This is a genomic window from Caulobacter endophyticus (genome assembly GCF_003116815.1).
Classification (GTDB): Bacteria; Pseudomonadota; Alphaproteobacteria; order Caulobacterales; family Caulobacteraceae; genus Caulobacter; species Caulobacter endophyticus.
In genome coordinates, this window is sequence record NZ_QDKQ01000016.1 from 55,196 (window position 1) to 96,515 (window position 41,320).

Annotated in this window: 33 protein-coding genes and 2 pseudogenes (1 of these 35 only partly in view); 18 read left to right on the top strand and 17 right to left on the bottom strand. The window is 66.3% G+C overall.

All coding sequences use genetic code 11. From position 1 onward, the window contains the following. Positions 1–1,524, bottom strand: the 5' portion of a protein-coding gene (gene cphA / locus DDF67_RS02955; RefSeq protein WP_109099465.1) for a cyanophycin synthetase. The gene continues 1,212 nt to the left of window position 1, outside the view; the window shows 1,524 of its 2,736 coding nt (coding positions 1–1,524); it begins with the start codon at positions 1,522–1,524; its stop codon lies beyond the left edge, outside the window. Between the two features lie 394 nt (positions 1,525–1,918). On the opposite strand from cphA, the gene DDF67_RS02965 reads away from it, so the two are divergent. From DDF67_RS02965 to DDF67_RS25675, 4 genes and pseudogenes are all read left to right on the top strand, one after another. Then, on the top strand, positions 1,919–2,254 hold the full coding sequence (locus tag DDF67_RS02965) for a hypothetical protein (RefSeq protein ID WP_146197941.1): 336 nt from the start codon (positions 1,919–1,921) through the stop codon (positions 2,252–2,254). Positions 2,255–2,603: 349 nt separating this feature from the next. Beyond that, positions 2,604–2,810: pseudogene (locus tag DDF67_RS02970) on the top strand (Na+/H+ antiporter NhaA); the annotation flags it as partial. A gap of 116 nt (positions 2,811–2,926) precedes the next feature. After that, positions 2,927–3,433 carry a pyridoxamine 5'-phosphate oxidase family protein gene (locus DDF67_RS02975; RefSeq protein WP_199229130.1) on the top strand — a complete coding sequence of 169 codons (507 nt, stop codon included), beginning with the start codon at positions 2,927–2,929 and terminating at the stop codon, positions 3,431–3,433. 233 nt (positions 3,434–3,666) lie between these two features. Further along, the gene (locus tag DDF67_RS25675; protein WP_199229131.1) at positions 3,667–7,011 is read left to right on the top strand and encodes a PAS domain S-box protein; all 3,345 of its coding nucleotides are present in this window, start codon (positions 3,667–3,669) and stop codon (positions 7,009–7,011) included. Between the two features lie 125 nt (positions 7,012–7,136). On the opposite strand, the gene dinB is transcribed toward DDF67_RS25675, so the two are convergent. Both dinB and DDF67_RS03000 read right to left on the bottom strand, forming a co-directional pair. After that, on the bottom strand, positions 7,137–8,204 hold the full coding sequence (gene dinB / locus DDF67_RS02995; RefSeq protein ID WP_109099468.1) for a DNA polymerase IV: 1,068 nt from the start codon (positions 8,202–8,204) through the stop codon (positions 7,137–7,139). Between the two features lie 55 nt (positions 8,205–8,259). After that, positions 8,260–8,631: a helix-turn-helix domain-containing protein gene (locus DDF67_RS03000; protein WP_109099469.1), complete on the bottom strand. Its 372-nt coding sequence runs from the start codon at positions 8,629–8,631 to the stop codon at positions 8,260–8,262. Between the two features lie 554 nt (positions 8,632–9,185). Here DDF67_RS03000 and DDF67_RS03005 point away from each other — a divergent pair. From DDF67_RS03005 to DDF67_RS25440, 4 genes are all read left to right on the top strand, one after another. Next, positions 9,186–9,947 carry a histidine phosphatase family protein gene (locus tag DDF67_RS03005; RefSeq protein WP_109099470.1) on the top strand — a complete coding sequence of 254 codons (762 nt, stop codon included), beginning with the start codon at positions 9,186–9,188 and terminating at the stop codon, positions 9,945–9,947. Then, on the top strand, positions 9,944–10,774 hold the full coding sequence (locus DDF67_RS03010; protein ID WP_109099471.1) for an NAD(P)H-hydrate dehydratase: 831 nt from the start codon (positions 9,944–9,946) through the stop codon (positions 10,772–10,774). The genes DDF67_RS03005 and DDF67_RS03010 overlap by 4 nt, the downstream gene beginning before the upstream one ends. Positions 10,775–11,177: 403 nt before the next feature. Continuing rightward, positions 11,178–11,447: a hypothetical protein gene (locus DDF67_RS03015; protein ID WP_109099472.1), complete on the top strand. Its 270-nt coding sequence runs from the start codon at positions 11,178–11,180 to the stop codon at positions 11,445–11,447. A 73-nt stretch (positions 11,448–11,520) separates the two neighbouring features. Continuing rightward, the gene (locus tag DDF67_RS25440; protein WP_158277978.1) at positions 11,521–11,670 is read left to right on the top strand and encodes a hypothetical protein; all 150 of its coding nucleotides are present in this window, start codon (positions 11,521–11,523) and stop codon (positions 11,668–11,670) included. A gap of 86 nt (positions 11,671–11,756) precedes the next feature. Here DDF67_RS25440 and DDF67_RS03020 read toward each other — a convergent pair whose 3' ends face one another. The 3 genes from DDF67_RS03020 to DDF67_RS03030 form a co-directional block, all read right to left on the bottom strand. Further along, the gene (locus DDF67_RS03020) at positions 11,757–12,515 is read right to left on the bottom strand and encodes a hypothetical protein (protein WP_109099473.1); all 759 of its coding nucleotides are present in this window, start codon (positions 12,513–12,515) and stop codon (positions 11,757–11,759) included. Then, a complete protein-coding gene (locus DDF67_RS03025; protein ID WP_109099474.1) occupies positions 12,512–12,820 on the bottom strand; it encodes a hypothetical protein in 309 nt (102 codons plus the stop codon). The genes DDF67_RS03020 and DDF67_RS03025 overlap by 4 nt, the downstream gene beginning before the upstream one ends. A gap of 62 nt (positions 12,821–12,882) precedes the next feature. After that, positions 12,883–13,914 carry a ParB/RepB/Spo0J family partition protein gene (locus tag DDF67_RS03030; protein WP_109099475.1) on the bottom strand — a complete coding sequence of 344 codons (1,032 nt, stop codon included), beginning with the start codon at positions 13,912–13,914 and terminating at the stop codon, positions 12,883–12,885. Between the two features lie 370 nt (positions 13,915–14,284). Between DDF67_RS03030 and DDF67_RS03035 the strand changes: the two genes are divergently transcribed. After that, entirely contained in the window at positions 14,285–14,509 is a 225-nt protein-coding gene (locus DDF67_RS03035; RefSeq protein ID WP_146197942.1) for a hypothetical protein, read from the top strand. Positions 14,510–14,712: 203 nt separating this feature from the next. Here the strand turns inward: DDF67_RS03035 and DDF67_RS25680 are convergent, their stop codons facing one another. The 5 genes from DDF67_RS25680 to DDF67_RS03060 form a co-directional block, all read right to left on the bottom strand. Next, positions 14,713–15,555: a Fic/DOC family protein gene (locus DDF67_RS25680; RefSeq protein ID WP_109099477.1), complete on the bottom strand. Its 843-nt coding sequence runs from the start codon at positions 15,553–15,555 to the stop codon at positions 14,713–14,715. 83 nt (positions 15,556–15,638) lie between these two features. After that, positions 15,639–15,830: a hypothetical protein gene (locus DDF67_RS03045; RefSeq protein WP_101714475.1), complete on the bottom strand. Its 192-nt coding sequence runs from the start codon at positions 15,828–15,830 to the stop codon at positions 15,639–15,641. Between the two features lie 77 nt (positions 15,831–15,907). Continuing rightward, positions 15,908–16,282, bottom strand: coding sequence for a DUF3768 domain-containing protein (locus DDF67_RS25450; RefSeq protein ID WP_158277979.1), 375 nt, complete (start codon positions 16,280–16,282; stop codon positions 15,908–15,910). Between the two features lie 267 nt (positions 16,283–16,549). Continuing rightward, a complete protein-coding gene (gene fixJ, locus DDF67_RS03055; protein WP_269845431.1) occupies positions 16,550–17,182 on the bottom strand; it encodes a response regulator FixJ in 633 nt (210 codons plus the stop codon). After that, entirely contained in the window at positions 17,172–18,602 is a 1,431-nt protein-coding gene (locus tag DDF67_RS03060) for a PAS domain-containing sensor histidine kinase (protein ID WP_233247526.1), read from the bottom strand. The genes fixJ and DDF67_RS03060 overlap by 11 nt, the downstream gene beginning before the upstream one ends. A 196-nt stretch (positions 18,603–18,798) precedes the next feature. Between DDF67_RS03060 and DDF67_RS03065 the strand changes: the two genes are divergently transcribed. Both DDF67_RS03065 and DDF67_RS03070 read left to right on the top strand, forming a co-directional pair. Then, entirely contained in the window at positions 18,799–19,488 is a 690-nt protein-coding gene (locus DDF67_RS03065; protein ID WP_109099480.1) for an alternative oxidase, read from the top strand. Positions 19,489–19,565: 77 nt separating this feature from the next. Next, positions 19,566–19,973, top strand: coding sequence for a response regulator (locus DDF67_RS03070; RefSeq protein WP_109099481.1), 408 nt, complete (start codon positions 19,566–19,568; stop codon positions 19,971–19,973). A gap of 70 nt (positions 19,974–20,043) precedes the next feature. Here DDF67_RS03070 and DDF67_RS03075 read toward each other — a convergent pair whose 3' ends face one another. The 3 genes and pseudogenes from DDF67_RS03075 to DDF67_RS03085 all read right to left on the bottom strand — a co-directional run bounded on the left by DDF67_RS03075 (position 20,044) and on the right by DDF67_RS03085 (position 21,501). Further along, positions 20,044–20,313: a hypothetical protein gene (locus DDF67_RS03075; RefSeq protein ID WP_109099482.1), complete on the bottom strand. Its 270-nt coding sequence runs from the start codon at positions 20,311–20,313 to the stop codon at positions 20,044–20,046. 412 nt (positions 20,314–20,725) lie between these two features. Then, a pseudogene (locus DDF67_RS03080) lies at positions 20,726–21,109 on the bottom strand (YkvA family protein); the annotation flags it as partial. Between the two features lie 200 nt (positions 21,110–21,309). Then, complete coding sequence (locus tag DDF67_RS03085; protein WP_233247527.1) at positions 21,310–21,501, bottom strand: hypothetical protein; 192 nt, start codon at positions 21,499–21,501, stop codon at positions 21,310–21,312. A gap of 869 nt (positions 21,502–22,370) precedes the next feature. Here DDF67_RS03085 and DDF67_RS03090 point away from each other — a divergent pair. The 3 genes from DDF67_RS03090 to DDF67_RS25455 all read left to right on the top strand — a co-directional run bounded on the left by DDF67_RS03090 (position 22,371) and on the right by DDF67_RS25455 (position 31,458). After that, entirely contained in the window at positions 22,371–24,380 is a 2,010-nt protein-coding gene (locus tag DDF67_RS03090) for an ATP-binding protein (RefSeq protein ID WP_109099484.1), read from the top strand. Between the two features lie 574 nt (positions 24,381–24,954). Further along, positions 24,955–30,861, top strand: coding sequence for a putative Ig domain-containing protein (locus tag DDF67_RS03095; RefSeq protein ID WP_158277980.1), 5,907 nt, complete (start codon positions 24,955–24,957; stop codon positions 30,859–30,861). A 450-nt stretch (positions 30,862–31,311) separates the two neighbouring features. Next, complete coding sequence (locus DDF67_RS25455) at positions 31,312–31,458, top strand: hypothetical protein (RefSeq protein WP_158277981.1); 147 nt, start codon at positions 31,312–31,314, stop codon at positions 31,456–31,458. A gap of 158 nt (positions 31,459–31,616) precedes the next feature. Here DDF67_RS25455 and DDF67_RS03105 read toward each other — a convergent pair whose 3' ends face one another. Next, positions 31,617–32,114 (bottom strand): MarR family winged helix-turn-helix transcriptional regulator, encoded by a 498-nt coding sequence (locus DDF67_RS03105; RefSeq protein ID WP_109099486.1) that lies wholly within the window; start codon positions 32,112–32,114, stop codon positions 31,617–31,619. A gap of 152 nt (positions 32,115–32,266) precedes the next feature. On the opposite strand from DDF67_RS03105, the gene DDF67_RS03110 reads away from it, so the two are divergent. The 3 genes from DDF67_RS03110 to DDF67_RS03120 are packed head-to-tail and all read left to right on the top strand — an operon-like array spanning position 32,267 to position 36,081. Then, positions 32,267–33,664, top strand: a complete 1,398-nt coding sequence (locus DDF67_RS03110) for a methyl-accepting chemotaxis protein (RefSeq protein WP_109099487.1) — start codon at positions 32,267–32,269, stop codon at positions 33,662–33,664. Positions 33,665–33,674: 10 nt separating this feature from the next. Next, positions 33,675–34,490, top strand: coding sequence for an alpha/beta fold hydrolase (locus DDF67_RS03115; protein WP_199229133.1), 816 nt, complete (start codon positions 33,675–33,677; stop codon positions 34,488–34,490). Positions 34,491–34,500: 10 nt separating this feature from the next. Continuing rightward, positions 34,501–36,081 (top strand): PAS domain-containing hybrid sensor histidine kinase/response regulator, encoded by a 1,581-nt coding sequence (locus DDF67_RS03120; RefSeq protein ID WP_109099488.1) that lies wholly within the window; start codon positions 34,501–34,503, stop codon positions 36,079–36,081. A gap of 105 nt (positions 36,082–36,186) precedes the next feature. Here DDF67_RS03120 and DDF67_RS03125 read toward each other — a convergent pair whose 3' ends face one another. Beyond that, positions 36,187–38,130, bottom strand: coding sequence for an ATP-binding protein (locus DDF67_RS03125; protein WP_109099489.1), 1,944 nt, complete (start codon positions 38,128–38,130; stop codon positions 36,187–36,189). Between the two features lie 667 nt (positions 38,131–38,797). Further along, positions 38,798–39,442, bottom strand: a complete 645-nt coding sequence (locus DDF67_RS03130; RefSeq protein ID WP_109099490.1) for an RES family NAD+ phosphorylase — start codon at positions 39,440–39,442, stop codon at positions 38,798–38,800. A gap of 199 nt (positions 39,443–39,641) precedes the next feature. On the opposite strand from DDF67_RS03130, the gene DDF67_RS03135 reads away from it, so the two are divergent. Continuing rightward, the coding region (locus tag DDF67_RS03135) for a putative Ig domain-containing protein (protein ID WP_199229134.1) at positions 39,642–41,320 on the top strand (1,679 nt) is incomplete at its 3' end.

Sequence of the window (41,320 nt, forward strand, 5' to 3'; positions counted from 1 at the left end):
GCCGGTGATGGCGACGATCGGGACACGGCTGGCGCTTCGGCGAGGAAAGAGCTGCTCGACAACCGCGCCGCCGACGTCACGTCCTGAGCCTTCGGACGGCTCCAGGTGCATGCGAAAGCCGGGCGCGGCGTTGACCTCGACCACGCCGCCGCCCGTCTCGCGCACCGAGCGGGCGATGTCAGGGGCGATGAAGTCTATGCCCGCGACGTCGAGGCCGACGGTCAAGGCGGCGCGACGAGCGATGGCCGCGTTCTCGGGGTGAATATCGTCGGTGCGGTCGATCGCCGTGCCGCCGGTGGAAAGGTTGGCGGTGGCTCTAAGGGAGACGCAAACGCCCGCCGCGGGCGTGCTGGCGACAGCCAGGCCCTGACGTTCCAGCATGTTGCGGACATGATCGTCGATGACGATGCGGGTCATGACTTTCTCGTGGCCGATTCCGCGGCGGGGGTCGGCGTTCTCGCGCGCCACCAGATCGGCCACGGTCGAAACGCCATCGCCCACCACTTGGGCCGGAACGCGCTCGGCGACGGCGGCGACTTTCCCGCCGACCACAAGGATCCGGTAGTCTCGGCCGGTATACTGCTCCTCGACGATGACCTTGCGGCTATGGCGAACGGCCTGCTCGAACCCCCAGCGCACCGCTTCGGGCGTCGAGAGACCGAGGCTGACGCCGCGGCCGTGGTTGCCGTCGAGCGGCTTGACCACGACCGGTCCAGTGAAACGCGCGGCTTCCGCCACGGCGGCGTCGGCCGTGTGGACGACCGCGCCGCGCGGAGCCGGTACGCCTGCCGCGTTCAGCATACGCTTCGTAAGGGCCTTGTCGCCGGCGGTCTGAACCGCGACATGGCTGGTGTCGCCGGTGATGCTGGCTCGCAGCAGCTTTCGTCGAACGCCGTAGCCCAGCTGGATCAGGCTGTAGTCGTCCAGCCGCTGGACGGGCACGCCGCGTCGGCGCGCGGCCTGGACGATCGAGCGGGTCGTCGGGCCGAGCGCCTCGGCGCGGGCGATACGCCGCAGCGCCTCGAGATTGGCTGGCAGGTCGAACGGCGTCTCCATCGCGTCGATCGGGGGCGGGGCGAGGCTGTCGAGCCCCTCCAGGTGTTTCAGTTCAGGGGGAAGCAGATCCCTGACCAGGGCCAGCGCCGCCCGGCCGGCGGCGCGACCCAGGCGCTCGCCCTCATAGACATAGAGGATGTCGTATACGCCCCGCCGACCTCGTACAGAGCGGGTCTTGCCGCGTGTCGTGGCCGCGCCGGCCAGAGTTTGGAGTTCCAGCGCCACATGCTCGACCACATGGCCGATCCACGTGCCGTCATGCAGGCGCGCGACAAGGCCGCCCGGCGCGCCCAGCGAGCACCCGTGAATCGCAAGACCGGGCAGGGCTTGGAGCAGGCGATCGGCGAATCCGGGGAGACGGGAGGTCGGATGGCCTTCCAACTGACCAAGGTCGAGCTGGATACGGATCATAGGGCGGGCCGAATAGAGATGCGGGCCGCGATAGACCGCCGTCTCCAGAACGCGCATCACGCCGCCTGCTCAATCGAAGACGCCGCATGGGGCCGGGAGCGCGAGCAGATTTCGCGGATGATCAGGGCCGCGGCGAGGGCCCGGCTGCTCGCCGAGCCGCTAGCGACCACCATGCCGGCCTCGTCAACCGACCAATGCCACGCGGCGGCGCTGCGCCGGAGTGAAAAAGCAAAAGCTCGATCCGCGGACCGCATCGACGATCTCCCTGACCCTGGGAGCTGCAAACGGCGCCTTTCGATCCCTGTTCCAGCGCTTAACATTTGGCCGTTCCGCGACGGCGCGCGCTGACGCCGTGGCGGCCCGGGGGCAGGCGAGAGCCGCCTTCATTTGATCGGGTGCCGAACATCAGACGCCCAGCCGCGTTGTCCTGGCCTGTCGAAGGAGGATGGCCATGGCGAACGGCAAGGATCCGCAGACCGCGGACGGCTTGGGCGGCGTTCACAAGGTAGGCCAGGGGCGTCAGCCCGCTGGCGCCGCGCCGCGTGATCCAGAGCCCGTCGCGGTCGTCGAAGGTCGTCGCGCGGGCTTTTCCCGTCTGGTGGAAGACCCTGATCAACTGAGCAAGGTGGTTCATACGATCGGGGCGGGCGTCGAGCCGCCCAACGACTCCGACGCTCGGGAATCGACCCTGCTGCCGGCCCGCACGCCAAAGGCGCCGTTTCAGGACGCCCAGATCTCGCCCGACGAGCCGTCGGTATGGACCGCCGCCAGGACGCCACCGCGCTAGCTTGCGGTCCTTGGGACGTCGCTTGGTCAAGAGGAGGGTGCTTGCCAGCCACGATAGGATCTCACGGCCGAGCTTTTGGCGTCGTAAAACAAGGCCTGGTCTGATGATCGGGACTATTGCTAAGGGGGAGTCTCTTGCGTCGCCGCATGAGCGAAGTCTCGTCGGGCCCTGCCTTGGGACCCTAGCGTTCGCTTCGCGCTGCCGCCAGTTGAGCGATCTTGAGCGGGAGGATGCGGCCCGGCACGCTAGAGTCGTGCGGCATTGAACCGGGCCGCCGGCGTTCCCAGGACTGTGAGCCTTTGTCCGGACGGCAGGGAATATCGCGCCAAGCGCCCCTGTTCCATCATCGGCTACCGCGTGGCTCCAGCTCTACGGCGTCAGCCTGCTCTGCGGCATCGGCTTCACCATGAGCCTGTTCATCGGCCTGCTAGCCTTCCCCGACCCGGCGCTCCAGGACGAGGTGAAGGTGGGGGTGCTTATCGGCTCCTTGGTCTCTGCGCTTACCGGAGCCGGACTGCTGATGATCGCCAAGCGATGGATATCCGTGCCGGATTGAATTGAGCATCGACGCTACCGCCTGGCTGCGATCCGCGCGGAGCACTGCGCTGCTTGGACGTCAGCAACGGGCTTGCGCGCGGAACGTTTAGGCGCTTCCACACCAAGGAGGCGTCCGTGAAAGAGCGGCAGGACGACAATCTCAAATCGCCCGAAGAGGTGCGCGATCGCATCTGGGAGCTGGCCAAGAAGATCGACATCTGCATGTTCACCACCTGGGACGGCAGCGAGCAGCAGAGCCGGCCGCTCTCGGCCCGCGTGCGCCAGGACGAGCACGCCATCTACTTCCTGGTCGATGAGAGCGGCGAGAAGAACGCTCAGCTTGAGCGGTATCCCGCCGTCTCCTGCGCCTGGGCAGATAATGGAAACTACAAATATGTGCTCGTCTCCGGCCAGGCCCGGCTGACCAACGACCGCGCCAAGATCACTGAGCTCTGGAGCAAGGCCGACGAGGCCTGGTGGGAAGACGCCAACGATCCGACGATCCGGCTACTGACCGTCGCGCCCGAGCGCGGCGAGCTGTGGGACAGCCCCGGCAAGGCGGTCGCCCTCGTCAAGATGGTCGCGGCTGTCGTGACCGGCGGCGCCCCGGAAATGGGCGACAACGCCAAAGTCACGCTCTAGCCGCTTCGGGTGAGCGCCGCCTTGGCGACGCTCACCCGGTTGAGCCTGATCTCGCGCTCGCCGCCGCCGTTGGTGTCCGGGCCGGCGTTGCGGGGTCTTGCGGGTTTGTTTTTTCGCACCGTCGATCAACTCCGGTGTGCGGGCGAAGACGTCGGCGGCGCATCAGGTGAGACAGAGACAGTTTCGCGGAATGGGGCTATTCGCGGAGGAGGCTTCAGCGCGCGTGGGACACCTTGGACGACGATATTCTCGAAGGCGGCGTGCCGGATTTGCGCAACGATCTTCGGCGCGCTCTTGATGAGCTGGCCCGGACAAGAACGGCGCTGGCCGCCAGCGATGCAGGGCGTCGCCAGGCCGAACAGAGACTGCTGGCCATCGAGGCGCGATATCGCCTGGCCGCCCGCGCGACCAGCGACGCCATCTGGGACTGGGATTTCGCGACCAGCCATGTGCCCTGGAACGCGGCGCTTCACGACACCTTTGGCTGGGTGGTGGACGAGATCGACCCCACCGGCGCCTGGTGGCTGGCGCACATCCATCCCGACGACCGCGCGCGTGTCGACGCCAGCATCCATGCGGTGATCGAGGGCGGGGCCGAGAGCTGGAGCGATCAGTACCGCTTCCAGCGCGCCGATGGGCGCTATGCTTCGGTCTTCGACCGCGGCCACGTCATCCGCGACCCAAGCGGGCGATCAACGCGCATGATCGGCGCCATGCTCGACATGACCGAGCTGCAAGCCAGCCGCGAGGCCCTCGCCATCAGCGAAGAGCGTCTGCGCCTGGCGACGGAGGCGGCCGATGTCGGCTTCTGGGACGTTGACCTGGTCGCCGACCGCCTGATCTGGCCGCCGGTTGTCAAGCACATGTTCGGCATCTCTTCGGACGCGCCCGTGTCGATGGCGGATTTCTACGCCGGCTTGCACCCTGACGATCGTGAAGCCACGTCAGCGGCTTTCGAGGCGGCCGCCGATCCGACCCAGAAGGCTGTCTATGAGGTCGACTATCGCACGATCGGCAAGGAGGACGGCGTCGTGCGCTGGGTCACCGCCAAGGGGCGCGGCGTATTTGACGGCGAGGGCCGATGCACGCGAGTGGTCGGCACGGCTATCGATATCACCCAGCGCAAACGGGCCGAGGAGGCCGTGCGCGCCAGCGAGAAACGCCTGCGTTTCTTGAGGGAGCTGGACGAAGCCCTGCAGTCTGCGGTCGATGCGCCTACGGCCATGATGGTCGCCGCCGAACGGCTGGCGCGGCTCCTGGGCGTTTCGCGGTGCGCCTATGCGGACGTCGATGCCGATAGCGACCGCTTCATCATCCGCGACGACTACGTGGCTGCAGGCGTCGCCAGTTCGGCGGGCGTCTACAGCCTTGATCTGTTCGGTTCACGCGCCGCCGCCGACATGCGCGAAGGGCGAACCCTCGTGGTCCGGGACGTGCCGGGCGAACTGGCCCCAGCCGACGGCCCCGACATGTTCCTGTCGATAGGCGTCAACGCGATCATCTGCTGCCCGCTGGTCAAGGATGACCGTCTGGTCGCGATGATGGCCGTCCATCAGGATCGCCCGCGATCCTGGCGAGAGGACGAGATCAAGCTGGTCGAGGCCGTCGTCGAGCGCTGCTGGTCTCACGTTCAGCGCGTTGGCGCCGAGGCCCGGCTGCGCGACAGCGAGGCGCGCTATCGGACCCTGTTCGAAGCGGTGGACGTCGGCTTTTGCGTCGTGGAGATGAAATTCGAGGGCGAGCGCGCCGTCGACTATCGCTTCGAGGAAGGCAATCCTGCTTTCGAGCGGCAGGCTGGACTGACGGACGCCGTCGGCCAGTGGGCCAGCGTCCTGGTGCCCAATCTCGAGCAGAAATGGTTCGATATCTACGGTCAGGTCGCGCGCAGCGGTGAGGCTGTTCGGTTCGAGCAAGGGTCCCACGCCATGGGGCGTTGGTTCGACGTGCACGCCTTCGCTACCGGGGGTCCCAACCGGGTCGCGATCCTGTTTAACGACATCAGCGCCCGCAAGGCGGTTGAGAACCGCCTTCGTGATCTGAACGAGACGCTGGAAGGACAGGTCGCCGCCCGCACCGCCGAACTGCGGCGCTACCGCGACATCGTCGAGGCGACGACCGCACCGATCTGCGCCTTCGACACCGACTATCGGCTGATCGCCTTCAACAAGGCTCACAACGACGAGTTTCGACGGGTCAATGGCTTCGACACGAAGCTTGGCGATGTGTTGCCGGACCTGTTCATTCCCGAGCAGGCCACGACGATGCGCGCCCTGATGGCGCGGGCCCTGGCGGGCGAAGGTTTCACGGAAATCGCTGCCTTCGGCCGCCCCGAGTTTGGGCAGCCGTATTGGGAAATTAGCTACACGCCCTTGCGCGACGAGGCTGGAAACATCCTCGGCGCCTTCCATGTGGCGACGGACATCTCCGATCGGCTTCGCGCCGAGAGGGAACTGGCCAGTGCACAGGACGCCCTGCGGCAGAGCCAGAAGATGGAAGCCATGGGCAGCCTGACAGGCGGCGTGGCGCATGATTTCAACAATCTTCTGACCCCGATCGTGGGCGGCCTGGACATGCTTCAGCGACGGGGCGTTGGCGGCTCTCGGGAGCAGCGGCTGATAGAAGGCGCGCTCCATTCGGCCGAACGGGCCAAGACGCTCGTGCAGCGCCTGCTCGCCTTCGCACGAAGACAACCACTTCAGCCGCGGCCTGTCGACATCGGTTCGCTCGTTTCGGGCATGGCCGAACTGGTCGCCAGCACCTCCGGGCCCCAGACGCGGGTGAGCGTCCAGGTGGATAAGGATCTTCCCGCCGCTGTCGCCGACCAAAACCAGTTGGAGATGGCGATCCTGAACCTCAGCGTGAATGCACGCGACGCCATGCCTCAGGGCGGACGGCTGACCGTCGCCGCGCGGGCCGTCGATCTGGGCGCCGGCCATCGCACCGGCCTGGCCCCCGGACGGTATGTCTGCTTGTCGGTCGCTGACACCGGCGCAGGCATGGATGCCGACACTTTGAAGCGCGCCATCGAACCCTTCTTCTCGACCAAAGGCCTGGGCAAGGGCACGGGCCTGGGCCTTTCGATGGTCCATGGCCTTGCCGCCCAGCTTGGCGGCGCGCTGTCGATCGATAGTCAACCCGGCCGTGGAACCCAGGTGGAATTGTGGTTGCCGACCACAGCAGGGGCTGTCGAAGGCGCCGCATCCTCCGCGACCGTCGTCGTGAACTCCGGCGCGGGTCGAGCGCTTCTGGTCGACGACGAGGATGTCGTGCGCGCCAGCACGGCCGATATGCTTACCGAGCTTGGCTATGAGGTTGTCGAAGCAGTCTCGGCCGAGGATGCATTGCGCCTGCTGGACGAGGGCCTAAGCGTCGATCTCCTGGTCACCGATCATCTGATGCCAGGCAAGAACGGAACCGACTTGGCGCGCGATTTCCTGCAGCGCTCTCGCACGGCCCGGGTGCTTGTGGTTTCTGGCTATGCCGAAGTCGAAGGCGTCGCGCCGGATCTGCCGCGGCTGGTCAAGCCCTTCCGCTTGGCTGAACTCGCCGCCCGCCTGGCTGAAGGCGTCTCTCAGTAAGCTCCGATAGGGTGTTCGAACATCTTAAATCAGGGGCGCTGTCGGCCTTTATGGCGGGCGATGCACCTTCAGTTTCTGGAGGCGCTCAAACGGGCTGGCGCGCTCTGGCCGACAGGCTCTACCACCTAGACCAGCAGTGGGGCCTGGGCGCGGGTTGCTGCTTCGAAGTTGGAGACGGTGACGCCCAACAGGCGCACGCCGGCCCGCAATGGAAAGACCGACCGCACGAGGTCTTGGGAAAGGCGCTGCAGAAGGGCTGAATCTTCGATCGCGCTAGCCGCCGAGCGGGCGCGGGTGGCCTGCTGGAAGTCGGCGTACTTGATCTTCACCGTGACGGTGCGGCCGAACGCCTGGGTCTTCTGGCACCAGGAAAAGACCTTCTCCGCAAGGGCCGCCACCTCGGTCTCGATGCGGACCTGATCAAGAAGGTCGGTCTCGAAAGTCGTCTCCGAGCCCGAGGACTTGCGCTCCCGGCTGGGATTGACCGCGCGCTCGTCAACGCCCCGGGCGATGCCGTGAAACCAGGGCCCCGATTTGCCGAAGTGCTGCTGTAGGAAGGCCAGGGACTGGCGCGCCAGATCCTCGCCGGTGTGGACGCCCAGCCGTTTCATCTTGGCCTCGGTCACCGCGCCCACGCCATGGAAGCGGCCGATCGGCAAGCTCGCCACGAAGGCTTGGCCCTGGCCCGGCGCGACCACGAACTGGCCGTCGGGCTTGTTCTGGTCGCTCGCCATCTTGGCCAGGAACTTGTTGTAGGAAATTCCAGCCGAGGCCGTCAGGCCCGTCTCCTGGCGGATACGGGCGCGGATGAGCCTGGCGGTCTCGGTGGCGCTGCCGACGCCCGCCTTGTCGCCGCTGACGTCGAGATAGGCTTCGTCCAGCGACAGCGGCTCGATGGCGTCGGCATAGTCGGCGAAGACCTCGTGGATCTGGCGCGAGACGGAGCGATAGACGTCCATGCGATGGGGTACGAAGACGAGCTGGGGGCATTTGCGCAAGGCCGTGCTGGAGGGCATGGCCGAACGCACGCCGAACTTGCGGGCCTCGTAGCTGGCCGCTGCGATCACCCCGCGCGCGGCCGGTGAGCCGACCACGACGGGTTTTCCGCGCAGGCTCGGGTCATCGCGCTGTTCGACCGACGCATAGAAGGCGTCCATGTCGATGTGAATGATCTTTCGCGCCGGCGACTCCATGCGCCAGCTCTAGCACCACGCGAACGTAACGGGAACTTTCGGGTTCGGCCCAGCCTCAGGGCTGGTCGCCCCAGGAGGCTGCCAGGCGGAAGATTTCCGCCCGAACGGCTGGCGGCATCCGAAGGGCCGCCTGCATGAAACCGCTCGCTCCATCGACCTGGCAAAAGCGCGCCAGGAGGTCTTCGCCCCGATCCGTCTCCAGGCCGGCGAAGAAGGCCATGACCGGAACTTGGAGGGCGCGCGCCATTTCCACGAGCTTGGAGACGCTGATCCGGTTCTCACCGCATTCGTATTTCTGAATCTGCTGGAAGGTGAGCCCGATCGCGGCGGCCAGATCCTCCTGCGAAACGCCCTTGGCGCGGCGGTGGCCGCGGAGCAAGGCGCCCACATGCCGGTCGAGGGTCTGGCTGGGGGCGGACTCTTTCATGCTTTCTCCAGGCCCTGCATTGGCCGGTAAAGCCGCCCGCCGATCAAGGTCTGGAGAATCTTTGGCCGGACAGGTGATCAATCGTGCCAAAGGCCACCCAACGCAGATCCGTACGCGGAACAAGCGGGGGCTCTGAGGCGTAGTACAATCAAGCATTTCTGAAGCAGGATGCGGCTTTGGCGATGTGAAGAGCCAATAGCGGAGGGCGTTGTCGTGCCTGACGAAAATCAAGGCGTTCATTTGTCGCCATTCGAACTTGCGACGATTGTGATGGGGGCGGATCGGACATCGATCTCGCTGCTGTCTTCCTGGCTCTTAAAGCAGTGATGGCCTGACGCTGGTCAGCGTCAGGCCGCCCCAGCAAGGCAATACCAGGCCTAGCGCCTGGACCGCTCGCCATTGGGCTTGAGCGCCGCCGCGCCCCGGCTGCCGCCGGGGCGCCTTCGCGCTTTGAATTAACCTGGGATTTGGTCAATCAGGCAATCGAGCGCGCCGGCGGGCGGACCTTGTCTGGTGTTCAGCGAACCAGCGCGGATTTGAGGTGTTGTTGCGGCATGGAACAACGCTGGCCCGCCGTCCTCTGGATCGTCCGCCACGGCCAGAGCGCCGGCAACGTGGCGCGGGACGCGGCCGATGCGGCCGGCGTGGGGCGCATCGACATCGCTGATCGCGACATGGACGTGCCGTTGAGCGAGCTTGGTCATGAGCAAGCGCAGGCACTGGGCGGGTGGTTCGCGTCCATGCCGGCTAGCGAGCGTCCCAGAACCTTGATGGCCTCGCCCTATCGGCGCGCCGTGGAGACCAGTCAGGCGATCAGGGCCGCTGGCGGTCTGGAACGGCTCGATCATCGCTTCTGCATCGACGAGCGTCTGCGCGAGAAGGAGTTCGGCGTGCTCGACCGTCTGACGCGCGTCGGGATCGAGGCCCAGTTTCCCGACCAGGCGGAGTTTCGCCGCTTGCTCGGCAAGTTCTACCACCGGCCGCCAGGCGGGGAGAGCTGGTGCGACGTCATCCTGCGCCTGCGCAGCCTGCTCGACACCATCAGCCTGCATCACGGCGGCGACCGGGTCGTCATCGTCGCTCATCAGGTCGTGGTGCTCTGCCTGCGTTACCTGCTGGAGAGCCTGACCGAAGAGCAAATCCTGGCCATTGATCGGCAGGCCGACATCGCCAACTGCGGCGTCACCGAATATCGCTTCGATCCCGGCTGCGGCGTCGACGGCGGTCTGAGGTTGGCGCGGTACAATTTCACCGCGCCGCTCGAGGGCGAAACGGCGGTCACCGATGCGCCCGACGCCAACGTGGCCGCCCGATGAGCCAGATTATCGGGATAGACGCCGTCTGGGCCCGCGCGCACCGGCTGCCGCATCCTGGCGATGGCGGCAAGGAGGCGCGCGGCCGGGTGCTCGTCGTCGGCGGCGGGATCGAACTGGTCGGCGCCGGCCGGCTGGCGGGAGAGGCGGCTCTTCGCGCCGGCGCCGGCAAGCTGCAACTGACCGCGCCGGCCGAGGCGATCGCGGTGATGAGCCTTGCCGTTCCGGAGGCGCGCGTGCTGCGCCTGCCCGACGACGGCAAGCCGGACGAGGCGCTCGTTGAGGCCCTCGATCAGGCCGACGCGGTGTTGATCGGCCCGGGCATGGAGAAGAGCCTGGAGGATCTCGCTAAGCACCTTAGCCGCCGCGTGCGAGCGTCGCTCGTGCTCGACGCCGGCGGCCTGGCGGCTGCGGAATGTGCGGGCGCTGAGGTGCGGGTGTTGACGCCCCACGCCGGTGAGATGGCCACGCTCCTGGGTAAGGAGAAAAGCCAGGTCGAGGCCGATCCCGTCGCCGCGGCCAGAGAGGCGGCTCGGCGGTTTGGAGCGGCCGTCGTCATGAAGGGGGCGCGGACGGTCGTCGTCATGCCGGACGGACGGGTCGCACGCTATGCCGGCGGCGGCCCTGGTCTTGGCGTCTCCGGGTCCGGCGACGTGCTCGCTGGTGTGATCGCCGGATTGCTGGCGCGGGGCGTGGCCCCCTTCGAGGCCTCGGCCTGGGGCGTTTACCTGCATGGGGAAGCTGGCCGACGCCTGGCCGAGCGCGTGGGCGTCCTGGGTTTCCTGGCAAGAGAGATCGCCGCCGAAATCCCAAGGTTGCTTGATGCTTGAGCGCGCGCGCCCAGTCCATCAATCTTAGCCTGCGGGGGCTCGTGGCCAAGCGCTTCGCGGCCCGGCGCCTCCAGGGAGCGCCGCCCAAATCGGCTCGCTAGACATCGTTGTCGCCGCGCCCAAACGGGCGGCCGCACTGACGGCGTGGGGCGTTCGCCGAAATCTTTTCGCCGAAAGGGAGGGCGAGCCCGGGAAAAGCTCGAAGCGCTGAACCGGCGAAGCCGCGCAGCGCGCCGGCCCAACGCCGCGAGCGCCAGGATTGTCGGCTAGGGGCTCGCGTCGCTGGTCGCTCGGGCCCTGAAGGCGCGCAAGCGGGCCTGAGGGAACGGTCGGTAGGCAGGCGGCGTTTGGGCCGCTTCATGATGCGCCGATCGGCGCTCTGTCCACCGACCTCGAGGATTTCATGCGCGGCGCACTTGGCGTTTTCATCGTTCGGCCGAACCCGGACGCCGGTTGGAGCCTTTCGGACGCCGACAACGGTGAGGTGCTAGTCTTCGAAAGCGGCGGTCAAGCCGAGCGCTTGGCCATGGCGTTGGCCAGGCAGGCCCACGCAACTCACGGGGCCGGAGAGGTTTGGGTCTACGATCGGCTCGATCGCATAGTCGGACGCTGGCGCGTTGCCGCAGTGGGTATGGCGCTCGCCGACGTCGACGAGACGGCCAAGGCGGCCTGATCGGCCGGGCGGCTCGTATGAGCCTGGCCGACTTGCTTGGGAACGCCCGCGGCGATCGTGATTTTCATCGACCATGAAGACCTTTGTCACCATGACCGAAAAGCCCGCCCGTGATCGCTTCCAAGGCGCGTACTGGAGTGCTTTGATGGGCGTCGACACCAAGCGGGTGCGCGCCTTTATCGCCGCCTTGAAGACCCAATCAGGCCCGGGTTCGGTTCAGTAGAGCCACGCCGCCTCGCTCTTTGATCACCGGGCGTCCTTGGCTTAGTGAGCCCGTTGCCGCTCGGTCGGAGGTCCGGAGGCTGAGCGTCAGAGGCCGCCGCGGACCTGACGCCGCTTGAAGACCAAGCCCTGCCAAGCCGCGCTGGCGGCGATCACCACGGCGCAGGCCAGAGCGATCGACGCTACCTGGGGCTTGGCGTCATGCTCGGCGGCGTAAACGGCGACGAGCCCCCAGGCGGGCGGCAAGCCGTAGGGCCAGAGCCGTGGCTGGCGCAGCACGACGAGTACGACCGTCAGGGCGATGACCAATGCGCCGATCGCGAAGCTGCGCGAGCCAGCGGCGATCAGGCGCTCGGCGGTCAGGACGGTGAGAATGTTGAGGACGCTGGCGATGGTCAGCCACCCCGCCAGAAGGCACAGCGGCCACCAGGCCAGCATGAGGGCCCGTAAGCTGACTTCGGGCGCCGCGGGACTGGCGCGTGACAGCGCCAAGGTCAGTATGAAAGCCGAGGCGACGATGATCAGGACGCTTGCCCAACGGCCATTCAGGGCCGAGGCCCAGATCCACAGGCCTGTGCCGGAGATCGCAGCGACCGCCGGCCAGGAGAGCAACTTCAGGGCTTGGTCGGAGCGTTGACGTGGGGCGGCCTGGTAGAAGGCGTAGGCGATCAGCCCGCCATAGATCACCGACCAGATCGAGAAGGCGTAGCCGGCGGCCCGAAGCGTGGCGTCGCCCGCCTGAGAGAACTGGCTCGCGTTGAGGCCAATATCGAAGACCGCCTGAGCTATCGGCGAGGCGATGGCGAAGACCACCGCCGCCAGGATGGATATCTGTGCGCGGCTCATCGCTCTTGGCCGCGCTTGTCGTCGGCGGCCCGGGGCGCACCGGGCGGGACGTAGAGCCCGGTAGCGGCGCCGGCGAGCCAGTTGGCCGCCCTCAGACGCGGGCCGTGCTTGGCGCAGGGGTCGCCACCTGCTTGTTTTATCCGCGGTTTGTCCTTGGCCATTGTCGAGGCCACGGCGTCACCGAAAGGTTCGGCGAACTGCATGGCGTCGCCGATCCGGCTCATCGACGGCTTGTCCGTCCCGATCGGCGTGGCGTTGCGATTCCAGACCAGGGCCGAGGCCTGAACCCCGTCCACAAGGATCATCTCGGCTTCAGCGCCTAGCCCGCCGACCGCGCCAGGAAGGCGAAGACCTATCGGCCCTGGGATCAGAAAGCCGCTGGCCGCCGATAGCGCCGAGGCGGCCCTGCCGGTGGGCGTTGGGCCGACTCATCCGTCTCGTCCTCGGCCGCCTCCAGCGCTTGCATCTCGGCGGTTAGGGCTTCGATCTGACGGAGCACCTCAGGCGTCAGGGGCGCGAGCGTGGGATAGGCGCGCCCGAAGGTCTGAGACAGGCTGTAGTCGAAGCGCAGGATGGTCTCCACCCACGCCCAGCCTTCCGGCGCCAGCGCCTTGGCCTGGGTTTCCAGGGCCTCCACAGCCAGCCGCTCCAGCAGGGTCAGATCGGTGATGTAACCCGCATCATCGGCCTGGGCGAAAAGGTCTTGGGAAACCTCGCCTCCGGCCGCGCGATAGGCCTCCAGACCCACGAACTTTGCCGTGGCGTTGTTCTGGCTGTTGACCCGGCCGCCGACCAGACGCTGCTTGACGCGGTAGGCCTGACGGTCGTGTTCGGGGAAGTCGAAATAGGCCGCTTCCTGGGCGGCCTGATCATCGGTCAGGGTAAAGGCCGCCATGTGATCCAGGTTGATTTCATCCGCGCGGAAGAGCGCCATGAGACGGGGCGACACCGTGGCAAGCTTCAGCCGCCTCTCCACGATCCGAGGCGCGATCGAATAGCGCTCGGCGATCTCCGAGACCGTCTTGCCGGTTTGGCTGAGGGCGTGGAACGCGGCGAACTGGTCGGCCGGGTGCGGGGCCTGTCGCACGGCGTTTTCAGCAATGCTCTCCTCCAAGGCGGTCGCCTCGTCGGGGCAGACGACGCAGGGGACCGGGAACGAGCGGGCGATGTCCTTGCGCTGCGCCAGGACGTTCAAGGCCCGCAGACGCCGCCCGCCGACGTGGACCTCGAACTTGCCCGTGGCCTTGCCGTTCTGCTGCTGGGCGGTGACCCGCAGGTTCTGCAGCACCGTCTTGGTCGCGCCGATGTCGGCCACCAGATCGCCGATCTCGACCTCACCTTGGCGCATGTTGTTGGGCGACAGAACCAGCTTGGAGAGTTGGATTTCACGAACGGTCATCGGTTGAACTCCGTCTTGGGGTTGGGGTCGATGCTTTGCGCATCTACCCCTGCCCGCCGGCGAGGCTGGGGGTAGCAACCGGGGGACGGACGGGGGAAGGGGGATCACCCGGCCTGCACGCAGCAAAGCGAAGGAAGGCCGGGCCCCCCCCCCGTACGGTCGGAGCGGAGCGGAGACTTCATCCCCCGGGCGCGAGGGGCGACCGCCCCTTAGCCTCTTGTCAGGCCAGGCGGGGGCGCCGCCCGCGATGGGCCGCGGCCTGGGGCCGCCAAGAGAAAAGGCGCCAGTCCGATGGTTAGGGCGTGCTATCGATGTGATGAAAGCGGCGGGAAGCTAAAGCCCAAGCCCATGCCACCCCGCAATGACCGTAATGGAAGACACCTACACCTTCATCGGTGCGATGAAGGACGGCTCCACGGTGTTCATGGACATTGCAGCCCTAAACAGCGAGACGCTCGCCCGTCAGCACTGCCATGCGCTGCTTCACGAGCACGACTCCGGCGATCTGGTCGAGTTGTGGCGCGGGGCGGCGCTCATCGCCAAGATCGACCGAGAAGTTCTGTCCGGTCAGGGACCAGCCGCTATCAGCGGCTGAGCCAAAATCTTGGCGACGCGCTACGCGCGGTCCCTGACCTCAGGCCGAAAGGTTTGCACGTGCAAACTCCCCGCCCTATCCTGGACGGCCAGAACTCCACCGCGCACGGCGCCAGCTAAGTCGCTGGCGCCTTGGCGGTCCTCGCTTGCTCTGTGGGGGAGCCGCTCGGCCCACCATCCCCGTGGATTTCTGGCCAGACGGAGCTAGCGGTCCTTGTCGGAAGGAAGAGGGTCAGAAGGGGACGGGGCTTGTTCCTGGGCGGCGTTTCGCCAAGCCTGCTCCTTGGAGACCTCGACGATCGTTCGGCCTGCCCGCAAATGTTCGGCGACCTGGTGGCGGGCCTTCTCCAGCAACCGCGCTTGAGCCTCGGCGTCATGGGCCATGGCTGATCCGACGACAGCGGCGATCTTGTCCAGGTTCGCCCAAGCCGCCTGGAAGCTTCCGTCGCCACTGGCCAGCGCCGCCTCGCGGCTCATCGCCAAGAACTGCGCTGCCCGTTCAGGGCCGCGACCGTTTTCCGCCAACTGCAGGGTCTGGATCCGCGCCAGGATCAGCTGCGCCATAGGCGCGGTGTTGGCCGCCTCAAAGCCAATCCGCGAGGCCTCGTACCAGGCCGCCTGGTCCTCGGGCCGGATCGCGAATTCAAAGCCCGCTCGTTCGGCCACGCCGCCGAGCCATACGCGCCGGGCGCGCCCGTTGCCCTCGATGAAGGGATGGGCTGCATTGATCTCGGTGATGAACTCCGCCGCCTTGGCCGCGAAGGCTTCCGGGCCCAGGCCCTTCAACTCACCGGCCGCGCGAAAAGCGGCGAACTGCTTTTCCATCCACGGCCCGATCTGCTCGGGCGGCGCGAACGGGGTGGGTCCGCGCCCCGTCGTATAGGTCCGCTCTTGCCCGGCCCACGTATAGAGGTCCTGGAAGAGGTGATGATGGATCGCCTTGAACCCGGCATAGGTCGGCTCGCCCGCGCGCGGGGGCATGCCTTCTTCGATCCGCGTATCGGTAAAGAGACGTTCGGCCGCGTCGAGCGAGGCTGCATCACGCAAGCCAAGCTCGTTTACCAGGACGCGGCTGTCGGGGTAGAAGACGCGCTCGAACGCGGCGCGCTCATTCGCCTTGCGGTCGCTCGCTAGGCCTTCTGAGCGAAATAACCGCGCAGGGCGTCACGCTTCTGAGCCGGGGTTTTGCCCTCAGCGTCCAGGCGCGCCATCAGCTGGTCGGCCTGGGGATCGCGGCGCACGCCCTCGATGTCGTTGCTCGCGCTCATCTGTTCGCGGCGCCAAGCCACGTCTGCGGGATCGGATGAGGACCAACGGCCCATGGCGAAACTCCTTTGAACGTCCTCGAATATAGCATTGGGGAGGGTAGGGGGCCAGTCCAGGGGACTGGCCCGTCCGGTCAGTATTCGCTGGCCAGCATAATGGTCACAACGCGCCGGGTTAGCTCTGTGCTCCACTTGACGGGCGAGTGCTCGTCACGGTCGGGGCGATAGTAGTCGATCTTCCAAAACAGACGCTCGCCCCACAGCTCAAGAACCCCAAAGTCGCGCTCGCCATAAGGGTCGTCACCTCCGTCGAACGATGCGTATCGGGCGAGGGCCAAGGCCATGACCTGGCCGCGATCCTCCTCCGCCGCGCTCCCGGCCAGCAGGGCGGCAACGCCCCCCATCGCCAGCCACGACGCATTGACCGTGCGCGGCGCCTTGCGGGCCAGATCGTTGAGACGGGCGGTCTCGGCGGTGCGTTCTGCGTCGGTGGAAAACAGTTCGGTCATGAGGGTCTGCAGACGGTTGGATGCCTGGCGCATCAACCCCTGCCCGCCGGCGAGGCGGGGGTAGCAAGCGGACGACCGGGGGAGGGGAGGGGGATCGCCCGAGCTGCACGCCGCCGGCGGAAGGTTGGGGACACCCGGAGGCCGGTCTTCCGCGCGCGAGGGGCCAGGCCCCTTAGAAGACGTCAGGGTGCATCGCCCTGGAGGTACAGATTGCTGACCGCCGCCACCGAACGCCGCCGCGCCGTTCATGAACGTCGAATGATGCTGTTAACGGCCTAACCCGACCAGCAGCGCCTTGCGCACGACCTCCGAGAGGCTCTTGGCCTGCAGCTTGTTCATGACGTTGGCGCGGTAGATCTCGACCGTGCGAGGGCTGATGCCCAGGTCGATGGCGATGGTCTTGTTGGCGTGGCCTTCGACCAGACCGCCGAGCACGTCGCGTTCGCGAGGCGAAAGCGAGGCCACCATCCGCTGGGCCTCGTGCAGAGCCTGGCCGGCTTCGTGCCTGACCTGACCGGTTTCCAGCGCGACGCGCAGGGCGGTCAGCAGCACCTCCTCGTCGAACGGCTTCTCGATGAAATCCGAGACGCCGGCTTTCATCGCCTCGATCGCCAGGGCCACGTCGGCGTGGCCGGTCATCACGATCACCGGATCGTCCCAGCCTTGGCCGCGCAGCCTGCGCACCAGCTCAAGCCCGTTGATTTCGGGCATGCGCACGTCGGTCAGCAGGCAGCCCGAACCCGCCGGCGGAAGCTCGTCCAGAAAGGCCTGAGCGCTGTCGAACAGGCGGAAGGCGATGCGGTTGACCTGCAACAGGAAGCCCAGGGAATCTCGCATGGCGGCGTCGTCATCGACGATATGCACGACCCCGGCGCCATGCGCTCCGGTATTACTCGCCAAGATCCGCCTCCGCCGTCTTGAGTGTGAACTTGAAGGTCGCGCCGCCGCCCAGGGTGTCCTCGGCCCACAGGTGACCGCCGTGGGCCTCGATGATGGTCCTTGAGATCGACAGGCCCACGCCCATGCCGGCAGCCTTGGTGGTCATGAAAGGCGAGAATAGCTGAGCGCGGATCTCGGGCGCGATGCCTGGTCCGGTATCGCTGACGGTGACAAGCGCGTCTTCCGCCGCGCGGCCGACCGCGATGGTAAGCTGGCGACGATCGCAGCCCTCAAGGGCGTCCAGGGCGTTGCGGACCAGGTTGACCACGACCTGCTGGACTTGGACACGGTCGACCAGGACCTCGATGTCGCCGCCGTAGTCGAAGCGGACGTCCACCCCGATCTGCCGCGCCCCGACCAAGGCCAGGGCGGCGGCTTCCTCGACCAGGCGCTGGAGGCTCTCGACCGCGCGCTCGGTCTCCCCACGCGCCACGAAATCGCGCAGACGGCGGATGATATCGCCGGCGCGAAGGGCTTGGTCGTTGGCCCGGCTCAGCGCGTCACGCAGCAGCGCGCGGTCCAGGTCGTCGTTGTCGGCGAGACGGCGCGCGCCCTTGAGATAGTTTGCGATGGCCGAAAGGGGCTGGTTGATCTCGTGGGCCAGGGCCGAGGCCATCTCACCCATCGAGGTCAGGCGCGCGATATGGACCAGCTCGCCCTGCAGCTCCTGCAAGCGAGCCTGGGTGCGCTGGGTCTCGGTCAGGTCACGGACAAAGCCGGTGAACAGCCGCCCGCCAGCGGTCTGGATCTCGCCCACGGCCAGCTCCATCGGAAACGTCGAGCCATCCTTGCGCTCACCGATCACGACGCGGCCCAGGCCGATGATCCGCCGCTCGCCGGTCTGGTAGTAACGCGCCAGGTAGCCGTCGTGCGCGGAGCGATAGGGCTCGGGCATCAACACGCTGACATTGCGGCCCAGCACCTCCCCAGGGGTCCAGCCGAACAGTCGCTGGGCCGTGGCGCTGAAGGCGCGCATCAGGCCCTTCTCGTCGATCAGGACCATGGCTTCAGGCACAGTGTCGAGGATCGACGCCAGGTGAGCTTCGCGCATCCGCAAATCTTCGGTCACGCCCGCAGCGCGCTGGCGCTCGCGGAAGAAGCGCTCGCCGCCGACGCTGATGCTGGCGCCGACCACGGCGTAGAGCGCCGCGCCGACATAATCGCCCATCTCAAGCGGTCGCCGGAACGCGGTCAGGGACACGAACAGCAGGGTCGTGAACAGGATCGCCGCCAGCCCGCCCTTCTGTCCGCGCAACGCCGCCGCCGCGACGATGGCCGGGAAAAAGAAGAGATAGAGCCCGCGCTCGCCCAGCACCGGCTCGAAGACGAGGCGCAGGCACAGCCCGGCGCCGGCGATGCCCAGCACGAGGGCGATCGTCAAAATCGTCTCCCGCCGGTCAGTGGCCAGCAGGCGTTCGGCCGACGGTGTCATAGGGCTCCGAAGCATGGGTGCGACGCAGACCCTAGGGGATTTTCCGTAGGGATCGACCAGAATTTTCCGCGTCAGGGTCGGCGCGTACAACCCTTGTCAACACGGCGACACGAGGTCGCCGGTACTTGAAACAGGGGTAAAGGCCATGACCGGTCCCGCCATCGATCTCAGCATTCACCACAAGCCGGCGGGCGTGTCGGACACCGTCGCCTTCGGCTTCGTCAAGGCGCTACGCTTCTGCGCCGACACCTTCTTCGCCAAGCGCTATGGCCACCGCGCCGTGGTGCTGGAGACGGTCGCGGCCGTGCCCGGCATGGTCGGCGCCACGCTGAACCATCTGAAGTGCCTGCGCCGCATGGAAAGCGACAAGGGCTGGATCAAGACCCTGATGGACGAGGCCGAAAACGAGCGCATGCACCTGATGACCTTCATCGAGGTGGCCAAGCCGACCCTGTTCGAACGCTTCGTCGTCGTGGCCGCCCAATGGGTTTTCTACCTCTTCTTCTTCGCCCTCTACCTGATCAGCTCCAAGACCGCGCACCGCGTGGTCGGCTATTTCGAGGAAGAGGCGGTGATCAGCTACACCCACTACCTCGCCGAAATCGACGAGGGCCGCAGCGAGAACGTGGCCGCGCCGCAGATCGCGCTGGACTACTGGAACCTGCCCGCCGGCAGCACCCTGCGCGACGTGGTCGAGGTGGTCCGGGCCGACGAGGCGCATCACCGCGACGTCAACCACAGCTTCGCCAACGAGCTGGCCGGCATGCCGACGGGCGAGATCGCCCCGTGCCCCCCGCACGTGGTCCTCGAGCCCAACTGGAAGACGGCCGCCTGAGGCTTCCTTCCGAACTCCGACCAAGGGCCGCGCCTCGCAAGGGGCCGGCCTCGTCTTTCTTCTAAGCGGTCGCAGCCATGACGGCGCAATCTAGACCTTCGATACTCGTGCTTGAACGCGATCCGGCGGTGGCGACCTCTTTGGTGTTCGCCCTGCGGCTCGAAGGGTTCGAGGTCGAGGTCCACGCCGCGCCCGAGGCGCTTGAGCGGGCCATTCGCACGAAGCCTGACTGCCTGCTCATCGACGCGGACCACCCCGCCGTCTCGCCCGCGGATCTGCTGTCGCGCGTTCGGGCCACGGGTCATACGGGGCCTGCGATCTTCACAGCCACGAACCCAACCCGCCGCCTGGGCGCGGATATCCGCGCCAGCGGCGCACGTCTGCTGGAAAAGCCCTGGAGCGGTGATGGCGTCGTCGCCGCAATTCGCGGCGCGATCGCGGGCCAGTGGAACGAGACGGCTAAAGCGGATTGTTTGGCGCCGTAGGCGTTCGCAAAGCAGTCTGGCGTCTTCGAGAGGATTGAGCTGCCAACTGTTGCCCGATTGGTCGGACGATCTAATGCAGCGTTTCGCGGGGCCAGTGTTCGTCGCAGAACGCCTCGATCCACGCACGCGCCACCTGCTCGCGTTCGGACGCCGGCACGCCCAACATGGTCGCCCTAAGGCTGTCTACGATATGGGTGACGGTCTCGCGCAGCTCTTCCCATTGTTCGACGAGCTGAGGATCGGCGCGGCCGCTCTCCACCTCCTGGCGGATTGCCCAAAGCCGCTGAAACAGGGGATCGTTGATCAGCGCCTCGTATTCGACCGTGGCTGAATCGACCATCAATAGTAGCCCTTCATGGTGGCCGTAGTGATCAGGGCCAGGAGCAGGACGCTCAATACAATGGCGCCCCAACCAACCAGCGTCAGCGGGATGGCCAAACGTCGAAGAGGACGTTGGGTTTGGGGGCGGCTGTCCTGCATGACGGCACTCTAGGTGCGCATCCCGCAACCGTCTAGGTTGTCTTGCGTCAGTATGATTAACGTAACGCGATCTGGAGCCGGGGACCGAGTCAGCCGATTAAAGGGGCGTTGCGGGGTGTCCCCGCAGAGGGGGTAGCTTGAGACGACGGCTCAAGCTCAGGGGGACGCATCCCCCTCCTTCAGATCTTTCGCACCTCCTTCGCAGCCGGTCGCCTCGTCAAAGATTTCCTGATCGCGCTACCCAACCCATTGCCCACTGAGAGGCGACCTGGTTATCGAAGCCGCCCCCAGAGCGCCAAGGCTAGAGCAGCCGCGGTAATCAGCCAGATGGTCAACACGGCCAAGAGGCCGGTGCGCGAGGTGGGCCGATCATATCCGGCCGCCTTCGTCCGGAGGTTCTCCATGACATCAACCGGGATCAACCTGACCACCAGAAGTATACCCAGCGGCACGAGAACCACATCGTCGAGATAACCGAGGATCGGAATGAAGTCGGGGATCAGGTCAATGGGTGACAAGGCATAGGCCGCCACAGCCGCCGCCAAAGCCTTGGCGTACCAAGGAACACGTGGATCTCGCGCCGCCAACCACAGCGCAACGACGTCACGCTTGAGCCGCCTGGCCCATTCGCGCACCCGCGTCTGGATCGTCGAAATCATGGCCCGATAGTGCATCACAACGCTGCGTTTCGCGATGCTGAAGCTGCCGGGCGTTAGGGCCTAGCTACGACATGAAAAACAAGGCGAGGCCTGGCTGGGCGGCGTCGCGCCTGTCCGCGAGTGAACCAGACCAGTTCCCGGCCATCTGCCGCCCGCGCCTGAGCCCGCCACGCGCCTAACGCATGTCGACCGCGCTCTCAAAATAGGCTGTGGCGCATGCCCTCGGCATGAGCGACGATCGAGACGTCAAAAGCCTTGCCGTCGTCCAAGGTCAATTGCACGCGGCCTTGGCGGAAGGCTCTGCGCATGGCGTCAGGATCACCCGTGACGCCGCCCTTGGCGCCCCGCTGGCCTTGATTGCCGACGAGGTAGTGCAGCGAGAAAGCCACCGGATGGCTCTGGCGGGCGATGACCAGGGCGCCTTGGCCGGTGCGCGGCGGTTTTGGAATTCGAGACACCCCTCAGCAACGTCCGGGGCGCGGCCTTGGGTCCGACAAACCTGTGGAGGAAGGTAAGGGCGGCCCGGCGATCGTCGGGGGGGCGTGTGGCCGGGCCGCGCGTCCGGTAGCTTTGGGGCGTCCGGACATCGGAGATAAGCCGCCAAGGCGTATGCCGTTCCAATCCATTGAAATTTTCAGCAGGTAGGCGGCGAGTCTAAATTGGCGATCATGATCTTCCCCGGCCTGAACCCGACCTGAAACGCCACCAGCCTCGGCGCACTTTGTCAGGCGAGACCGCCCGCGATCACGGAAAACCGCGGGCTGGGCGCGCATGTAGGCGGTGGAGGCTGGGAGACCCGTGCATCGCCTCCGCTGTATTCCGAAAGGAGCTCTTCCAGTGCCTGGCGCCGCGAGGCGTCATCCGTCATGAGAGCAGTTAGCAGATAGCCGACCGTGGCTTCAAGTTTGCAGCAATGATGGTGAGCCAGCCGAGCCTGTTCCATGGCCGCCGCACCTGGCTCACCAATGTCGGCTATCGAACAGAACAGCTCTTGAAAGATACGCTCTCGAGCGTTTTCGTCAAAAGAAGTCACGAGCGCCCTGCTCCGAACACGGAACCTCATCGCCTCGGATTATCATTCGATAACTAGAGACGCTTCCGAGGAACCAGAACGATACTGCGTACGAACGCGATATCCACGCGGTCACTTGTCGCACATCGCCTTGCAGCGCCTGAAAATCACTAGGTCCACCTCCCTCATTTAAAGTGGCGCTGCCGTCCACACTCGCCTAACGTCGCGAGAGGGTGGGGCGAGGTTGTGCAGCGGCTCTTAGGTCTGTTCTTTCTCTCGGTTTTGATCCCGACGCTGCTGGCCGCAGCTTTGGTCGCCGCCCTGTTTCTCCACCAGGAACGGCAATCGCTTAGCCGGCAAGCCGCGGATCTCGCCCAGTTTTCCGCCGCCCTAGTCGGTCGCGAGTTGGTCGCTGACCGCCGCGCCGTCCAGATGATCGCCAGATCACCGACGCTCGAGACGACCATCGACGAAACACGCTTTCGGATGCTCGGGGCGCGCTTCTTGACCGACGAGCCCCTGTGGCGCGCGGTCAGCGTCAGCGATCCCGCCGGCGTCAGACTGATCGACGTGCCTCGGCCAATCGCCGGTCGCCCTCGGGGACGCGTCGTAGAAGCCGCAAGTCATGAACGCACGGTTCGGACCGCCCGCCCTCAGGTCGGATCGATCGCGATGGGCCCCTCCGGGAGACCGGCCTTCGCCGTGCGCGCGCCGGTGCTGCATGGACGGGAGGTCCGCTACGTCGTCTCGATCGTGGTGGATCCGGTGGCCATGGGGCGGTTGCTGAACTTGGCCAAGGCGCCCGCAGGTTGGACGGTCACGGTTCTCGACGACAGCGGCCGCATCGTCACCCGCTCCGAGGCGCCCCAGGCGGCTGGGCACCCAACCGATAGGGCGTTCGTTGCGGCGGCTCAGGCCGCATCGCGCACTGGCAAGCTCGTCCAGGCTGGCGATCTCAGCATCGTCGCGCGCCCAGTGGAGGGCGGGTCTTGGACCGTCGTCACGGCCTTCCCTTCCCGGATATACGCCAGGCCGATGACGCAGGGCTTGGTGGTTCTGGCCCTTGTCGCCACCTCGACGCTGCTCGTGGCTGTGCTGTTGGCGCGTCTGGCCAGGCGTGAGCTGACAGCGCAACGCGCGCAGCTGACGCGAGATCTGGCGGCGCAGCGGTTGGAAGCGCTTGGCCAGATGACCGGCGGGGTGGCGCACGATTTCAACAATCTGCTCACCCCCATTATCGCAGGCCTCGATATTCTATCGGGCCGCCTGCGAGGCGAGCCCCGCAACGCCAAACTCGTCGACGCGGCGCTAGAGAGCGCCGAGCGCGCCAAGGGCTTGATGCAGCGTCTTTTGAGTTTCGCGCGGCGGCAGGACCTGGCCGCCCAGGACGTGGACCTGGCTCCGCTGCTGGAGGGCCTCAAGCCACTGCTTCAGCAATCGGTCGGCGGCGCCGTGCGTGTCGATGTCGAGGTTCGCCAAGCGCCCCTATTCGTCAGGATCGATCCGGCCCAACTCGAACTGGCCATACTAAACCTCGCCATCAACGCCAGAGACGCTATGCCAGATGGCGGAGGTCTGACGGTGATCGCCGAGACGGCGAGGGCTCGCTCAGGAGGGGGCCTGAAGGCGGGTCCCTACGTGCGGATCGGCCTTGTCGATACGGGAGCCGGCATGGATGAGGCGACCTTGCGGCGCGCCGCCGAACCGTTCTTCACGACCAAGCCCGTCGGCAAGGGCACAGGCCTTGGTCTCTCCATGGCGCATGGCCTGGCGGCGCAATCAGGAGGCGCGCTTACCCTGAAGAGTACCCTGGGACAGGGTACGACCGTTCGGATCTGGCTGCCGCCGGGCGCGCCGCCAGTCGCCGCGCCGGAGGCGGCGCTGGCCCCGGTCGTAGCGCCGGACGTGAAGGTGTTGCTGGTTGACGACGATGCGGTCGTGCTGGCCGCGACAGCCGCCTCCCTCGAAGAGAGGGGTTTCATCCTGACGACGGCCGGCTCCAGCGAGGAAGCGCTTGGGGCCCTGGCGCGGGCCAGGCCCGATGTGCTGGTCACCGACCTGGCGATGCCAAATCGAGATGGCGCTGATCTGGCCTGGTCGGCGCGGGCTGCCCAACCGGGCTTGCCGATCCTGGTCCTGACGGGCTTTGCAAGGCCAGAGCTACAGCTGCCCGCAGGCGCGGAGGTTCTGGAGAAACCTTTCAGGGGCGACGACCTAGCGTCCAAGATCGCAGCTCTAGTCAGCCTCGCCACGTAGCGGGCTCGCTGACAGGCGTCGCCTGCAAGGGCGCGCCAACATCGCCCGATCCTTGCTGGTGTCGCAACACGGCCGCGCCCTCAAGACTGTCTTTCCGCCTGTATAGGGCGAAGACCTAGGTCACCCAGATCGTCCCTTGTCCTGAAAGAGTGCGACGATCGGACGCTCCCGCTGGGGTGGAATCCTCACCGCGCCGTTAACCTCGCGCAACCTAAGCAGATCGGAGTTATCCCAGAACGAGCCGCAAGAAATGTCCGTCAATAAGGCCAAGCCGAATGTCGTTTTGCAAACGGTTGCGGCGCTTTTGCTGTTCGTTGTGTCGCTCCTGGCCGTAGCTCAGCCTTCATTGGCGGCGGACCTGACATTCGACCGGGCCTATCAAGGTAGCCTGTCTGGGCAGACCTATACGACAACCACGCTGTTGAACGCCGACGCAGGATCGATCCGGTTCGCGGACGGGGGAACACAGCGCTCGTTCCAGAATACCAGCGGCACGCTCTACTATAAGGTGGGCGGCGTTCAGTTCTCCGAAGTCGGGGTGCTCAATTCCCGATACCCCAACGGAAACACCCTAATGAACGCCGTGGCGTTCAGCGGCGCCGGCGGCGATCGACTCCTGGTGCTTGGCGGGTCCTACACCACGTCGGGCTCTTATAGCGGCAGTTCCAACGCCATCGTCGCCAAGCTCAACGAATATGTTGACGCGACCGCGCCCGATCCGGCCCAAACGACCCTTCTCGTCAATGGCGCATCCAGCGCCTCAGCGGCGGTCGGTGGGACGGCGACGATCGTTGTTACGACCAAGCTGACGTCGGGCGCAGCGCTGACCGGCGCTACCGTGACGCTTTCCGGCAGCCCCAGCAACGCGTCGTCGATCTCGCCCAGCTCAGCGACCTCGGACGGAACGGGCAAAGCCACCTTCACGGTCACGGGCCTGCAGTCGGGCACGGTGACCTACAGCGCCACCGCTTCGGCCAACGGCACCACAACCACCAGCGCCGGCACGGTGTCGGTGACCTATACGGGCGTGCGAAGCGCGGCTCAGTCGACGGCTTCTGTTCCGAACGGTACGGCGGGCGCGGCGACCACGATCGTCATTACGGTACGCGACTCCGGCGGGGCGGTCGTGACCGGCGCTGCCAGCGGGCTGGCCGCCACCATCGGCGGGACCAATGCTGGCGCGACGGTGAGCGCCATCACCGACAACGGCAACGGGACCTATAGCTTCACCTACACGCCGGCCTCCGCCGGAGTAGACAGTGTCGCCATTACGCTGGATAGCACCGCGATTTCGGGCTCCCCATACTCCAGCACGGTTTCTGCGCCGGCCATCGCGATTACGACCACGACCCTGCCGACACCGGTAATCAGCGTGGCCTACAGCCAGACGGTAGCGACCTCGGGCGGCACGGCCCCCGTAGCCTTCTCGGTCTCGGCGGGATCGCTGCCGACGGGCCTGTCGCTGGCGGCCTCGACGGGCGTGATCAGCGGAACGGCCACGACCGCGGGCGCTTACAGCTTCACGATCACGGCGACCGACAACAACAGCGTGACCGCGACCCGCACCTATACAGGCACGATCGGCGCGGCCCTGGCCATCACGACCGCGACCTTGCCGACGCCGGTCGTCGGCGTCGCCTACAGCCAGACCGTCGCCACTTCCGGCGGAACCACGCCGGTGACCTTCTCGGTCTCGGCCGGCGCGCTGCCGGCGGGCCTGTCGCTCGCCGCCTCGACCGGCGTGATCAGCGGCACGGCCACCACGCCGGGCACCTACAGCTTCACGATCACGGCGACCGACAACAACAGCGTCACCGACGCCAAGACCTACACCGGAACGATCGGATCCGGCCTGGCCATCACGACCGCGACCTTGCCCACCCCCGTGATCGGCGTGGCCTACAGCCAGACTGTGGCGACCTCGGGCGGCACGGCCCCCGTGACCTTCTCGGTTTCGGCTGGCTCGCTGCCGGCGGGCCTGTCGCTCGCCGCCTCGACCGGCGTGATCAGCGGCACGGCCACGACCCCGGGCGCCTATAGCTTCACGATCACGGCGACCGACAACAACAGCGTCACCGACGCCAAGACCTACACCGGAACGATCGGATCGGGCTTGGCCATCACGACCGCGACCTTGCCCACCCCGGTGATCGGCGTCACCTACAGCCAGACGGTGGCGACCTCCGGCGGCACGGCCCCCGTGACCTTCTCGGTTTCGGCTGGCTCGCTGCCGGCGGGCCTGTCGCTCGCCGCCTCGACCGGCGTGATCAGCGGCACGGCCACCACGCCGGGCGCCTACAGCTTCACGATCACGGCGACGGACAACAACAGCATCACCGACGCCAAGACCTATACCGGAACGATCGGATCGGGCTTGGCCATCACGACCGCGACCCTGCCCACCCCGGTGATCAACGTTGCCTATAGCCAGACGGTCGCCACCTCGGGCGGCACGGCCCCCGTAACCTTCTCGGTCTCGGCTGGCGCGCTGCCGGCCGGCCTGTCGCTAGCCACCTCGACGGGCGTGATCAGCGGCACGGCCACGACCCCGGGCGCCTATAGCTTCACGATCACGGCGACCGACAACAACAGCGTCACGGACGCCAAGACCTACACGGGAACGATCGGCGCTGGCCTAGCCATCACAACCGCCACCCTGCCGACCCCGGTCGTCGGCGTCGCCTTTAGCCAAACCGTCGCGACCTCCGGCGGCACGGCTCCGGTGAACTTCACGGTCTCGGCCGGCTCGCTGCCGGCCGGTCTGTCGCTGGCCGCCTCGACGGGGGTGATCAGCGGCACGGCCACGACGCCAGGCGCCTATAGCTTCACGATCACGGCGACCGATACCAACAGCGTCACGGACGCCAAGACCTATACGGGAACGATCGGCGCTGGCTTGGCGATCACGACGACGACCCTGCCGACCCCGGTCGTCGGTGTCGCCTACAGCCAGACCATCGCGACCTCCGGCGGCGCGGCTCCGGTGACCTTCGCGGTCTCGGCCGGCACGTTGCCGGCGGGCCTGTCGCTCGCCGTCTCGACGGGCGTCATCAGCGGCACGGCCACGGCTCCGGGCGCTTATAGCTTCACCATCACCGCGACCGACAACAACAGCGTCACCGACGCCAAGACCTATACGGGGACGATCGGCGCCGGCTTGGCCATCACAAACGCCAGCCTGCCGACCCCGGTGATCGGCGTTTCCTACAGCCAGACGGTCGCCACCTCGGGCGGCACAGCTCCCGTGACCTTCGCCGTCTCGGGCGGCTCGCTGCCGGCGGGCCTGTCGCTGGTCGCCTCGACGGGCGTGATCAGCGGTACGGCCACGACCCCCGGTGCCTATAGCTTCACGATCACCGCGACCGACAACAACAGCGTGACCGCGACTCGCACCTATACCGGCACGATCGGCGCTAGTTTGTCGATCACCACGACCTCTCTGCCGACCCCGGTCGTCGGCGTCGCCTACAGTCAGACCGTCACCACCTCAGGCGGGACGGCCCCGGTGACCTTCGCGGCCTCTCTCGGTTCGCTGCCCGCTGGCCTGTCGCTCAACACCTCGACCGGCGTGATCAGCGGTACGGCGACGACGCCAGGCGCTTATGGTTTCACGATCACGGCGACCGACAATAACGGCATCACGGACGCCCAAGCGTACTCCGGGTCTATCGGCGCCAGCCTGTCGATCACGACGACCAGCCTGCCGGCGCCTCTGGTCAGCGTCGCCTACGGCCAGGCTATCGGGACGTCGGGCGGCACGGCTCCGGTGACCTTCGCGGTCGCGGCCGGGAGCTTGCCCGGGGGCCTCACGCTCAATACGTCGACGGGCGTGATCAGCGGAACGGCCACCACGCCGGGCGCCTACAGCTTCACCATCACCGCCACCGATGGGAACAGCATCACAGCCTCCCAGACCTATTCCGGCGCCATCGGGGCGCGCCTGGCGATCACGAACAGCGCCCTGGCGACGCCGGTGATCGGCGCGGCCTACAGCCAAACGGTTGGGACGTCAGGCGGCACGGCGCCGGTGACCTTCTCGGTCTCGGCCGGCGCGTTGCCGGCGGGCTTGTCGCTCGATGCGGCGACTGGAGCGATCAGTGGTGCGGCCACGACGTCGGGTCCCTACAGCTTCACGATTACCGCAACCGACAGCAACAGCGTCACGGACGCCAAGGCCTATTCGGGCACGATCAACGAACGGGTCTCGATCTCGGGAGGCCTGACCGCGCCACTCGTGGGCGAGGCGGTAAGCGCCGCAGTGTCCGCCTCGGGGGGAACCGGTCCATACGCCTTCGCGGTGTCGGGTGGCGCGCTGCCCGCCGGTCTCTCGCTTTCGCCGACGGGCCAGATCTCCGGCACGCCGACGACCGCAGGGCCGTTCAGCGTCACGATTGAAGTGACCGACGCAAACGGTCAGAAGGCCTCGATCACCTTGAGCGGCACGGTCGGCCAGGCGCTCGTCGCCGACGACCAGAGCGTCGAGGTGGCCTACAACGGTTCCGTCTCGATCACGCTGGCGAGCCTGGGCGCGGACGACACGATCGCCATGCAGTCGGGCGTCTCTAGCGGCAAGCTCACCGTATCGGGCGCAGTAGCGACCTATGAGCCGACGCAAGGCTATATCGGCCCAGACGGGTTCAGCTTCAGCGTCAAGCGGGGAGGCGGCTCCTCTCGCGTCGCGACGGTCAAGATCAAGGTCCTGCCGCCGCCCCCCCCGACTGCTGAGTCGCCGTCCGATCAGACCCTTGACACGACGGCGGAAGACGACGCGGCCGTTGTCGTCGACCAGGTGTCATTCGATCTTGCGAGCCTGGTTAAGGGCATCGTCACCGACGTTCGCATCGAGACCCTGCCCAAGCATGGCAATGTGGAGATGGTTCGGGCCGCCGCCGCGCCGGCGGCCGCCACAACGGGCGCGCGCATGGCTAAGGCCGCCGCGGCCGCGCCAGCGCCGGCGTTCACGGCCGTCTACACGGCTGACAAGGGTTATGTCGGCCGCGACAGCTTCACCTTCGTGGCGATCGGTCCAGGGGGCGTCTCAGCGCCGGCCCTGGTCAACATTGAAGTGGTCAAGTCCAAGCCCAGCGCGCCGGTCCTGAAGGTCTCGGCTCTGGGTGGACGCAAGGTCGTCATCGACCTGACGGCGGCCGCCCTGGACGGCCCGTTCACCGGGGCCGCCCTGCTCACCAAGCCCGCCGACAGCGTCGGCACGGCTCGGCTGGTCGAGAGTGGCACGGCGGGCGACCGCCGCTACAGCCTGGAGTTCACGTCGAAGGGGGCAACGACGGGCGAGGTGCGCTTCACCTACACCCTGACCAACAGCTCGGGCGTCTCGGACCCGCTGACAGTCATTCTGACGATCGAAGCGCGCCCGGATCCCACTCTGGACACTGGCGTGCGCGCGATCAGCGATGCGCAGACCGAGGCCGCCCGCCGCTTCGCCAGCACGCAGATGGACAACTTCTCCCGCCGCCTGGAACGCCTGCACGGCGATCAGCGCGCCGGCGGCCTGGGCGTCACGCTGGGGTCGGGTGTCGCCGGTTCCGGCGCCTGTGCGCCGACGGCCCGCACGCCTGAGGAACAGCGCCTGTGCCGTGATAGCGGCATGGCGGGCGGCTCGACCGCCGGCTCGCAGGGCCCGCGCGGGCTTGGCGAGGTTGAGGTCTGGTCGGGCGGCGCCATTACCGTCGGCCGACGTGATCCCGACAGCGGTCGCGCCAAGCTCAGTGTCCAGACCTCCGGCGTAAGCGGTGGCGCGGACGTGCGCGTCTCGCCTGCCCTGACCGTGGGGCTGGGCGGCGGCTACGCCTCGGACGTCAGCAAGCTGGGGCAGGGCCTGGGACGCGTCGAAGCTAAGGGCTGGACGGCGGCGAGCTATGCCAGCTTCCACCCATCGTCTGGCGCGTTCATCGACGCCGTGGCCGGCATCGGTGACCTGACGTTCGACACGCATCGTACCATCTCCACTACCGGAGAGATCGCTTTGGGGCAACGCGACGCGACGCTGCGCTTTGGGGCCCTGACCGCGGGCTATGACGGCCAAACCGGCCGGGCCCTTTGGTCGGTTTATCTCCGCGCCAAGAGCATCGACGGCAAGCTCAAGGCCTATGCCGAGAATGGTTCGGAGATCTACAGCCTGGCCTTCGACCAGCGCGATCTTCGGTCTCGCATTGGTGTGGTCGGCGGGCGGCTTGGCCTGAGCTACAAGATCGGAGACGTGGTTCTCACCCCGCGCGTGCGTCTGGAATACGCCCAGGAGTTCGCCGGTATCGATCCGCAGCGGATCCGCTACGCCGACTGGCTCGACGGCGCCGTTTACGAACTGGGCGGCGTCGGCTGGAAAGGCGAGCGGGTCAATCTGGAACTCGGTGCGGGCGCCGAACTGGGGTCGGGTTGGACCCTCGACCTCGACGTCGGCGGAGAGAAGGCCGGCGGCCTGACCTCCACCACGGGGCGGATCGGTGCGGCCAAGCGCTTCTGATCAGACCGTTCCGGAAGGTCGGCGAGAGCCTCCTTCCGGAACGGCGCCATTGTGCGGGAGTAATCCCTGTTGCCGCGACCTGTGGGGCGATGCTGGGCTAGCAGGATCTAGTCCCGTTCCCGGCAGGACGTTCCTTCCGGCTAGTAAGCCAGTGTCAGCGACACGACGTGTTGGCGTATCCTGCCAGCCAAATGGCGCGCTTGGTGAATGTTCGAATTCTCCGCTGCCCTAACTTTCCGTCATCGGCGCCGGCGCTCTTCATGATCGCAAAGGCGTCCTGATCCTGGAGAAGGCAGCCATGAACAACCTCATCAAAGACGCCCATCACATCCCGGTCGGCGAGGCTGGGACGACGGTTTCAATCAACCCCATCACGCTGACCACGTCCGGCCGGGCCCTGCCCCTCGAGCTGCGGATCACCGGGCCCGTTTCGGGCGATGCCTGCCCATCGTGCTCCTGTCGCACGGCCACGGACCGTCGAACTACATCCCCTCGAAGGATGGCTATGGCCCGCTGGTGAACTTCTACGCCGAGCGCGGCTTTGTCGTGATCCAGCCCACGCACCTGAACTCGAAGGTGGCGGAGGCGCTTCATTGATACTCGCCACGACGGGGAGATCTCTAGCGCCGGCGTCTTCTCAGCGAGCGGCGGTGGCGATCGTTGAAGATTTTGTCGCCGCGAGGCGCGGCGCTGAACATCCCGTTGCTGAAGCCTTTAGGGATCGGCCTTGGCGCCGCGACCATTGAGGTCGCGTGTCAGCGAAGGGGCGGGGTGCTGGCGAGCATGCCAGCGTTGAAGCTTTGCAGATTGGAGCGCATCGCCGCAATCTCGTTACCGGATAGCGGCAAACGCTCGACGACGTCGCGACGGACCGCCAGGACCTTGTCGCGTAGGGCCCAGCCGGACGCGGTCAGGTCGACCCAGACCCGTCGCTCATCGACGACGTCGCGAGACCGGGTGAGCAACCCGGCGACTTCCATCCGTTTGACCAGCGGCGTCACCGCGCCCGTATCCATGCACAGGCCGCGCCGTAGATCGCCCATGCTGCAACGGTCGGTGCGCTCCCAGAGCGCGATCAGGACCAGGTATTGGGGATGGGTAAGGCCCAGCGGCTCGAGCAGTCCGCGGTAGATCCGGGTGACGAGGCTGCTAGCGACCTGCAGAGCCAGGCACAGCTGCTTGTCCAGGTGCAAGTCGGCATAGTCGGGCGTCAGCCCAACGGCATTGGATGTCTCAGCGCGATGGGCGTCCATCGGGAATGCCTCCAAGATCGGGCCATGACTAGAACGAGTCCGTTAAGGGTATGTCTCTTTTTGTTAGTCGCGAAAATATCGCAGTCGATATAATCAAGCCTTAAGCAAGGCTGTGTATGACGACCTCCTCATTCAGGTTTGAAGGCGCGGGCATGTTCGGGATCGACAACAAGCAGACGGCAGCGCTGCGCGAGCAGGTCGCGGATCTCGAAGCGACGGTGGCGGCCATCCACCGTTCGCAGGCCGTCATCGAGTTCGAGCTCGACGGCACAATCATCGACGCCAACGACAATTTCCTGGCGACCATGGGTTACAGCCTGGAGGACATCAAAGGCCGTCGCCACAGCATGTTCGTGCCGCCGGAAGACGCCGGCGGCGCCGAGTACGCGCGGTTCTGGGAGCGATTGCGCGCGGGAGAGACCTTCGCCGACGCCTTTCGTAGAATTGGGGCGGGCGGGGCGGAGGTGTGGATCCGGGGCTCCTACAATCCTGTCCTGGACGCCCAGGGCAAACCCTACAAGATCATCAAGTTCGCTACCGATATCACCGAGATCCGTCAGCAGCAGGCGGCTAGCAACGCCGCGCGGGATCGCGCCGAGGCGGCGCAGGCCTTAGTCGTCTCGACCCTTGGGGAGAGTCTCGAGCGGGTGGCCGTCGGCGATCTGAGCGTCCGCATCGAGGCGGCTTTCCCAGGCAGCTACGACCGCATCAAGCAAGACTTCAATCGCTCCGTCGAGAGCTTAAGCCAGGCCATGGCCGCTATCGACGGCGCGGCCGGCAATTTGCGCATGGGCGCGGGCGAGATCGCGGCCGCCGCGGAGGACCTCTCGCGCCGCACCGAACAACAGGCCGCGAGCTTGGAGGAAACCGCCGCGGCGATGGATGAGATCACCGCCACGGTGCGACGCAGCGCCGACGACTCCGAGCAGGCTGCCTCAGCGGCATCTGGCGCGCGCGTGGACGCTGTGCGGTCGGGCGAGGTGATGCGCGAGGCCGTCGTGGCGATGGCCGAGATCGAGGTCAGCTCCAGCCAAGTCGGCAAGATCATCGGCGTCATCGACGAGATCGCTTTCCAGACCAACCTCCTGGCGCTGAACGCCGGCGTCGAGGCCGCGCGCGCAGGCGAGGCAGGCCGCGGCTTTGCCGTCGTCGCCCAGGAGGTCCGATCGCTGGCGCAACGATCCGCCGAGGCGGCCCGGGAGATCAAGGCGCTGATTTCCACCAGCGGACAGCAGGTGGCCAGAGGCGTTCGTCTCGTCACCGAAACGGGACAGGCGCTCGATGGAATCGTCGACAAGGTGACCGACATCGACACCTTGCTCGCGGCAATCTCCCGTTCGGCTCGGGAACAGGCGCTGGGCCTCAACCAGGTGAGCACCGCGATCAATCACATGGATCAGGTCACCCAGCAGAACGCGGCCATGGTCGAGGAAACGACGGCAGCGGCGGCGAACATGGCGACCGAGACCCACAATCTTGGGGGGTTGGTCGGGCGGTTCCAGATCCGTTCGGAAGATGAGGTTGACGCTCATCACGGCCTGGCCGCGTGATCGGGCGGTCATGATCCAGCCGATCAGCGTCCAGCGCCGCAACAACGTCACCATCCAGGGCGAGGGCGCGCAGACCTTCCTGTTCGCCCACGGCTTCGGCTGCGACCAGTCGATGTGGCGGCTAGTGGCCCCGGCCTTCGCCGCCGTCGGGCGGGTAGTGCTGTTCGACCACGTGGGCGCCGGAGGCTCCGACGCCAGCGCGTATCAGGCCGAAAAGTACGCCGGTCTCGAAGGCTACGCCGCCGATGTCATCGAGATCTGCGAAAGCGAAGGTCTACGGGACGTTACCTTTGTTGGCCACTCGGTGAGCGCGATGATTGGCGTTCTGGCCGCCACCCGGCGACCGGATCTCTTCGCCCGCCTGATCCTAATCTGCGGCTCGCCGCGTTTCGCCAACGACGAGGCCTATGTGGGCGGTTTCGCATCCCAGGATCTGGAAGAGCTGCTCGAGCTGCTGGAGAAGAACCAGCTGGACTGGTCAGCGACGCTGGCGCCGGCCGTGGTCGATGGCTCGCAGTTCCAGACTGAATGGCAGAGCAGTGTCTGCCGCCTCGATCCCGCCATAGCCAAGGATTTCGCTCGCGCCACCTTCATGTCGGATCACAGGGTCGAGTGCCGCGCCGTCACAACGCCGTCGCTGCTGATCGAATGCAGCGACGACGCGCTGGCGCCGCCCCCGGTGGGCGCTTTCATGCATGAGGCGATCAAAGGTAGCCAGCGCATTGTCCTGAACGCGACCGGACACAGTCCGCATCTCACTTCGCCTCAGGCGGTGATCAGCGCCATGCAGGCGTTCATTGATAGACCTTTCGTCAGCGCGTCTTGAGGCAAAGGGCTTGAATCCGCTCTCTCCAAGCGATCTGGGGCGCCTCTACGATCTCGCGCCTTGCGGCCTGGCGACCTTTGACGCCGAACTGACCATCCTGTCGGCTAATCCGTACTTCCTTGATGTGGTCGGCTTGAGCCGCGCGGAGATGGTCGAGCCCATAAAGCTCACCGCCCTCCTGAGTGTCGCAAGCCGGATTTATCTGCAGGGCCGCCTTCAAGCCCAATTGGCCCTGACCGGACGCGTCGATGAAATCGTGTTGGACGTGGCGCGTCCCGACGGTCAGCGCGTGCCGGTCGTGCTCAACGCCTGCCAGGAGCGCGACGCAGGCCGGCCTGCCGGTCGTATCCATATCAGCCTGGCGCGAGCGGCCGCCAGGCGAGCCTATGAAGCCGAGGTGCCCAAGGCGCGCCAGGAGGCGATTGACGCCAAGCAGGTCAAGGCCGACTTTCTGGCCAATGTCAGCCACGAGATCCGCACGCCTTTGAACGGGGTGGTGGGGGTGGTCGGCGCCCTCCAGCGCACCGAGCTAAGCGCCCGCCAGCGCGACATGGTGGCTCTGATCGAGTCCTCGGCGGTGACCCTGGAGCGCCTCGTCGGGGACATTCTGGAAATCTCCAGGGTCGAGGCGCTGGCCTTGACGCTGGACGTGCGCCCCTTCCGCCCGCGCGAGGAGCTGGACGGAGTGTTGGAACTCGCCGGCCTGGCCGCGCGCGCCAAGGGAGTGGCTTTTGAAAGCGTCTGCGATGCGGCGCTTGACCAGTCCTTTCTCGGTGACAGCGTCCGGCTCAAACAGATCCTAACCAACCTGACCTCCAATGCGGTGAAGTTCACCCAGGAAGGGTTGGTGCGCGTCACCCTGGGGCTGGGCTGCGAGGGGCAAACACCACAGCTGGTCATATCCGTGGAGGACAGCGGCATCGGCTTTGATCAAGCCCAGGCCGAAGCGCTCTTTCAGCCATTCCATCAAGCCGACGCCGGCATCAGTCGTCGGTTTGGGGGCGTTGGTCTGGGATTGTCGATCGCAAGGTCGCTGGTCGATCTGATGGGCGGGACGATCACCGTACGCTCGGCGCCGGGGGAGGGCAGCACCTTCTCCGTCAGCATTCCGCTTGGGATCCCTGAAGCCCTCGCAGGGGACACTGGGCCGAGCGAGACCCTGTCGATGGAGCGGTCGCTGCGGATCCTGTTGGTGGAGGACAACGAGACCAATCAGCGTGTCGTCAGCCTGATCCTCGCCGAGGCCGATGTGGCGTTGACGATTACCTCGAATGGAGCGCTCGGCCTCGACGCCTGGCGTGAGGCCGATTTCGATCTGGTCCTGATGGATATGCAGATGCCGGTCATGGACGGCCTGACGGCGATCCGAACCATGCGGCTCGAGGAGCAGCGATCCGGGCGCGCCAGAACACCGATTGCTGTGCTAAGCGCCAACGCCATGGATCATCACCGTGACGAGGCGTTGGCGGCGGGGGCTGACCTCCATATCGCCAAGCCGATCTCCGCATCCGGACTGTTCACGGGCATCCAGAATGCTTTGACCGGTGCCGACCCCGCCAAGGACTTGGTGACGCCCGAGACGACGACCTAGCCGCCGCGCGGCCCTCACGGAAAACTGCGAAAGATCAGTTGCCGCGTACTGCCCGCGCAGCAAAGCGTCGGTCGTGCGCTCGGCCGCCGCGGCGCAAAGGGGTCGTCAAGCGAGATCGCGGCCTGCCAGGACCTCGTCGATCGCCGATAAGAGACGAGCCGCCTCGATCGGCTTGCCAAGATGCCGGTCGGCGCCCGCCTCAAAGCTGGCGCGCAGATGTTCGGGCAGTACGTTGGCGGTAAGCATGATCAGCGGGCAGGGCAAGCGACCATCATGCTTCTCTCGAGCCCGGATCTCGCGCGTAGCGCTGAGCCCGTCCATGACCGGCATCTGCATATCCATCAGCACAAGGTCGAAGGCCTCGGCGGCGAACGCCTCGACCGCCTGGCGACCGTCGCAGACAGAAACGAGCTCGGCACCAACCTCCGCCAGGATCAGCTCGATGACCTTGCGATTGACCGGATGATCTTCGGCAAGAAGCACTCTTATGCCGTGGTCTTCCCGCGCGACCGGTTCAGCGACCGTGGCGCCCGGGTGAGCCTCGGGCAGGGCGAGACTGAATTCGAAACATGAGCCCTGGCCTGGCATGGAGGTAGCGCGCAGCTCGTTGCCCATCGCCCGCACGAGATCGGCGCAGATCGAAAGACCAAGACCCGATCCGCCATAGCGTCGCGTGATGGAGTCGTCGGCCTGGGTGAAACGGTCAAAGATGCGGGCCTTGGCCGCGTCGTCGAAGCCAATACCGGTATCGGTGACGGCAAAGCGCCACGCCTCACCGTCGACCTCGAGGTCGAGGCGGATCTGGCCGGCATTGGTGAATTTGACCGCGTTGCTCAGGAGATTGCCGATCACCTGTCGCAGTCGCATGGGGTCGCCAACCACCCAATGCTCGCCCGAGGGCTGAACCACGACATAGTCCAGTCCCTTGGCCTCGGCGCGCGGACGATGGAGAGCGCCGACCTCTCGGACAGCGGCCAGCAGATCGAAGCGCTCGGAGGCTATTCGGAGCGCGCCTTCCTCAAGGCTGGCCAGATCCAGAACATCGCTCAGCAGGCCTTCCAATGTGCGCGCCGCGCCCGTCATCGCGTGAAGCAGGTCACCTTGATCCGGGGTTAGGACCGTGCGCGAAAGCACATCGCCAAGGCCGATGATCCCGTTGAGCGGCGTCCGGATCTCGTGGCTCATATTTGCCAAGAAGCGGGTCTTGGCCTCGCTGGCGACGCGCACCTGGTTCAAGGCCTCGCGCTCGGAATTATCGCGAATGATAGCCCCGATCATGATCCTTTCGTTGTCACGCCAGACCGAGAGCGAAAGGCTTGCCGGGAATTCCGAGCCATCACGCCGCAAGGCAGGCACCTCAACGGCGCCGGCAAGGGTGGGCCGCCCACCGTTGCAGAGGCGGGTAAAGCCTCGGTCATGCCCAGCGCGCAAGCGTTGCGGGATGATCATTCGCAGCGCCTGCCCAAGCGCCTCTTGAGCGGTGTGACCAAACATGCCTTCGGCTGCAGCGTTCCAATGCCGGATGACTTGCTGCTCATCGACGATCAGGACGGCGTCGGAGGTGCCGTCGAACAGCCGTGAGAGGAACAGCTTCTCGTGCCGCGTTTCGAGCCGCTCGCCGGCCATGCGGGCCAAGAGGTCGATCTGCGCGATCTGCGCGTCTAGGAAAACATGCGGCGCTTTGCTGGTGACACACACCACTCCAATGACTTGGTCTTGAACAACGATCGGCGCCCCGGCGAACGCGCCGATATCCGCGCCGCCGTCGCCAGCTGGAAGGGCGTCTGCGACGACGAGTGTCTTGGCCGTCCGCACAACGCGTTGGCAGTAGACGTCCCGCTGCGCGCAGGCGCGTGCATGGCGCCCCGCCGCCGCCTTGAGGCAGACGTCGTCTCCGTCGATGAACACCACGAACCCAGCATCCGCGCCGGCTGCACCGCAGGCTGCTTCCGCCAAGAGGTCGAAGGCTGGTTCCGGCGTCGTCTCCAGGAGACCCAGAGACCCTAGGGTGGCCCGACGTCCGGCTTGCAAGAATTGAGTCTGATCCAAGAGAGCGCCCCCGCGAGCACTGTTCGCCCACCGGCCTTGCCCTAAGATTACCTCGTGGTGAGGTGGATCGTCGCACCGGTCGCGTCAGGTTGTGACCGACGCTGGGGCAGCAGCGGTCTAGCGACCTTGCACGCCGAGAAGAGGCGAGCCGTGGATGTCCAGGGCCCGCCATCACGGTTAGCCGGTCCTGACAACTAGGCCGAGGCGGCATCGACCAAGCAACGATATCTGTATTTCTGATAATCTTGGTTAGACGCAAAAGTTGTGTAGCCGCCGTTTAGTAATGTCGCAGTGTGCCATTGTCACGGATTGCAAACGCTGCGAGTCGCACACCGGCCGTCACCGGTTGCTCCAACGTTCCTGATTTTGGCGCTTCCCGACTCCAAACCCTGCGACTTCCCGATCCGCAATCGTTGCGACTGGAAATGTGTGCGTTGTGGAGTTCTGCCTAGCGCAGCCGTGTTGGCTTAAACCCGCTAGAAAACGTAGCCTCCGACGGTGCCGACTGCGGCCGCGTAGGTCCATCGGCGTCTCAGATCTTCAGGCCAGGCCAACGAGCGCCGACCCACTTCCAGAACAGCCTCCCTCGGAAGCTCCATGGCCAACAAGAACAACGGATCTTGCCGTCGACGGACTGGCCTGCGCGGGCTGTGTGCCGGTCGGGGTTTTAGCGAGGGCCTGCGCGATCGAGCGGCGCCAGGACATGATGAATCTGCTGTCGGGTTTCCGCCGCCGCCGTTAGCTCGTCGCTGGCCAGGTAAAGGAATGAGACGCCCGCTCGGTTTAGCCGACCTGGTCTTGCCATTGGCGGCGGCGACGCGCTGATCTGAGCTCCCGACAAGGGCTTGTCACGGACTTCCGGCTTCCAGTCATCGCGCTTTCGATACTGGCCCTCCACGCCGGTCCGTGCCCGGAAATACTGGCGGCCGACCTCTACCGTGCGATCGATGCGATCGCCCAGGCCATCGAGCAGGCCAAAGACGCCAGCCTCCACTTCGAAGGCGTTCTCCCGCTCGAGTCGCGACCTAAATCGGCTGAGCGCAGGATGGCTCGTCTGCTGAATCGACCGCGCGGAGTGGCGTCCACCATCAGCGTCAAATCCGGCATAAACCGAAATGCCGGGTTCGGGATACGGATTGTCGGAGAACAGCCAGTAGAGCAGCTCGCGGCCTCGGTCGCGGGACATGCGGGTGTTGAAAAGTGTGTTGACCGTCTCAAGGATCGGATTGGGCCGCGTGAGCAGGTCTTCGACGGAGTCGTCCGCACCCCAGTGGTGGTTGTACTCGAACTCATCGAAGTAGAATCGGACCAAACCCTCGGCCCGATTCCCATGCGGGCCAGCATCGCCTCGTACCACCGGACCCAATCGCAAAACCGATCAAAATCGTGGCCGCCCAGCGCTCGGCGAGCGACGTTATGTCGCCACCCTTGGAGGCCGATTCTAACCTGCAAATTAAGGATCGCACCCGCTTAACGGACGCCTTCAATCGGCGATCTCCAGGCGAGCGGCAATGACCTTTGCGACCCGCGTTCCGAGCTTCAAGACCATTGCCCAGGCCACCCTGGTCCGTCTGGTCGCGGCGCTTTTTGTCCTGGCGCTGAGCCAGGCTCCCTCCCTGGCCGCCACGCTGACCTTTAACCGAGCCTATCAGGGCGGACTGTCGGGCCAGACCTTCACCACGACGACCCTGCTGACCGCCGACGCCGGCTCGATCCGCTTCAGCGACAACGGGAACCAGCGGTCGTTCCAGAACACCAGCGGCACCCTGTACTACACGGTGGGCGGCGTGGCCCATTCCGAGACGGGGGTTCTGAACTCCCGCTACCCTAACGGCAACACGCAGATGAACGCTGTCGCGTTCAGCGGGACCGGCGGCGACCGACTGCTGGTCCTTAGCGGCTCATACACCACCTCAAGCAGCTACAGCGGCAGCTCCAACGCCATCGTCACCAAGCTCAACGAGTATATCGACGCCACCGCCCCGGACCCTTCCCAGACGACCCTGCTGGTCAACGGCGGCTCCAGCGCCACCGCCTCGGTCGGAGGGACGGCGACGCTCGTGGTGACGGTGAAGCTGTCGTCGGGAACCGCCGTGTCCGGCGCCACGGTGTCGATCGCAGGCAGCCCGTCGGGCGGATCCTCGATCTCGCCTTCCTCGACCACGACGAACGCCAGCGGCCAGGCCAGCTTCACCGTCCAGGGCCTGCAGTCGGGCACGGTGACCTACACCGCCACCGCCTCGGCCAACGGCACCACCACGACCAGCGCCGGCACGGTGTCGGTGACCTATGTCGGCGTGCGCAACGCCAGCCAGTCGACGGCCAGCGTGCCGTCCGGTACGGCGGGGCAGGCGACAACGGTGGTCATCACGGTCCGCGACGCCGGCGGCACGGTGATGACCGGAGCCTCCGGCGGCCTGGCCGTCACCATCGGCGGAACCAACGCCGGCGCCACGCCCAGCGCCATCACCGACAACGGCAATGGGACCTATTCGGTCACCTACACCCCGACCGCCGCCGGTACGGACACCGTCGCCATCACCCTCGACGGGACGGCGATTTCGGGCTCGCCCTATTCCAGCGTTGTGGCCGCAGCGCTGACGGCGCCGACCATCACGACCACCACCCTGCCGACACCGGTGCTTGGCCAAGCCTACAGCCAGACCGTGGCCACGACTGGCGGTACGGCCCCGGTGACGTTTGCCGTCACGACCGGCGCGCTGCCGACCGGGCTGACCCTCAACGCGTCGACCGGTACGATCTCCGGTACGGCCACTGCCGCGGGGGCATACAGCTTCACGATCACGGCGACGGGCGCCAACAGCCTTTCGAGCAACCAGGCCTACAGCGGCACGATCGCCGCCGCCGTGGCCATCACCACGACCTCCCTGCCGACGCCTGTGCTCGGCCAAGCCTACAGCCAGACCGTGGCCACGACTGGCGGTACGGCCCCGGTGACGTTTGCCGTCACGACCGGCGCGCTGCCGACCGGGCTGACCCTCAACGCGTCGACCGGTACGATCTCCGGTACGGCCACTGCCGCGGGGGCATACAGCTTCACGATCACGGCGACGGGCGCCAACAGCCTTTCGAGCAACCAGGCCTACAGCGGCACGATCGCCGCCGCCGTGGCCATCACCACGACCTCCCTGCCGACGCCTGTGCTCGGCCAAGCCTACAGCCAGACCGT

Bases quoted from the DNA above. Each gene is read 5' to 3' on its own strand.
- DDF67_RS03030 (WP_109099475.1), bottom strand. From the start codon at position 13,914: ATGACCGTTCGTGAAATCCAACTCTCCAAGCTGGTTCTGTCGCCCAAC.
- DDF67_RS03020 (WP_109099473.1), bottom strand. From the start codon at position 12,515: ATGAGCCGCGCACAGATATCCATCCTGGCGGCGGTGGTCTTCGCCATC.
- DDF67_RS03005 (WP_109099470.1), top strand. From the start codon at position 9,186: ATGGAACAACGCTGGCCCGCCGTCCTCTGGATCGTCCGCCACGGCCAG.
- DDF67_RS03070 (WP_109099481.1), top strand. From the start codon at position 19,566: ATGACGGCGCAATCTAGACCTTCGATACTCGTGCTTGAACGCGATCCG.
- DDF67_RS03010 (WP_109099471.1), top strand. From the start codon at position 9,944: ATGAGCCAGATTATCGGGATAGACGCCGTCTGGGCCCGCGCGCACCGG.
- DDF67_RS03110 (WP_109099487.1), top strand. From the start codon at position 32,267: ATGTTCGGGATCGACAACAAGCAGACGGCAGCGCTGCGCGAGCAGGTC.
- DDF67_RS03075 (WP_109099482.1), bottom strand. From the start codon at position 20,313: ATGGTCGATTCAGCCACGGTCGAATACGAGGCGCTGATCAACGATCCC.
- DDF67_RS02965 (WP_146197941.1), top strand. From the start codon at position 1,919: ATGGCGAACGGCAAGGATCCGCAGACCGCGGACGGCTTGGGCGGCGTT.
- DDF67_RS03105 (WP_109099486.1), bottom strand. From the start codon at position 32,114: ATGGACGCCCATCGCGCTGAGACATCCAATGCCGTTGGGCTGACGCCC.
- DDF67_RS03095 (WP_158277980.1), top strand. From the start codon at position 24,955: ATGAACGCCGTGGCGTTCAGCGGCGCCGGCGGCGATCGACTCCTGGTG.
- dinB (WP_109099468.1), bottom strand. From the start codon at position 8,204: ATGGAGTCGCCGGCGCGAAAGATCATTCACATCGACATGGACGCCTTC.
- DDF67_RS03115 (WP_199229133.1), top strand. From the start codon at position 33,675: ATGATCCAGCCGATCAGCGTCCAGCGCCGCAACAACGTCACCATCCAG.
- DDF67_RS03015 (WP_109099472.1), top strand. From the start codon at position 11,178: ATGCGCGGCGCACTTGGCGTTTTCATCGTTCGGCCGAACCCGGACGCC.
- DDF67_RS25440 (WP_158277978.1), top strand. From the start codon at position 11,521: ATGAAGACCTTTGTCACCATGACCGAAAAGCCCGCCCGTGATCGCTTC.
- DDF67_RS03045 (WP_101714475.1), bottom strand. From the start codon at position 15,830: ATGGGCCGTTGGTCCTCATCCGATCCCGCAGACGTGGCTTGGCGCCGC.
- DDF67_RS03025 (WP_109099474.1), bottom strand. From the start codon at position 12,820: ATGATCCTTGTGGACGGGGTTCAGGCCTCGGCCCTGGTCTGGAATCGC.
- DDF67_RS25450 (WP_158277979.1), bottom strand. From the start codon at position 16,282: ATGACCGAACTGTTTTCCACCGACGCAGAACGCACCGCCGAGACCGCC.
- DDF67_RS03000 (WP_109099469.1), bottom strand. From the start codon at position 8,631: ATGAAAGAGTCCGCCCCCAGCCAGACCCTCGACCGGCATGTGGGCGCC.
- DDF67_RS03035 (WP_146197942.1), top strand. From the start codon at position 14,285: ATGGAAGACACCTACACCTTCATCGGTGCGATGAAGGACGGCTCCACG.
- DDF67_RS03065 (WP_109099480.1), top strand. From the start codon at position 18,799: ATGACCGGTCCCGCCATCGATCTCAGCATTCACCACAAGCCGGCGGGC.